The sequence below is a fragment of the Herpetosiphon giganteus genome, assembly GCF_016907925.1.
GTDB lineage: Bacteria > Chloroflexota > Chloroflexia > Chloroflexales > Herpetosiphonaceae > Herpetosiphon > Herpetosiphon giganteus.
The window spans coordinates 1-57,671 of sequence record NZ_JAFBCZ010000020.1; the positions used below are offsets into that span (position 1 = coordinate 1).

The following is a 57,671-nucleotide window of genomic DNA, read 5'->3' on the forward strand; positions in this document are numbered from 1 at the left end:
TCCTGGGTCTGATTGGTTGGATAGCACCCCAAGCATACCCGATCAGGGAACCAGTGATGATTTTAGCGTTCAAACGAGAAATGGTGACATACTGATCATGGTGCCATACAGCGATTGACTCTCTGGCTGGGTAAACCCAAAGCCATTGCCGGTTCCGGCATAGGTGTTGATATTCTCAACGGTATCGGCTAGCCCGCCAACCGCGCAAACTAACGGTAAACAGCCGTAGCGCTGAGCAATCAGTTGATTCGTGCCGCCTGGCTCTACCAACGATGGCATTAATAAGACATCACTTCCAGCATAACATTGATGCGCCAAAGCTTCATTGAAGGTCAGTGCCAGCGCAACCTGCTGTGGATAGCGTTGCTGCAAGCTGCTGAGCCATTCATGATAGCGCGCTTCGCCAGTCCCCATAACCACCCATTGGAATTGATGATGGCTTAATAATGCTTCGATCGTTTCGGCTAACAGGCCCAAGCCTTTTTGATCGTTTAAGCGCCCAATGAAACAAAACAAGGGCTTGTTAGGATCAAGCTCCAAGCCTAATTGCTGTTGCAGCGCTGTTTTACATGCTTGTTTGCCCGTCAGATCGTCGTGGCTAAATGCTTGGGCAAGATACGAATCAGTAGCAGGATTATAGCGCTGATTGTCAATGCCATTCAAGACCCCAAACAAGCGATCACGCCGATCGCGCAATAATGGGTCGAGGCCTTCGCCAAATGCCGGAGTTAATATCTCACGGGCATGGGTCGGGCTGACCGTATTGATCATATCCGCATAATAGATGCCACGACTCATTAAATCGACCACCCGATGCAAACTTGGCATATCCGAATGGGCAATATAGCCATATTCAGCAATGCCCGCCATTTCTAAAACTCGTTGGCCAAAAACACCGCGATAGGCAAGCGTATGAATGGTATAGAGCGAGGCGGTATTAGCAAAAAATTCATCATCGCGATACGAGGTGCGCAGCCAATTGGCAACAATCGCCGCATGCCAATCGTTGAGATGCACAACATCTGGTTGCCAGCCTTGGGCGCGGGCAATTTCGAGCGTGGCTTTGGCCCAAAACACAAACCGCTCAGCATCACCATCGCCAAGGTACACCTCAGGCTGGCCAAACAATCGCTGGTTCTCGACCATCCAAACCTGCACGTTGCTATCAGGCAATCTGGTGCTATACCAAGTTGCTGGTTCGGCAGCATCGGCTAAGGGCACGTTCAGGTTGATGTTGCTTGGTTCAAGCTGCCAGCGAGTGGGATCGATATGACCGTAGCGTGGCATTGCCACAATTACTTCGTGACCTAAGGCCTGCAAGGCGCGGGGCAACGAGGCAGCAACCTCGGCTAAACCACCAGTGCGGGCAAATGGCTCGACCTCAGAGGCCAAATATAGAATCCGTAAGGCTTGTTCATTCATGCAGACTGCTTTACGCTGAATTGCGATAAGAAAGCCGCCCGTGCCTTTGTGTGCATGGTCGGCCTCGACTGTGCTTGCTATGCTACCACATAGCTATTGCTGAATGCAAACCCATGGCTAAGAACAGAGAACAAAGAGCATAGAACATAGATGGATTGGTACATTGTGTTAACGACGACCTGATCCCCTCACCCCAACCCCTCTCCCACGCGGCGGGCGAGGGGCTTTAATTCCATTGTTCTTACGCAATGCGTTGGTAAAAACGCGTGCTCCCCCTCGCCCGCGTTTTCGTGGGAGAGGGGGTTGGGGGGTGAGGGAATGTTTGACCATCACGCTTTTTTAAAACCTACCCTTGAAAGTTAGCCCCTCTCCCGCCCGCGAGGCGAGGGGGAACCACGAGACAAGTGCTCTCCTCGCCCGCGTCCAGTGGGAGCGGGGCTGGGGTGAGGGCACAAAATCATCACAAAGCGCCCTCACCCTCTGTTTCATGCGTTGAAGCAGAGGGTGAGGGCACAAACGCGATTCAAATTAGCGCTTATTCACCAACCGCTCGCCGATTAATTGTTTTTTCGGCAATCTTGGTGAGATTATGATCAGTTTCGCCTTCTTGATCAAGAATTTTTTGCAAGCGCTCAGCGATACTATTCATGCCAAGCTGTTTGGCCCAGGTGCGCACACAGCCATAGCCAGCCATTTCATAGTGCTCAACCCGTTGGGCTGCTGCAATCAAGCCAGCATCCATCACTTCAGGGTCAGCTTTTTCCTTCATGAAATCTTGGCCTTCGCGCAAGATTCCTTCCATCGCTTTACAACGGTGGTCGGCTGGTTTCTTGCCGAGATCGGCAAAAATATCATCAAGCGTAGCGCGTTGAACTTTGGTTTCTTCCAGATGCTTTTCGAAGGCAGCCCGCAACACAGGCGCGGTCGCTTGCTTGGCCATCAGCGGTAAGGCATCGAGAATCTGGGTTTCTGCATCATAAAGATCGCTGAGATGTTCATGCAACAGATCATCAAGTGTTTTAAGGGTGGTCATCATCGTCCTCCATAGGAATCACAAGATCATCTTCTATGCAATGCTATAAAGCAACAATCGTACCACCCCGATTCTTCAGCCAAGTTTATTGGTTGGTTTGAGCCATCGTCAGCGGCGCATACAGCCGATACAGCGGGGCAATCGGCGTTGGCGAAATTGTCGCGCTTGGTGTGTTGGTTGGCACACTGGTCGCGGTTATGGTCGGCGAATTGGTTGGCGTAGGCGTATTGGTCACAGTCGCTGTTGTTGTGCTGGTCGCGGTCGTCGTCGGCGTGCTAGTCACAGTCGCGGTGTTGGTTGGCGTTGGCGTATTGGTTACGGTCGCGGTGTTGGTCGGCGTTGGCGTGTTGGTTGGAGTTGGGGTTAATTCTGGGCTGGCAAAATTGAAGACGGCAACGCCCAACGAATCAATTTCGCCGACTTTGCTAAAATCGCCAACTGCATACAAGCGATTATAATCGACCGCAAGTTTGCGAACCGCCCCATTCGGATAGCTTGCCAAGCCACTAAAGCTCGTACCATCAAACCGCGCAATTGGCCCAGTTGTTATGCCATTGACCTGCATAAAATCGCCACCGATGTACAAGCCGCCGCCTTCGAGGCCTTGCATGGTGGTAATTGGCCCATCAAAGCGCGCTATTTGGATCAGATTCAACGCTTGATCAAAGCGGTACAAGTACCCAGCAGCGTTGGCCATATACAGCTCATTATTCCACGTGACAAAATTATGGTCGAGTTTGGGCAAGCTAGGGCTTTTCACATCTTGCCAGTATGTCCCATTCCAGCGCGCAAGATCAAGAAAATAGACCCATTGTAATCCACGCAGTTCAAATTTATAGAATTGGCTTTGATGGACAAAAATTTGTTCTTGATGGGTTGAAAACCATTCATCAGCGATGCGTTGGCTAAACGTTTGACCATCAAACTCGACCAACCCCGTAATTGGCAGATTCGATTGCAGCGGTGCAAGATAGGTAAACAGTTGTTGGCCCGATCGATGCCAATTAATGTGGCCGGTTGTGCTCAGCACGCCACTTTGCCATCCATTATTCTCCCAATGCCAAATATTGCTCGCTGGCGCAGCGCTACTCAAAGCACGAGGATATTCCAATAAAACATAGGCTTGTTGGCCTAAGCTATGTAATTGGGCCTCAATAAGCGCCGTATCACCAGTTGCCAGCGTATTCCATTGGCTGCCACTCCAGCGTTGAATTGTGCCCAAATTCGTAGCAGTCAATTGCTTGGTGATAATCATTGGTTGACCAAGATCGCCAGCGATGGCCTGAACATGCTGCTTGCCAACAAAACTGCCTAGCCCTTGGGCGGTGCTGCCATCCCACGCGACCAACTGCTGAGGCTGACCATCAAGCGTCATATGGCCACCAAGATAGAGCGTTTCACCATCGGATGCCAAGGCACTAAGCTTGGTAATTTCAAAGGGCAATTGAGCTGGAACCCATTGATCTTGGTTCAAAACCCAAAGCTGATTGCCACTTTGCATATACAACGTATTATCAAAGCCAACCAGCGCATCAATCGGCCCAGGATGGGTTGGCCCAATCAGCTCCCGTTGACTATTGTGCCAACGATACACTTGGCTTGGAAAGGGAGCATACCACGATCGCGTGACAAGGTAGGTGCTGATACCAATTGTATAAGCTTGTAAATGCATTGTGGGCCAGCCAAAATTAATCGGAACCCATTGATTTTGTTCTAGTCGCGCAAGCTGTGCAGGTTGGAAGTTAAACTTCCAAAATTCACCAGCAGCAACTAAGCCCTCAGGCGTGCTGATAAAGCTACTGACCGTATCGTTGAACTCGATCAGTTGGGGGGTCACTGTCCCATTCCATTGAGCAACCCCAAATGACTGCCACCCATTAAAGCCACTAAAGTTGCCGCCAATATACAGCGTATCGCTATAGACATGCAGCGCATAGGCAATTGGCTCGGCGAATTCTTGCTCAAGCGTTCCCCATAGGCCTTCGCCAAAGGCCTGAAAATTCGTTCCATCCCAAGCAGCGATATGATTAATTTGGCGATTCTGCAGGTCCGTAAATTGGCCCGCAACATAGAGCGTATTGCTATAGGTTGCAACGGCGCGAATTTTATTAATATCATCTGCATGCAAGTTGTAGTTTGTCCAGGTTGCGCCGTCCCATTTGGTTAATCCATTAATTGCTTGACCATTGACCGAGTGAAAATCGCCAACCACATATAGATCGCCATTTTGATCGAGGGTTAATGAGGAGATCGTGGCTGGTTGTTGCAAGTTTTGGCCAAGGCTACTATCCCATGTGCCGCTGATGGGCAACCTGCTCGCTGGTTGGCGCGCATTCACGCCCAGTAGGCTACTCAGCGCAAGCAGCGCCACACTCACCAAGCCAATTGACAAACGCAGAGTAGAACGCATAGTTAATCGTATCCTCTCAATTAAGCACATAATCCTCGTTTGAGGATACTAAAGCAGCGCCAACATGTGCGCACATTTTCCTGCATTACTAATAGCTGGTCAATATGAAAAAAGTGAACTGCCTAGGTGCTGGTTGGAAGAAATGAGTCAATTGATGAATATTTGGAGTCTATGTTGATGAAGCCAATAACCCGCCGAATTATTGTGCTTGGCGCGATTATCCTCAGTGGCATTGGGTCGCGGCTGGTTTCGAGCGGATTCGTGCTATTCGATAATTATCTTGGCGATGCGTTGTATGCGGCAATGTTGTTTATGCTGCTGCTTGTGCTTGCGCCGAGGCTGACGCTCGCCAAGGCAGCGCTGATTAGTTTTGGGGTTGTGGTGCTAATCGAGCTGTTTCAACTGACAAACATTCCGCTTGCCATGCGCAGCCATGAGAACAGCCTGTTGAGGCTCATAGCGATCGTCCTTGGCACAACCTTTAATGGCTGGGATCTGGTGAGTTATGCAATTGGAATACTTATCTTTTTTGGCTATGAAGCCTATTGGGCACGGGTTGAAGTAGCACAATGAAGCATTATGGTGAAATGATGTGCGCATGCTCACGAAAAAGCCATGCCAGAAAGGCCGAACCGTAATAGTGACAGCCTTGCGCAGTTGTATCAATTGGATGGGTCGCAATCTGCTCAATTGTTATCCAAACCCCGACCAACAGCACCCCATCGTCAGCAAGTTGCTGCCAACAAGCTTGCATGCCTGCGCGCAGCTGAGGAAACCACGTAAGGGTTGGCTCAGTTGCTGCCTGTGAAGCCACTACCATCAGCCTATCGCTCGTTGGATCATCCACGACATGATAATCAAAAGCGCACCAAAATGGCCTGCCAGCATGATTGATTCGGGGAGCAAAGCGGCCACTTAATGGCGTGGTAATGCGCCAGTGCTGCATATATCACTCATGTGCTTTTGGATTTGCCCGCTAACGTTTGGAAAGAAGGGTTTTGGCACGGACGGCGGGACTCGAACCCACGACCGTCGGTTTAGAAGACCGATGCTCTATCCAACTGAGCTACGCCCGCCAATATTGAGGGATCATGGCTTGCCACGACCCCTAGAGTATAGCATATTCTGGGCATATGGTGAGCAAGTCTAAACCCTAATAATCCATGATGGTTCGTAATCAGTATAGCCCTTTAATTCATAGCATTGTAATGGCGGGCAGGCATTCAATTGCCGCCCAAAGCAGACTGCCAAAGCAGCAGGCATTGCTGCAAACAGATGCACCAGCGGCGAAGCTTGCGCCAATAATTCACTACGAAAGAAATGGGCTAGGGCGCTTGCTTGCAAACTTGATTCAATATCAAAACGTTGCTGATCGGCTTTGGCATACAGGTTGCGCTGTTTGAGCTGCTGCTGGAGTTGCCGTTCAATATAGCGTTCAATTGGTTGGATGACTTTGGCGACTGGTTGGGTAATTGCCCATTCCATGCTTACAGCTTGACCTTGATTAAGCATGCTGGTTTGGGTTTTTAGCCCATGAGCAGTGCCTTGGGCATTGCAATTCCACCACGTCAGTGCATTGTTAAAGCGATTCGACACCCACATTTGGGTTGGGCCATCCACCCTAGTGTTGAAGGTTGCGCCAATCAGCAGCGCAGCGGTTAAATGCACCTGCGGCAGAATCAATAAGCGCTCAATCGCTTGCCCAACAATCACATTTTTAACATCAATAAGCGCCTGCTGGATAACCGGCCAGGCTGCGTTATCAATGGCATAATCCTGCGTCCAATCGCTCCAATCCAGGGCGAGATGCGCGCCTTTGGCTGGGGCAGCGGTTTGAGTGGTTGCCAGCAAGCTCAGCCATGAAGGGGCATTTTGGCGCATAAAACGCTGAAAAACGAGTTTCAACAACGCTTGCGCTATCTGCACTGGGCTATGTTGGTCGAGTTGCCAGCTCTGTTGCAATTGATCAAACGCCAAATATTGAAAGCTCTCTGCTTCACGCACTTCGGCTATTTCGATGCCATCACACACCAGCCACCATGGGGTTTCGGGATGTTGCTGCAGATACAGAATCGCTACCCCAAGCGGCTGATCAACGCTTACTTTGAGCGAATTCAGATAGAGCACAACTCCTTCGCTAGCAGCGATATGTTCGCGAATGGCGCTTGCTGCCTGGCTTGGATCACGGTCGATAACCAAGCCACGTACTCGACATTCACGCGCCAAATCTTCCCGCGCAGGCTTGCTATTGGGGGCAAGCCACAGGCTAAGCGGGCGACTTTCAGCATGATAGATTGGCTCAAATTGGTTCACAAAACCTCCTACTTAATCTTTCGCACCAGCGGCGACCAAACTCGGTAGCCGTTGGCAATAATGCTGGCCTGCACGCTGCGACTATTAATTTGGGCTGTATTGACAATGACGCGGCGCTCATTGGTGCTGACGGTGGCGCGAAAGCTAATCACGGCGCTCTGCGAATTGGGAATTGTGCCGCTCCACTGGACGCTATTGTTGCTGATTGTTGGTGCTGGCAAATTGCTTGGGTTGATTGTGGCGCTGGCTGGAACAATCGTCAAGCCAGCTGGCAATTGATCATTCATCATTTGCGAGCTGCCATTACCAACCACGGTAATCGCATAGCGCAATTGTTGGCCTTGATCAACGCCACCAAATTCTGCAAGTTTGCTTGGTTGCGGTGCGGCACTGGCCACAACCGCTGCCGAATCGGCATTGAGTTGCAAACTTGAGCTATCAACGGCCTCGAAATGCTCGCCCCGAATTTGATCAAAGGCAGCGCCTAAATCCTCATCATTCCAATTTGGATGCGGCGCGCCAGAAATATACCAATCCGAGCCATTATCGGCCACAATGATGCCATAACGCTGCATAGCACGTAAAATAACTTGCACCTCGCTGGAAAAGCCCGCAATATCGAACGAGGATTTAAGCCGAAAACGCATGCCCATTGGTGGCACATTCAGGTCAGTAATCGACGAGGCAAAATGGCGCGCGGGCCAAACATAGGCTTTTTGCGAACGCTGAATCGTAAAGCGAATTGCATGGCGAATTTCGCCCGCTTGCACCTCTTCGTAGCGCACTAAACCAGGCAAAATTGGCAAGCCCGCAGCATCTGCCGAAGTCCAACCTGCAGGCCGCAGCGCATTCGAACGTAAATCGAAGATCGCGCCATTGCTTGCATTCCAGGTTGTATCGTTGATCTTGGTTGCATTGTACAGTTCGTAGAGTTTACACTCACCCTCGCGCACCACCAACACATGATGGTCGCTACCATGTTCACGTGGCGCGTTCGGTGGCACGGGATATTGGCCTGCGCCAGTGGTTGGGTCGCTCTCATCGGGATAATCGACGAAATTAACGTTTACGGTTGGTTGATTGGCGGGCACAACCACAAATGGAATGCCAATTGCGCCGCCATTCCATTGGCCTGCGCCAAAATCGGGGTGCAAACTTTCGCTCGCGCCAATGCTGGCAATATACTGGCTCGAACGCGGGTGCACAGGCAAATTGTCGATTGGCGTGTTCCAAATATTATCAAGCGGAAAAACTGGGCATTGACCAATACTTGGCGAGCTTTGGGGAGTTGGCGGAAAATTGGTCGGATTGGCGGGAGTACTCTGGGCACTTGGCGGCCCAGCCCAATTGGAACTGCAAGCAGCAATCAAGCCAACCACTAAACCAACAACAAGTATGCGACGCATCAAGGCCTCCTTTGGTTTTGCTGCGGATACAACGCCATGGCCAGTCTATCACAGGCTTTTTGGGCTGTCGCTAGCCAATTTAGCCAATAATTTAAGCTGATTTTTACCCATCGCCCAAGCAACAGCATGCCGCTGTCAGAGCCGCTTGATTCAATTTGACATGCCAAGCCAATCGTGCTATAATCCTAACGCCTTAGTAACTGAGGCAAAAAAATGTGGTGGCTGTAGCTCAATGGCAGAGCGCCTCACTGTGGCTGAGGATGTTGAGGGTTCGAGCCCCTTCAGCCACCCCATTCAAATGACACCCGATTAGCAAAAACTAATCGGGTGTCGTTTTTTAAGCAGCAAAAACATCAAGCAAAAAAGCCAGTTCCTTAGCAAAGAAGGAACTGGCTCGAATATTTAATGTTGGTACAAATTTAGCCTTGCCAGAAATGTTCGATCAAGGCCTGTTCGGCTTCGGGATTCCAAACATTGCCCTCACCAAGTTTGGCGGCTACTTCAGGGCAAATGCTATGCAATTGATCAATTCCGGTCAATGGCAAGCCGCTCAATTGGGGAAAAATCACGACTTTGCCAGCATAGGTGCCAGCCATCATGGCTTTCACACCATCGAGCGCCGCTTCGATGCCACCAACCGCCGCCACCGATCGATTCGGCGATAGCTCGCCAGCCAAGGTTTTTTGAATCACCGTGGCCTGGTCGCTAATCCGCGAGCCAGATGTGCCAGTAAATTGGGCATTGGCCAAATAGACATTGCTCAAATTCAATGGCGCAAAAGTGCCATTCGGCACACCCGCAAACAACACCAGCATACCATTTGGCGCAAGCAAGGTCGCTGCATCGCCCATCAACGGGCCGCTTGGCACACTCACAATTACATCATCAGCACCAAGATCATTGCTTTCGAGCATAACCGTGGCATGCAACGAGTTTTCAATGGTTGGGTTGATCAGCACCAAGCGTTTGCCTCGGGCCTCTGCCAAGCCGCCAAATAAGCGATCTAAGGCTTGCAAACGATCATCATTCACATCAGTCGCAATGATCGTGCGTGGCCCATTCGGCAATTCAATTGCGCGCTGAACGTGCATTTGGCCCATCGGCCCACCAGCGCCAACAAAGACCGCCACGCCATTTGGTTGCAAATCGCAGCGATTGCGTTGCTCGCCATAGGCAGCGCTAATCTCGGGGCCGCTTGTACCAACATAGGCAATATAATCGTAGTGAATGCGCCCAACATCAATCTCTGGCAAGCCATCGAGCGCAGTTTGGCCAACCAAATTAAACGTACCACGGCGGGCAACCAAGCGGGCGGCGGCGCTAATTTGGTTAGCAGAACGTGGATCAAGCACAATTACATCGTCAAAGCCTTGATTGCTGGTCAATTCGCTGCGCAGCGCGGCGTAATCATCAATCCTCAAGCCATCGCGCACAATAATTTCGGCTTTGCTGGTTTGTTGCACAAGTTCGTGCAATTGTGGTGGTACATCAGTCAAAATAATGCGCGCTGGCGCATCCAGGCCACTGCTGAAGCTATAGTTGGTTTGATCATCAGGATTGCCAATGATCCACAGCGTGCCACCAACTTTGGGTTCGAGGCGACGGCGCTGAGTATAGGCTCCTTCGACACAGGCCCATGGCTCGGTCAACGCGGTTTCGGCGTAGCCCATACCCGCACCAACTGGCAGGACATAAGCGCCATCGTCTGCGTTCAGCACTTCCTCGCCAACCAGGTGAAATTGGGTCAAGCCACCAGGAATCGTATAGCCATAGGCGGTGCTCATGCCATCTTGGTAAATATCGGGCTGAATCGCCAAACGCTGGCCTGGCTGATACTGAGCTTGCAGATCTTTGCCAACTTTGAGCACGGTTAAGGCTGCTTCGTGGCCCAAGCGGGTTGGCTCGCTGGCCAAATCGCGATTATACAGCTTGGGATGGCGACCACCCTGCTGAATCAATTTAACATCGGAGAAGCACATGCCAACCGCATCAACCCGCACCAATAGCTGGTTATCGGCAGGCTCTCTGACGGCAAAGGTTTCAGGTTGGGCAGCGCACCCAATATTTTCAACCCCAGCCCCATACATATTCCAGGCAACCGTGGTTGCGGCAATCGGGGCATCGGGCGATTGGTAGTGGTCAAAAGTGGTCATTGGTCGAACGCTCCTTGGCGTACTTCGGCGGCAGTGGCACAGGCCAATGCACGGCGGGCAGCTGTTTGGCACTGAGCAAAGTTCAATGCCCGAATTTGGGCTTTGACAGTAGGAATAGCGGGCACGCTGACGCTTAATTCATCAACGCCCAGCCCAACCAAAATTGGCACAGCTTGCGGATCAGCGCCCAACTCGCCGCAAACTCCAACCCATTTGCCAGCAGCATGCGCCGCCTCAACCGTGCGCGCAATCAAACGCAGCACCGCTGGGTGCAGGCCATCTGCTTGGGCAGCCAAGGTCGGGTGCGTACGATCCATCGCCAAGGTATATTGGGTCAGGTCGTTGGTGCCAATTGAAAAGAAATCAACTTCATTAGCCAAAAGATCGGCCATCAAGGCCGCTGAAGGCACTTCGATCATGATCCCGATTTCGATTGGTGGCAGCTGCAATTCAGCCCGAATCCGCTCGATTTCAGCCTTAGCAGCGCGTAATTCGCCAGCATCGGCAATCATCGGGAACATAATCCGCAAGCGGCCAAAGCTGGCAGCGCGCAAAATGGCCCGCACTTGAGTTTGCAGCAATTCGGGGTGAGCTAAACACAAACGAATGCCGCGCTCGCCCAAAAATGGGTTTTCCTCGGTGGGCAAGGTCAAATATGGCAAGGGTTTGTCGCCGCCAATATCAAGCGTGCGCACAATTACTGGTGCAGCGCCCATGGCTTGGGCAATATCGCGGTAGGTCGCAAATTGTTCGTCTTCGGTTGGGGCTTGGGTACGCTCCAAAAACAGAAATTCGGTGCGCAATAAGCCAACCCCATCAGCCCCAAGGGTGGTGGCTTGTTGGGCTTCGTTGAGGCCACCAATGTTGGCCACAACCTCGATATGCTGGCCATCAACGGTCGTGGCTGGCAATTTGGCGCTGCTCATGGCCAAGGCTTTGTGCTCACGCTCGCGTTGCTGGGCGGTTTTGGCAGCAGTAATTGCCTCAGCAGTTGGGCTAATTAATAATGTCCCAGCAGTGCCATCAAGAATCACTTCGGTACCAGTAGCCAATTCCAAAACGCTTGGCCCAGCGCTAATCACTGCCGGCAAGCCCAAGGCGCGAGCCAAAATCGCGGTATGGGCATTCGGGCCGCCCACAGCGGTGCAAAAGCCCAGCACTTTGGCAGGATCAAAGGCCGCAGTTTCCGAGGGCGTGAGATCATAAGCAACCACAATCATGGGCTGCTTGGTTTTGGCCCAATGTTCGTCAAGGCTAGCAGCTTCGGCTCCAGCCAACAAGCGCAGCACGCGGTCGCCAACATCGCGCAGATCGCTCGCGCGCTCGGCCAAAAGTGGATCGTCAAGTTGGGCAATTGCCTCAGCCTGTTGATTGATCACTGTTTGCCAAGCCACCGCTGCGGCCTGCCCAGCCTGAATCGCGCTATGCACTGCTTCGAGCAACGCTGGATCGGCCAGCAGATCGCGGTGAACATCGAAAATTGCTGCTTCGCTGGCATCGGCCCGCAACAACACTTGTTCGCGCAGGGCCACTAGTTGCTGTTGGGCGGTGCTTAAGGCTGCTTGCAAATGCCGTAGCTCGTTATCCACGCCGCTAAATGTGTGGTTAATTTCAATTCGTGCTCGTTCGTAGCGCAAAATTGGGCCAACCGCAATCCCAGGTGCGCCAGCAATCGCTTGGATGCTTGCGCCAGCCTTGATTGGTTCGGCACGAATTGGGGCGCTGACTGGCACAATGTCAGCTACAGCAATGCTTGATTCGGCATGACTATGGCCGTTGTGCGTGCCATTGCCGTTGCGAGCAGCAGCCAAGGCACTATTGACGCTATCATGAGTTTCGGGGCCTTCGCCTAAGCCTTCACGCACGGCGGTTGCCAATGCTTCAGCAGCGAGCGCTTCATCTTCTCCATTTATGTCAATTTGAACCACTTGGCCACAACCAACGCCTAAGGTCAAAATTGCGATCATGCTTTTGGCGCTAACTCGCTTGTTGCCAGCCCGAATATGCACGGTCGATTTGAATTGTTTTGCAAGGTCGACCAGAACTCGGGCAGGCCGCGCATGCAGACCTGCCGAGTTGTGAATCACCAAATCAAGCTCCTGCATGATGCCTTTCCTCGTCGTAGGCTTCTTCCTCACGCGCTCGCCCTAAGTGCTCAAGAATATGCAACGGATCGTTGGTTTGGGCTAAATGCTGGACAATTTGCTCATCCTCGATCACTTCGGCCAAATTGGCCAACACGCCAACATGCTCATCGGCGTTGGCGGCAATCCCAATCACCAAATAGGCCAACTCGCCTGGCTCCCACTCAACGCCAGCGGGAAACTGCACCACAGCGATGCCAGTGCGCAGCACATCAGCCATATTTTCGTGCTGGCCATGCGGAATCGCCACGCCATTGCCAAGATATGTCGAGATAACTTGTTCGCGCTGCAACATGCCAGCCACATAATTAGCCGAAACACAGCCGCTGGCAACTAACAAGGCTCCTGCTTGTTGAATGGCCTCGTGTTTGCTGGCAGCGCTGGCTCCTAGCCGAATGGTTTCGCTCGATAAGATTGCCATTTTAGGCCTCCACCAGATCAGTACCATCCTGCAAGCTTTGTACAACCTGATCGAACACGGGATCATTCAAAAATTGGGTGAAGGCAATCACCACGGCATTTGGCGCTTGCTTGCGGGCAAAATCGGCCAAACCTTTATGCACCAACACCAGCTTGGCATCGGTTGGTAATGAGCGCACCGATTTATGCACCACGCTAATGCTCAAATTGGCTTGTTTGAGTTTCTTTTTGAGCGCCGTTACACCCATAAAACTTGAGCCAATGCCTGCTTCACAGGCAAACACGATGGTTGAAACATCGGCGGCGGCGATTGATTGAGCCATAACAAACCTCCTTGTTTGACATTAATTAGTGAGCGGCAACAGTTGCGCCAGTCATTTCGGCTGATTCTTGTTCGGCTTCAACAGCTTCTTGGCCGGGGAAGAGTTTGAGCAACACCGAGCCAACCACAAACGAGCCGATAACCCCTACAACCACGCCACCTAAGACCGCAAAATGGCCGCCGCGTGGAATAACTGCAAAATAGGCAAAGATCGAGCCAGGTGATGGCGTAGCAACCAAGCCAGCATCCCAAATCACAAACCAGAGGTCGGCCACAATCCCACCAGCCCACATTGCCACAATCATCATCGGGCGAGCCAAAATATAGGGGAAATAGATTTCGTGAATCCCGCCGAGGAAGTGAATCACGGCAGCGCCTGGAGCCGATTGTTTGAGGTTGCCTTTGCCAGCAAACCAGAAGGCCAAGAGCAAACCCAAGCCTGGGCCTGGATTACTTTCGAGCAAGAAGTGAATTGCCTTGCCACTCTCTTTGACTTCTGCCACACCCAAGGGGCCAAGAATCCCGTGGTTAATCGCATTGTTGAGGAACAGCACTTTGGCTGGTTCGATCAGAATGTCGGCGACTGGTAACAAGCGCGAATCAATCAGGAATTGTACGCCAGCACCCAAGCCATCGCTCAGAAATTCCACGACTGGGCCGATTGCCACATTGGCCAAGAGCACCAAACCAGTTACCAAAAAGCCAGCTGAAAAGTTATTGATCAACATTTCAAAGCCAGTTGGCATCCGATCTTCGAGGAATTCGTCGATTTTCTTCATCAGGTAGCCGCCAAGTGGCCCCATAACCATAGCGCCGATAAACATCGGAATATCGGCCCCGACGATCACACCCATAGTTGCGGCAGCACCAACCACCCCACCACGGGTATCGTGAATCATCTTGCCACCAGTGTAGCCAATCAGGGTTGGCAACAAATAGGTGATCATTGGGCCAACCAGCTTGGCAAAGTCTTCGTTGGGAATCCAACCAGTGGGAATAAACAGAGCGGTGATTAAGCCCCAAGCAATGAACGCACCAATATTGGGAACAACCATTGCAGCCAAGAAGCTGCCAAAGCGCTGAATATGCTGTCGCATGATGGGCGTTTCTCCTTTGAAGTCATTGTTAATCGTCGTTGATTGGCCGTGGATTTCAGAATGGTGGTTCTGCCAGCTAACGCCCGGGTTGTTTGCTGAGCAACAGTTACCCACGGTTTTGCACACACCGCTAAGTAGAGGTTCGTCGCGGTGTTTTGGCAGTGCCCTACACCATGGCAACGATCCTATCGTAGATTGTCAATCGAGGGAGATAGCTCCGGATGGACAGAGGTTCGATGTGTTTGTTCTATTCTTACGGTACAAGCGTTTTAGGCCATTGTCAAGCCATAAAAACCATTTTATTAATTTGCTTTTTAGTCGCTCAATTGCGACAAAATGCGATTATTTCGCAGCCTAAACCATCCACTGCGTAAGCGCCGCAATATCTTCTGGGTGCAACATCGGATGGACTTGGATGACATCAATCGGCACGCTAGCCAACGCCAAGGGCGCAGTGGTAATCACCAAATCAGCCTTGGCCAAACGTTCTGCAGAAAGCTCGCGCATCGATAAAACTTCAAAAATGCCAAGCTTGGGAAACCGCGCCTTGAGCCGCGCCACCAAAAGTTGGGTCGTGGCCATTCCGCTCGGACACACCACCAAACTATTGCGGGTTTGGACTGGTCGCGCCCGCACTACCGCCGCCCGCAACAGCAAAATAAGTTCATCGCGGGCATCGAATGGCAAGGTCACACCAATCGTTGCCAACAAGCTCCGATCAATCAGATCGGCCATCCTCCGCTCTGCTGCATAACGCTCGCTCTGCGTTTCGCTGGCTTGATGCGTCGGAACCCATAAACCAAAACGCTGACGATTGCAAGCAGGCGGAATTAATGCTTCCAAGCCATCGCGCAAAAGCTGATCGTTGGCGAGGGCTGGCACATTGTAGGTTGTGGCAATCAAATCAATCAGGCGATTGATTAAATTATGGGTCACATGATCAGTTTCACGTTGCCTGAGCCATGGTCGTTCGCGGGCGGCACACACCAATTGCAAGCTCAAGCCAGCAATTTCGGCCTGCGTAGCGGTTTGCTCCACGCCATAGCCAATACTTAATTGGGCGGCAATTGGCCAAACTACCTGTTGCTCCAGCCAATGCAAGGTTTCAGGATGCCACGTGAGATACTGTTGGGCGCTAATCCGCTGCTGTTGCAAGGCCAAAGCTAGCCCAAGCAGGCTAATTGCCTGATCACTAAATCGTGCGTGCAATTGCGTTTCAGCCCAAATGATCTGCTGTTGCGCCTCAGCCAAATCAAGCTCCTGCAAAAAGCTATTGATCCGTTGAATAATTGGCAAGAGCGCTGCATCCTGCTGCAACACAAAATCAAAGCCAGCCCCAGCCTGAAGCGTGATAATTGGCAAACTGAAGGGCACATCGCCCCATAACAAGGCAGCAATCGCTTGACGTTTGGCCAATTCAGGGCCTTCGATCCAGCAGCCGCGATGTTGCCGCCGCACCACTTGCAAGCCAAAACTTGCCAACCAAATCTCCATCACATCGAGATCTTTGAGCACCGTCGTGCGCGCAACCGCCAAATCATGCTGAAGCTGGTTGAGGGTCAATGGCTCAGGCGTAATCAACAACACCAAGCCCAAAAGCTGGCCGCGTTGCTCCGGTGTAAGAATCAATTGAAATTTGGCTTGCGATTCAAGCTCGGCATGCAAGCGTTGGCGTTGCTGCGGCGCGCAGATCAGCTGAATGCCAACCCCAGGCACTTGGCGTAAACTGGCGTGGCGACGAGCCAACCAAAGCTTAATACTGCGTAAACTATAGGAAACTTGGCGTGGCGTGAGATGCAAAGACTGGCCGAGCGCCGCAGCCCCGATTGGGGTTTCGGTGGTGAGCAAAAGGTACAATAGATCACGTTGAGCAGTCGTCAGCGACAGCATACGTTTACCCCATAGTGTGGAGCGAAATAGGTTCCCTACAGTGAGAGATTGTGTTTATGCTAGCTGCGATTTAGCCCATTGTCAAGCCCTAAAACACGTTTTATTAATACATTTTTTAGTAGGGCAATTAAGACAAAAGTGGATGATTTAACTATCTGCTTTCACAACTTAATCAGCAAAATAGCAGCATTAAAAACCCCTCTCCCAACACGTTGGAAGAGGGGTTGAAGCAAGCACTGCTTACTTCGCTTCGTCAGCTGGTTTTGAATCCTCATTGACAATCGGGATCGTAGTTGCTTGGGTTTGTTCAGAGGCTTGTTCAGGGGCTGGTGGCCCATCCAATTGGCGCAAAAAGCGATCGGTATAGGTTTCTTCTGCTGGGTCGAAGTGCTTGGCTGCCCGCTCAAAGTAGGGCGTAGTCACACGCCGAGCAAACTCAAGCAAGCCCTCTTCTTGAATCGCGTTCAATGACTCGCGATAATATTCAAAAATATGGGTATTGCCCAAGCTCCAGCCAGCTTGCAACGCGCCTGCGGCAACCACAGCTGAAACATCAAGCAACGATTGGCCTTCGGTGCGCGCGGTTTCGCGCAGTTGGTCGAAGGTATCGGCCAAAGCGGTTGGGGCAGGCAAGCTGCTAGCATTGGCTTTGATCGTTTCCCACGAGCTGCGCAAAGCTGAAACATCAAGCGGCGGCAAATCGACGGTATCGGCGGCTACGCCAGATGTGCCTTCCAAGCGTTCGAGCAAGGCATCAACCGAATCGATATTGGCTTCTGCTGGCAACAATTGGCGTTGTTGCAACTCAGATACTAGCGCCGCCAAATAGGTGCGCGTGCCGCTTGTCACATCGGAGGCTGCGGCCAAAAACCACAGCGGCGACCAACCAAGGCTCAAAAAGCCGACCAATTCAACAGCATTGCCAGCGATTTTGCGCTTGGTCAGTTCTTCAATACCCATCGTTTCGTCAGCATAAACATTTTTTACATCGCCAACCAATTCGATTGTGATGCGCAGCAAGCGTTCAAATGTTACCTGATAGAGCCGCGTATTGCGCAAACTCTTGGGAACGATTACATTGCTAGCCTCGTTGACCAAGCCGCCAACTAAGGCTGCGCCTGCTCGTAGCGTGCGCTCTGGCAACGAAATCACATAATTTAGTGGTTTATCCATCGACATCTCCTTTGACAGCACCTGATCTAGGCTTGTACTAGGACGCTGCTCGCTGCCAATTTGTTTTAGCCATTTTGATCCACGAAGGACACGAAGGGCACGAAGGATAGCTTTTGGCTATTGATACATTGGATTAACCACGGACTGATCCCCTCACCCCAACCCCTCTCCCACGTGGCGGGCGAGGGGCTTTAATCCCATGGTTCTTGCGCACTGCGTTGGTCAAAACCGGTGCTCCCCTCGCCCGCGTTCAGTGGGCCGTTGGATATTTGGCAGTACATTGATTGTCGTCAACGGTAAAAACCGATGCTCCCCTCGCCCGCGTTCAGTGGGAGAGGGGCTGGGGGTGAGGGCATGATCTTGGTTGCCAATCCAATGAACCAATACAGCTTTTGGCTTTTGGATTCAGTTTTTTGCCTTCTGATTTCTGACTTCTGCCTTTTGATTTTACTTCATCCCTCATCCTTCATCCTTCATCCTTCTATAAGGTGTCGCCACAGAATTTGGTAGACATCGGTGGCATGCAAGGCGGCTTCGGGCAAAAGCTCTGGCTGATTGGTCAGTAACAACGGCGCGTGATCAGGATCGCTGCTAATCACGCCATGCGAGCCACGCACGATCGTTGGATCAAGCCCAATCACATCCATCACATAGCGAAAGCCAAGCTTTTTCTTGGCCAAAGTCATACCAATTTTGGCCATTGGCACGCGCAAACTTGGGTCAACAAACAGCTCAGCAGGGTCGTAGCCAGGCTTACGATGAATATCGACTGCCCGCGCAAAATCGGGCGCACGCTGATCATCAAGCCAATAGTAGTAGCTGAACCATGCATCGGCCTCGGCAATCGCCACCAACTCGCCAGCCCGCTCGTGATCAAGGCCATATTCGCGTTTGCCTTCAGCATCAAGCACTTTGGCGATCCCGGGCGTGGCTTCAAGCAAAGCTTTGACCCGCTCCAAATAGCTTAAATCATTCACATACACGTGGGCAACTTGATGATCAGCCACAGCAAAGGCTTTGCTCACGCCAGCATCAAGCAATTCGCGACCCAATTCTTCGCGCACAGCAATTAATCCTGCTGCCCGCAACAAGCGATTAATCGCCACTGGCCGATTAACGCTGGTAATGCCATATTCCGATAAAATAATGATTCGTGCGTTGCGCTGCGCGTAGAAATCGAGCAAATCACCAACAACTTGATCAATTTCGGCCAATTGTGTTGCGCAGCGCTCAATATCAGCACCATATTGTTGAAAACAATAATCCAAATGCGGCAAATAAATTAAGCTTAACGTTGGATTATAGCGTTGCTCAACGGTTTTGGCTGAGCTGGCAATCCAACGCGATGAAGCAATTGAAGAATTTGGCCCCCAAAAATTAAACAACGGAAACTGGCCTAATTCACGTTGTAAATCATCGCGCAATTCGGCTGGTTGGCTGTAAATATCAGGCAATTTGCGGCCATCAGCAGGGTACATCGGGCGTGGCGTAACCGCAACATCAGCGGCTGAATACATGTTGTACCACCAGAACAAATTGGCACAGGTAAAGTTTGGATCAAGCGCTTTGGCCGCTTCCCAAATTTTTGGAGCCTGAACTAATTTATTCGATTGTCGCCAAAATTTAACTTCACATTCATCGCGAAAATACCAGCCATTGCCCACAATTCCATGCTCGCTGGGCATTTTACCAGTCAGGAAGGTTGCTTGCATGCTACAGGTTACTGCCGGAACAATTGGTTTAATCGAGGCTTGGGCAGTTTTTTGCTGCCATGCCCGTAAACGTGGCGTATGTGGCTCAATCAATGCAGGGGTCAAGCCAACAACATTAATGACAACAGTTTTATGCATCTTAGGTTCCTTGAATAGAGCGTTGAGCCAGGCGAGTGAGGCCAAAGGCGGCAATTGCAAACGAGCAAGCCCACAAATTGCCAGCAACAATGCATACGAGGGCATCAAAGAGGCTAATGCCCGCAATCAAACGGCCAATCGCTGGGCCAATTAGGCGCTGGCGATAGACCAAACTGATGCTGTGCAAGACCCAACTCAATAAACCAACACTCACAATAATCGGGCTAAAATCGGGCGTAACCAAGGCATAGCCAGCGGGCAGCAGCATACACAGCGACGGCCACAGCGCCTTCAATTGCGGGCGTAGCTCCGATTTAGCGATAAAGGTAAAGCCCATGACATAACAAAACAACAAGCCAATCGCCAGCCATGCTTGCCACGAAAAACCAGCATCCAAGGCGGCAATTGTGCTGAGATAGACCAGAATCCGCGTGCCAGCCATCAGCACTGGGCTGATTGGATTGGTTTTGTGCCACAAATCGTAGAGCACAATTAACCCAACCAAGCCGCTAGCCCAAAGCAGACCTTGCAAACTCACCAGCGCCACACAGCCCAAGCCAACCCCAAACAAGCCTATTGTCAGCAACAAGGCGACTTTGCGACTGACACGACCGCTGGGCAAAGGCCGATCTGGCCGTTCACGCAGGTCGATTGCATAATCGCACCAATCGTTAAACACCATTCCAGCGCTATAGAAGAGGCTAAATGCCAGTGCCAACAGCCACACCCGCCAATCGCCGATGCTCACGTCAGCCAAGGCCACGCCAGCCAACGTATTGCTGATCACGGTCGGATTATTGGAGATGCGCATCAACTCCAAATAGCCAAACCAACCAGATTTAGCGTTTGAGTTCATGCAGCACCCACGCATATTCCCGCGCAATCGATTCCGTCAGATCGAGTTTTAATTGGCTTGGCAGCACATCCCATGTGTAGGTTTCGATTTCTAAATGTTGGCTGTAGGGTTGCTCATTCAACAGCTGCAAGCTTTCTAGCAAGGCTGGCTGGGTGGCATTGAGCACCCCAAAACTGCCAGTAAATATCGGCACATGAAAATGAATGCGCCATTCGCAGGCCTGCGGATCGTCGATTGCAGCTAAGGCTTGGGGCAAATCGCGATATTGCAGCAACGAGCCATCGCGATTGCGCTGAATGACTTGATGCAAGTAAATTGCTTCGCTGAACGGTGCTAAGGCAGCGGCTACAGCTTGGCGATCGTCACCAAACTCCACTTGCAAGGCCGAGCTAAGCTGCACTTTGGCGATGCTCAGACCTGCTGCTTGATACTTGGCAATCGCTGTACGCGGCGCTTCGTAGGCCACCGCACAATGGCAAGTATCCAAGCAAGCGCCAACATAGCGGCGAATCGCAGTTTGGGCTTCGAGCAACGAGCAATCAAGCATGCCCGCCAATTCGGCTGCGCCAACAGCAAGCAATTGTTCAAAATAGCTGATCAATTCGCCGCTAGTTTCGAGCAAGCCATCTGGCTCTGGCTCGAAGGCCAGTTGAATAATGATGCCGCGCTCGCGTTCAAGCTGCATCAAGGCCGCAACCACCTGCAACACATGGCGATTGAGCAAATCCCACGGCACATTTGTTAAATCAGCAAACCATGGTTTGTAGCTCAACGGGCTGGTCGAAATTGAGCCATGCATGCCGTTGGGCAGCAGCGCCGCCAAAATTTCGATCAAGCGCAGCGTGTAAGCAACTCGTTCAGGTTCACGCCAATCGGGCGCATGCACCTGATCTTTGACAGGTTGTTGATGAAACGGGTGATACGGAAAACCGTTCAGGGTAAAAACATATAAGTTATGTTCAGTTAACCAGGCTTGAAATGCGGCCAATGTAGCTGGCTGCAATAATTCGTGGCTTTCTTGGCCCGAAAGCCGCAGGCCAATCCCAAACGCTTGGTCGGGCGCAACTCGCTGTTTAAGCTCGAGCACATGCTGTTGTAAGCCAGCCAAAACAGCTGGCCAGCCATTGGCAGGGTGAATATTGGTGCAATAGGTCAGTTGTAATTCACGCTCTAGCACATCCATTGATATAATCCTAGTAGCAAAATACTCAGCGCTAGTTTAACATACTATTATTTTGCAGTTGCTTAATTGTAGATGGATCTGAGCATTATGACTGATGTAGTTGTACGCTGGACAGCAGAAGCGATTCAAGAAGCGATTCAAAAACCCACAAAGTTTTTAGCTAATCCTCATTGGTTGCAGTATAGTCAACAACTCGGTGGAATTACACAACTATATACCTATATGTCAACAATGCCCTTAAAAGAAAAAGAACAGCTTTTATTAGCAACCCTGCTGCACTATCCTGGTGCTTCTGTCGATACATATACGCAATTGTTACATATTCATCCTGCAACCTTTCATCGCCACCAAAAACAGCTTTTTGAACACTTAGCTGCTTGTCTTAATAGTCAACAGGTTGATCATCCACCTCATGATCGCTCAAAAGAGTTTGCGAAATTTCATGGACAGCCAATTATTGGGCGTGAGCAAGAGCAAGCCTTAATCCAACGATTATTGGAACAAAAAGATATTCGCTTAATTACATTAACTGGTTTGGGTGGAATTGGAAAGACAACGCTTGCGTTGAGCATAATTTCGCTGCTGCAACAGTCATTTAATCATGGAGCAGTATTTATTCAATTAAGTGAATTCAATAATAATCATGCAGCATTACGAGCGATAGCCAATAAGCTTGGAATTGTTGAATTAAATAAACATTCATTATTACAGCAAATTCAAGAATATTTATATACAAAACAATTACTACTCGTCATCGATAATTTGGAGCATCTAGTCGATTTCGATCAAGTAATTGATCATCTGATTAAAAATACAGTTTCTATAAAAATACTTATTACAAGCAGAACAGTATTAAATTTAAACTATGAACAGGTTATTCTTATCAATCCATTAGATTTTCCTGACGAAAATATCTATAATTGGCAAGATATTGCTGAATATCCAGCTATTCGATTATTTTATCAATGTGCTACTACAGCTGATCCTAGTTTCCAAATTACTAATCAAAATGCATCATTTATTAGCCAGATCTGTCGATTGGTTAGCGGTATTCCATTAGCAATTGAAATTATTGCTGCCTATATTCGCTATTCATCAATCGAAGATTTATATACAAATATACAGCAATCGCTATTAAGTATTAACACGACACTCAATAATCATGCAACCCGCCATCAAAACCTACACAATATTATCGATTGGAGTTTCCAGCAATTAGATTCGGAAACGCAAGCATGCTTTGTTTTGCTTGGTTGTGGTCAGAGTTATACATGGGATTATGCAGCGGCTCAATCATGGACGCAGCTTGATCAAACAAGCTTCAGTCGCTGTTTAAAGCAATTAATTGATCGCCATCTGATTCAGGTTGATCGCTCGAATAAAACAACTCGCTATTCAATGCATACGGTTGTAGCTGTATTTATTGAACATCTATTTCAAGTAGATGCGCAACGTGATAGTGTTATGCAACGTTATTATAATTATTATGCCCAACATATGCAACAAGCTGCCACGAAAATTCAAGCAACAAGTTTACAAGCTCCCATCTACGCAGCAATTAAGCAAGAATATCCCCACTATCGACGAAGCTTAATCTGGTTTTTAAGCCAACCAAGTGGAAGCGACGCGCTTGAATTGATTCGCTCATTATGGCGATTTTGGTTGACGCAAGGGTTTGCCGTCGAGGGCTATGCGTGGTGTCAGCAATTATTAGCCTCGCAAACGCTCTCAAACGAGGAACGAGCGCGACTCAATTTGATCACCGGCAATATTGCTCGTTTGCAAGGAGCATTGCACGCGGCCAAAGAGCTTTTTAAACGCACATTAGGCTTATGGCAAGCGCTTGAACATAGCGAAGGGATTACGTGGGGTTTAGCAAATTATGGACTAACCGCAGTGATGCTAGGCGATTATGCAGAAGCAAAACACTATCTTGCGCAGGCGCTTGAGCATACCCAAAAGCATAATCATGGCTCAATTCAAGCTATTTGTTATGGTAATTCGACCGAATTAGCGCTCGAACAAGCCGATTATGCCAATGCAGCCGCCGCCGCCCAACAGGCGCTGATCTATTGGCAAGCCCACAACGATTTATGGGGCCAAGCTACGGTTTTGCGCTACCAAGCGATTATCCATTTTGAGCAACGCCGCTTCAAAGAATGTAAAAACTGCCTTGAAGATGCGTATCAGTTTGGTTTATTAGCAGGTGACCACAGCCTTATCGGCATGCTTGCAACCCATCTTGGCGCACTGGCAATCCACAACGCTCATTTAGCCCAAGCTTACCAATGGTTGTATCAAGCACTAACGATCCATCAGCAGCTTGGCGATCTCTGTGAATTAGCGCGAACCCTGGAATATTTGGCCTGCTATTACACAACGATTCATAGCTATAAGCGAGCCTTGATGTGTTTGAGTCGTTCCGATAATCTTCATCGCCAAACCCAACGCCAGCGTTCGGTTTACGAACAGGCACAATTTACCGCGTTATTGGATCAAGTAAAACATGCTTTAGGCTCCGATTGGATTGGGATTTGGCATGTTGCGCACCAACAGGCAGTTGAAATGCAAATGTTGGCTCAGCCATAAACGTAGCTGAGCCAATATTGATTCTTACCCGACCAATGCTTGCTCAAGTGGCGCGAGCCTAAATTTGGGGTTTTGGCTCAAAAAGCGGCTGGGATTGGCATAAACCACTTCGTGAATCCATTGCTGCGAATGGCCACGGCGGCGCATTTCAAACATACAATTGGGAATCGCCAGCGGCTGGCTTGGGCCCCAATCGCAGGCCGAAGCCACACACAACCGCTCAGTGCCATACATTTCGAGCATATCAATCGCGCGGCTTGGCGAAACTTTGGTCATCGGATAGAGCGTCAAGCCTGCCCAAAAGCCATGCTCAAGCACCATGCGAATCGTGTGCTCCTCAACATGGTCAACCAGCACCCGACTGGGATCGATGCGGCTGTTGCTAGCCAAGGTTTCTACAATTGCCTTGGTGCCTTTGTATTTATCTTCAAGGTGCGGGGTGTGAATATGAATCAATTGATTGTGCTCAAGCGCCAATTCAACATGATCAATAAATGTGGCAAGTTCGTTGCGGGTCACGCGATTAAGGCCAATTTCGCCAATTCCCAACACGTTTGGGCGCTCCAAAAATTGGGGAATAATTGCCAAGACTTCGCGGGCCAATGCGCGATCTTCGCCTTCTTTGGGGTTCAAACAGAGCCAGGTATAATGCTGAATGCCATATTTGGCGGCGCGTTGGGGTTCAAACTCGGTTAAATGTTTAAAATAATCAGCAAAAGCGCTAGCCGAAACCCGATCGTAGCCAGCCCAAAATGCTGGTTCAGTCACCGCAACACAGCCAGTCAAAGCCATGGCATGATAATCATCGGTGGTGCGCGAAACCATATGCGCATGTAAATCGATATAGTTCATCATTGCTCACTCTCCTTGGCAGCGCCATAGGCACTTTGGCCATCGCGTTCGGCGCGTAGCTCGCTACTCAGATCGCTCAACAACATTTGAATCCGTTCGACGCGGCCAAATTCGCTGCTATTGAGCGCTGCAAGTGCTTCGCGAAAGGCTTTAATGCGGAAATCGTCGTTGGCATTGTGCTCAATCGAACGATCAAAGCGATCCAAAAAGGCAGCAATATCTAAGATTTTAGTCCGATGCTCAATAAATTCAAGCTCGATTAATTCACGCTGCGTGCGTGGGCAAGAGCCTTCAATCTGCATAAAATCCTCGTTTCAAGCGCGTTCAGCTAAACAACGAATCGCTTGTTGCATAACGGTTAAATCAATCGTGTGCACTTCGTAGGGTTGGCCAATATCGCGAATTAATGTGATGGTTAATTGGCCGCCAAGGTGTTCGCGAAACTCAGCTAAGCCACTCAACAGGCTTTGGGGATGCATTGGCTGTTCAAGATAGCTACTCAAGGCTGGGTGATAAAGATCGAAGCCAAGCGCAGTTATGCAATTGAGCACCCGTTGCCACGGAGCCTCAGCCAAATCACCCAGCAAATAGCTATAGGTGCAATCAAGCGCAATCCCAATCGCTACCGCCTCGCCATGGCGTAAACTATAATCGCTGAGATATTCAAGCTTATGCGCCGCCCAATGGCCAAAATCCAAGGGCCGCGCCGAGCCACGCTCAAACGGATCGCCAGCAGCAATGTGAGCAAGATGCAGCTCTGCACAGCGAAAAATCTGATCCTGCATCACGGCCAAATCGCGCTGCTGAAGCGCCGCTGTCGTTTGCTCAATCGTGGCAAAAAAGGCAGAATCTTTGAGCAAAGCCACCTTAATTGCCTCGGCAATGCCGCTACGCCAATCGCGCTCGCTGAGCGTGGTCAAAAAGTGGCTATCGTTGAGCACGGCATAGGGTGGCGCAAACGTGCCCAAGAAATTCTTTTTGCCAAAGGCATTGATGCTATTTTTCACCCCAACTGCTGCATCGTTTTGGGCCAAAACCGTGGTTGGTACGCGAATCAAGCGCACACCACGATGGGCAGTTGCCGCCGCATAGCCAACCATGTCGATTAATGCCCCGCCACCAATCGCCATCACATACGAATGCCGATCGATCGCATAGCGATTAATGCCAGCATAGACCGCTTGCAACGGCTCGCTGCTGTGTTTGATCGCTTCGCCGCCAGCCAGCATAAGGCTTGGTTCGACCAATTCAAAGGCTTGGCTGGCTTGGGCATAGGCCGCAATCTCGGCTAAGAGGGTCGGGTGATGCTCAGCCACAGCCTGATCAAGCACCACCCAAAGTTTGGGCAGGCTTGGCGCTGGAGCAAATATAGCAGCTAAACAAGGGTTAGCTCGGTCAAAAAGTTTATGAGTGCAATGTACTGGATACGAATAACGAACTTCAAACGCTTGCTGGATCGAACGCATAGCCATCTCTACCACTATGAGCAAATGCTCCAAATACTGAAATTACAATATTCCAATTTTAGCATAGCTTGTAGTAGGCCGTTATTTAGCGTGCGCCAAACAACGCAGTGCCTACCCGCACAAACGTCGAGCCTTCCTCGATGGCCACCTCAAAATCGCCGCTCATGCCCATCGAAAGCTCTGGCAAAGGGCGATCAAGCTCCTGCTCAAGCGCATCGCGCACGTCGCGCAAGGCCCGAAAGCATGGCCGCACCACGCCCTCAACATCATCAGAATAGGGCGCGATCGTCATAAAGCCCTGCAAATCGATCAACGGTAGCTGAGCGATCGCTCGAACTTCGGCCACAAACTCGCGCCACGAAGGGTTGCGCAGGCCACCAGCTAAGGCAAAGCCATCTTTGGAGCGCTCGCCAGAAACATTCACTTGCAGCAAAATTGGCAAGGGCTGCGGAATGAGCGCCGCTTCTTCATCAACAATTCGGTTGAGAATTTCGGCTAGTTTGAGGCTATCGATTGAATGGATTAATGAAAAAAGCTTGGCAGCGCGCCGCGCCTTGTTGCGTTGCAAATGGCCAATTAAATGCCAGCGGGTTTGCACTATGGCTTCTGGCGTTTGCAGGGCAATTTTCTCCTCGGCCTCTTGCACCCGATTTTCGCCCACATCGTGAATACCAGCCGCCAAAACCGCGTTGACCCGCAGCATTGGATGGGTTTTGGTGACCGCAATCAAGCGCACGCTGGCGGGATCGCGCTGGCTGCGCTGAGCAGATTGGTCGATCCGCTGCTGAATCTGGGCAATCTGTTCCAACAATTGAGCCTGATCAAACGGCATGACGTACCTCGCGTAGACCAATCACCGCAGCAAAGCGACCGGTAGCTCCGGCTTCGTGACGATGCGAAAAGAATCGATCATTATGACAAGCTGTACATAAATTCATGTTAATCAGGTTGGCAGGTTGAATGCCAGCTTGCAGCAACCAATGGGCATTTGCCGCCCATAAATCAAAATGCGGACGCTGTTTGCCAAGTTGGCGCAACAACACATGGGTCGAATGCTCGCCGAATGCTTGTTCAACCGCGCCGATCACTGGCTGATCAACCTCATAGCAGCATGGGCCAATCGCAGGGCCGATAGCCGCTAGAATATTGGCTGGCTCAGAGCCAAATTGGGCTTGCATGGTTGTGATGACCACTTTGGCAATATTATTAACTGTGCCTTGCCAACCGGCGTGAGCCACGCCAACCGCCTGAGCAATCGGATCAAAAAAGAGCAATGGTGTGCAATCGGCAAAATTGGCCCACAGCACCAACCCAGGCTGGTTGGTAACTAAACCATCGGCAGGCGGCAAGGTTGTTTCGCGCTCGCTCGCGCCGCGTCCGCGCTGCAATTCGCCCACCACCGCAACGGTTGTGCCATGAACTTGGCCAGCCAAAACTGCATCGTCTAGGCTAAAACCGACCTGTTCTGCAAAGCGGCGGCGATTTTCCAAGACGGCGGCGGGATCGTCGGGCCGCGAAAAACCAAGATTGAGGGTTGCATGGGGTGGTTTACTGACCCCACCTTGGCGGGTTGAAACGCCATGAATCAACTCAGGATACCGCAAGAAGCGTTGGATTTGCTCGATCATGCCAACCCCCATCAGATTGCTTGAATTTAATCAGCAATACAAAGCGTGCTAGCGCCCATCATAACACCAGATGCAGCTTGGTTGAAAAGCAAAAATCCCCCTTGAATGGTTTTTCGCCATCCAAGGGGGATTTGCACTTTGCGAAGCAGCAGGCCTAGGGGTTAGGCGTTGCGGCTTTTCTTCAATTCTTCGACGCGGGCCGAAAGTTGGGCAATTTTGTCGCTCAGCTCGTCGATATCGCGCTTTGATGGAATATTCATGCGGTTGAGCACTTGTTCGAGCCGTGATTCAACCCGTGATTCAGCTTCATCGGCAACATGCTCAACTTCGCGTTTGCGGCGCGAAAGCACATCATTCAACAAGGTTTTGGCTTCACGTTCGGCAACTTCACCACGATCAACCAAGCGACCAACGAATTGCTCCATTTCGTCGCGGGTCATGGCGACAGCGCCAACAGCAGCCAACATCAATTTGCGCACGCCATCGACAAATGGCACGCCACGATCGTCAGCATCTTTCTTGATTTCATTCAAGCTTACTTCGATTTCATCAGCCATTACAATAACTCCTTTGGATTGACCTATCGCTCACCAGTTGTTCCAGTATAGCACCGCGCCAAATTAGCCGTGAAGCGCTTCGATCCGGCGTTCAACTTCGCGTTGAACGGTAACGCGCTTGGCGTGGCTGGCTTCAAACAATTTGACGTGATGTAATTCGGCGATGCCCAAGCCATCGAGCTTGGCAATGGCTTCTTCAGCGCGCAAGGCTTCGTAGCCAGCAAAAGGCTCGCGAATTTCGCCATCGACGGTCAGGTGTTTGGCAACCGATTGTTCAATTTCGCGTTGAACGGTGACGCGTTTGGCGTGGTTGCTTTCGTAGGCTTCCAAAGCAAACAGTTCATCAAGGCTCAAGGTTGGCAACAAAACAATAATTTCTTCGGCGGTAAGATTTTCGTAGTTGGCAACTGGGGCGATGCTGCCATCGCTGCCAAGTTCGCGCAATTGAGCGTTAAGTTGGGCAATGCGGGTATCGAGCACGCGCAATGTTTTACGTGAAGGAATGTTCAAGTTTTCCAAGACATCGCTCACGCCACGCTCAACAGTTTGGCTGGCATCTTGCACATCGTTATTCAAATTGTTTTGCTCGCGGCGGAGGCGCACATTCAAATCTTTCAAATCGCCGCGAACCCCGGCGGCCACTTTTTCGCCGCGCTTGATCAATTTTTTGAAGGTTTTTTCACCGTTATCGATAGCCAACCCAGCAATCCCCAAGCCTGCCAACCATGAACGGCGAGCAACTTTTTGGGCGCTTTTGACTTGTTTTTCAGTCGTGTCAGCAATTTGGCGAATGATCGTCATAGATCGCTCCTTTTGGGTAAACCGCCAAGTGGCAGTTTTTTTATAGCATGTGTTGTTATTTCGATGTCATGACGCGTTGCGTTATCAAGAATATAACACAGCGCGTCATAAGTGTCAAGAGCGATTAATCACAGAATTTGGCGATCTCTCCGATTTACAGGCCGCTGATCCCTAACATCTATTGCCTCAGCTAGGCTCTTGGCGATTGGCTTTGGACTATAGAAACAGCAATCAAACAATCATTCGTGGAATTCGTGTAATTCGTGGCTAAAAGAGATTTGGCGATTGGATTTGGGCGATTGGCTTTTGGAACCTAATCTGTGGTCATCTGTGTCAATCTGTGGCGAAAACAAGGTATGAAGGATGAGGCTATTGGCTTTGGGCTATGGAAACAGCAATCAAACAATCATTCGTGGAATTCGTGGCTAAAAAACTCAAATTCGCGCGTTTTGCGATTACGTTCTTCGTGCTCTTCGTGGATCAAATGCTTCGCGCTCTTCGTGGCCTAGCGGACTGGGTAGCGGCTAGGGAGAATTATTAATGTTTAAGCCCAAAGCATTAAACGGATAGCACGCATGAATCAAGGCCGATGTTAGATGCTGTCACGCTGATGTAAGCCATGCTCAACCGCTAACAGTGCCGCTTGGGTGCGATCGCCAACCTCAAGTTTGGCTAAAATGGTACTCACATGATTACGGACTGTGCCTTCAGAAAGCCGCAGATCGTCAGCAATACTAGCGTTGGTATAGCCCTTGGCAATTAGATTGAGGACGGTGCGCTCTCGTTCGGTTAGGCGCTGGGACAGCTGGCTTGTTGCTGGGTTGCTGCGCGCTTGGGCAACCTGATTCAGCAAGCGGCCAGTCACATGCGGGTCAACGTAGGCATTGCCAGCGACTGTACCACGAATCGCATTCACCAAGTCACTGTGGGCCATATCCTTTAGCAAGTAGCCTGCGGCTCCAGCCCGAATCGCCTCAAATAACCATTCATCATCATCGTAGGTCGTCAAAACAAGCACCTTCACGCTTGGTTGGTTCGCCCGAATCTGGCGGGTGGCTTCGATGCCATTCATAACGGGCATTTTGAGATCCATCAGCACCAGATCTGGCTCCCATTCCGCACTCAGATGGACTGCATCACGGCCATTACTCGCGGTAGCAACCACCTTAAGGTCGGAGGCAAGATTGAGCATAATCGAGAGGCCATCACGCACGACCGCCTGATCGTCACAGATTACAAGCTTGATCATCTATTACTCCTTGCCATGAAAATGCACCGTGACGCAGGTTCCTGCATTGGAACTACTGGTTATGCTGATCGTGCCGCCAAGTTCGTGAACCCGCTCTTCCATGCCCGTGAGGCCAAAATGGCCGTTGAGTGGGGTAGCCGTAAGGTCAAAGCCACAACCATCATCGCGCACAATTAAACAGAGGTCGCTATGATCATGGCTCAATTGCACCAATAACTGTTGCGCTTGCGCATGGCGAATCGTATTCCGAATGGCTTCTTGGGCCACGCGATAGAGACAGGTTTCGATCTCCAACGCCATGGGTGGAAGCAGCGGCGGAATCACAAGCTCAAGCTTAATTGGACTGGTGGCAGCCAGTTGTTCCGCCAATTGGCGGATGGCTAAGGCAAGCCCCAAATCGTCAAGCGGGCGGGATCGTAAGGCTTTGAGGGCGAGGCGGGTTTCTTGCAGCCCATGGCGAGCCGCCTCCAAAGCTGAATCTTGCAAGCTATGACTGGTTTGTGGCTCAATCGTGCGATACAGCTTGGCCGCCTCCAACTGAACAATTAAGCCACTCAGCGCATGCGCCAAGGTGTCATGTAACTCGCGAGCTACTCGATTGCGCTCACGGCTGATGGCGAGTCGTTCTTGGGTTCCTGCATAGTGACGCAGCTGCGCATGGGCTTCCCGCAGCGCCGCATTTTGCGAACGAAGCCGCTGCATCAGCGCCGAGAGGGCGTAGCCAAAGACCAAAAAGGTGCTGGTTTGCACAATCGTGATTGCAACTGCGGAGCTAAACCGTGGCGCGCGTAGCAAAATCGGCCCCAAAATCAGCGCACCAGTGGCAAAACAAAACCACACAACCTGTCGCCAGCTATACGTCCATGCAACCATCACAACGGCAACACATAACATCGGGCATAAGCGCAGGACGACCAAGCCAGGTTCGGCAGTAATCGGGCCTTGGCCGCTTGTAATCAGCGGAGTAAGGGCGATTGGAACGACCGAAATCAGCGCCAGAATTAGCGGCATAAACCAGCGCCCTAAAGTTCGTTGGGCCGCATCCCACGTGGCTAAGCCAAACACCATCCCCGCTAAAGCCATATGAATTGCATAATAAAACCATGGCAAGGGATACGCCCCTGGCCGCGAGATTAACGAAACCCAATCAAGCCCCGTTAAAATTAAAAAATAGCTCATCCACAACAACGCCACACTCTGCAAAATCCGTTTAATCGTCAAGCCGCCACTGCCATGATCGGGGTCGTGGAAGGCATTCAACAAGGCGCTGGATTGGTTGGCTGGCGCTGCATGGATGAACGTCGGTGACTCGTGGACATGCATAGACATTCCTTGCGGTGGTCATGGGTCAGTTGCCCATCGGCATTATAGCATGGCGATTTTTGAGCGCGCAGTGCCAAATGTCATGATTCTGTAGCCCCAACCTATGACAAATGTCATCCCTTAGACACTGCCAAATAATGACATTTTGCACGCAGGGCCAAGCCCTCTGCTGTGCTATACTCCGCAAACTTTCGCACCGTGCTCCGCATACATTGGCTGTCAAGTCATCCCTACCTGCCTTGGAGGTTCCATGAAAATCCGATCGCATCGCTCTGGGTTGCGTGCTTTGTCGCTCATCGTCGCTGTTCTTGTGCTGATTTCGGTTGGCGTTGGCGTTGGCAATCAGGCTAAAACCCCACAGGCCATGATCGAACGGGCGTGGGAACAGGCTGGGGCAAGTGGCAGCTATCGCTATCAGGCAAGTATCGAGCAAACAACCTATCCGGTTGCCGCAATCACCAGCGCGGGCAGACAACCACAGGTTGATCATGTGGCGATCGAAGCCACGGTTGATGCAAGCAACCAGGAACTCGAAATGCAGCTGTGGAATGGCGCAGATCGCAATCCCACGAAAGCGCATTCGCTCCGCTTGCATAAAGGCCAGGTGGAACAACGCCAAGGGCTTGGCGCATGGCAGCCAGGTGACGTGCAGGATCTCAATGGAATTGCGCCCGCAGGAAATTTGCTGAGTTTTCTGATTGCTGCCGATGATGTGCAAGTACTCGGTCAGGAAACTCGGGCTTTTGATACGGCAAGCGGAGCCACATTGGATCTGAGTTTAACTTATGATCATGTTGGCTTTTCGCTTGATGGCAGTCGCTTGGCCGACCAACTCGCGCCCATGCTTGAGCAGCACATTCGCGCAAGTCGCAATGTGCCTGCCCATGTTGTGCTCGATGCAGGCCAAGCCTATCGCACCATGCAGGGTCGCGGCGAGCTGTGGATTGACGAAGCAGGCCTGCCGCGTCGCATCGCCTTGACCATTGAATTTCCTGCCCAACGTGGTCAAGGTCGTTCGGTTGCCACGATTGTTGGCGATTATAGCAACTTCGATCACAGCCGTTTAGCGCTTGCTTCAACTCCGTTTAGCGCCGACCCCATCACATGGATGCGGTTTCGTCTGATCGAAGGCTTGCCAGCTTTGCGCCTGTTGATACTGCAAATTGCCAGTATTGGGCTGCTGCTCGCGGTAATTGCGCTTTGGATGCGGCGTTTACACAATCGCACCGTCCATACCTACACCGTGGGTTTGGTCATTCTCTCTTTGCTGACCACGCCCTTGTTCCGCGCCGATGTGACGGCGGCCTTTGCTGCCGAGCAAAAGAGCGAACAAACTGAGCGCGAGCAGCAGATAACCCAACAGCAAGAGCTGCATGATGCCGTCGCCAGCCAAAAAACCAGCGCATGGAACCCCCAGCACAATCCCCAAACCACGCCAGTGCAGCCAGCGCTTGTCGATGCTGAATTAACTGCCTTATTAACCGAACAACCAGCCCTTGCTTTACCAGGCATGCTCGCCTCAAGCGATACGACCGATAGCGATAGCGATGGCCTGACCGATTACGACGAGGCGATTTGGGGTGCTTGCCCCAGCGCAAGTTCAACTAGCGATGCCTGTGCAGGAGTTGCCGATTCCACCGATAGCGATGGCGATGGCCTTGACGATGGCACGGAAGTCCATCAACTTGGAATCTTGCCCGACGAAGCCGATAGCGATGGCGATGTGATCGCCGACAACCTCGAAGTAACGGGATTTACGCTCGGCGGAATCCAGTGGTATCTCGACCCCTATGCCAGCGACAGCAACAGCGATGGCCTGAGCGATGGGATCGAATGTCAAGTTTGGGCTGCGATGTCGAGCGCCTATGATACAACGGCGGCGTGCCCCGATAGCGATGGCGATGGCATGCCCGATGTCTTTGATCTCGATAATGATGGCGATGGGGTCAATGATGCGGTTGATGCCTCGCCCAACGGCGTGATTTCTCAAACCTTCAACGGTGATACGCCGCTTGCATTAAGCATCAGCCAGCTTGAAACCAACAAGCCCGTGTATGTTGATTTTCAAATCACGCCCACGAATCCTGATCATCTTGATTATTTTGGCAGCGTGCTCGATTGGCCAACGGGCGATAGCGCTGGTCAAATTCAGCGCCACTTAGAAACCAACTTCGCCAATACCGACAACCTGACCTTGCGCAGCACTGATGCGAACGCTGCGAACGGCGATATTCGGCTGCTGCCCATGCTCCAAATTCGCATGCCCTACACCAGCGGCCACTACGCCAATTTGCCAGTCAATGCAACCTATAGCGGCACTAATCGTGATCGTGCGGTTGAGGTTGATAATTGGATCGATAGCAGTGCAATTGAGCGCTACGATCTCAGCGTCTACGATTCAAGCAGTGGCGACGGCGAATTATTGGCCTATCTGCCAGTCAGCTATATTGCCGATGAAACTGATGGCGGTGTGGTTGGCTTTACGGCGCGCATGCTCTATCAACCGAGCCAAGGCAGCAACGGGCGGGCAACATGGGGCGCAGCCCACGAAGTGCGCTTAGTGTGGCTCGTTGAAATGTTAACCGATACATGTAGCGACCCAAGCGACCTCAGCACCTGCGAAGACAGCTACGCGATCATCCAAACCTATTACGATACATGGAAATTGGCTGGCTTGACCGTGACTGAGGAACATGGCACCGATACGGCGATTGTCTATGAAAATCCGGTTGAGGATACAAACCTCGCGCTCGATAGCGATTTGTGGGTCGCCAGCTGGAACATGAGCAACAGCTTTTTGCGCGGACGCGATTGTAGCAGCATCAATGGCAGCGGCACATGCACCAGCAATGGGAGCCGCGATGTGACGATCAGCAATTTGGCGAGCAGCATCGATGGCTGGGCAGGCGGGGCCGCAAAGCATGATCTGGCGGTGCAACGCTTTACTTATACCCACCATGATGCCTATGTTGAAGATTTAACGATTACGCGCACGACCGCGTTGTTGAGCAGTGTGTTTACGCCCTATGCCAGCCAAACCAATCCCACCCTGCTTTTTGCCAGCGAACATCAAAGCCGCTCGGTTAATGTTGACGACAGCAGCGTTACAAGTAGCGCAATTACGCTTGATTTTGCTGCGGCAAATGTGCCGTTGGTAACCGAAGCGCGCATGAGTTGGGCACCCTACAGCTATAGCAATGGCGCGTGGGGCAACTACGACCCTGAGCAATATTTAACCCTCTTGAGCACTCTTCTCGTTGACGACGAATTTTTTCAAGCCGATGGCTCAAGCACCAGCCTCGATGACGTAAGCGGCAAGCAACTGTGGGCGCAAAGCTACTATGCAACCTTGCTGCAAGGGCTTTCAGAAACCGTCGAAAGCACAGGCACAGTATTGTGGACGCAGAGCACCGACGTGGATGAAGGCTTGTACTCGCCAGGCTGGCCATCGTCGACTCCGAAGGGCTTTACCTTTATTGGCAACGCCTACCTCAGCACTATCATCGAATCGGTCACCAAGTTTGCTAAATATAAGTCGATGGGCTATAGCGGCTATAGCTTTTGGAGCGTGATCAATCATGCCTATAAAAAGGGCTTTACCCAATATACCTTTGCCTTTGAACGCTTGCTACAAAATAAAAAGAGTATGGCGCTGCATGGATTAATTGGCGTAACCACGATTGGTTTGGCGGTTGGGGCAACCTTGTTTGCGGTTGGCTATCTCACTGGCGATGATGCAAGCTTTCAGGCTGGCGTTTATATTCTGAATGCGGCAACCGTGGTTGGGGTTGGCTTGTATATCGCCAATATGGTGCACAAATTCTATACCCTCTACCAAACAGGGATGGGCGTAAGCGCGGTCTTAAAATCGACGACCATGGCCAATTTTAAGGCGGTTGGCAAGTTTGGCTTGCTGCTGGGCGTGCTGATTCCATGGATCATCTTTCTCGCCACCTCTGGCGACGTGTTGTGGAGTATGATTACCACCGGCGAGGGGGGCAGCATTGCTTTTACGGTTTATGTGGCCTATACAATCGCCAGCACCATTATCACGGTGGTGATGTTTGCCTTGGAATATGTGCCTGGGATTGGCCAACTCTTCTCGTTCCTCTTTTTCATGGTCTATTTTGTCGATGGCATTCTGGCGATTTTTGGCCAGCAAACGGTCTTCGATCGCATGACCGAAGCACTTGCCAAGTTGCTCTACGATGTTGATCTCGTGGTCAAAAATATGGATTCGTCCGATCGCTTGACGCTTGATATTGTTAATCGCAGCCTTGGCAGCCCCGAAGATGGGTTTGTCGTGACCAATAGCATTTCATACACGATGCGAGTCACTAACACCCTGCTGTATGGCACGCAATATTCGGCATCCGATGCGAATAAGGCCTCGTTCCTCTACACACTCGACGATGAGCCAGTCGATTACCATACCCAGATTAGCAAGGGCGATATGCGTGGCGACTGGGTTGCCATCGGCGGGCGCAAAATTCAATTGACCAAAACGATTGAATCGGTCGACGCGTTAGATTTAACGCGAGTTGGCCTCGGCATCAATCGCTCGCTCGATGGCTTGCTCTATTTAAATGAAGCCTATCAAGTACCCTACACTGGCTGCTGGCTTGATCTCTTCAGTTGCAGCACCGAAACCGTTGGTGGCTCCAGTGAAATCAATATTGGGGCCAGCGAAACCCTCGATATTTTGCCGGCAACTGTCAGCGAATTTTATGCGCTCGATTGGAACGAGGATGGAGCGTTGCAGTTTCCCAGCCAACGCGATCACGATGGCGATGGCTTGCTCAGCACGGCGGCGGGCGGGGTTGACCCTGATGATCTGAGCCGCGATGCCGATGACGATTTATTGCTTGATAGCTATGAATTGGCTCAAGGCAGCGACCCAGAAGCAAGCGATAGCGATGGCGATGGGCTTGACGATGCCCGCGAATTGAGCCTTGGCACCAATCCCTTGCGCAACGATAGCGATGGCGATGGGCTTGACGATAAGACCGAAAGCACCACCGGCTGGTTGATTAGCTACACTGATGCCACGAGCAATCGTCGCTATACGCGGGTTTGGTCGGACCCCAATGTTGGCGATATTGATGATGATGGTTTGAACGATTTACAAGAGTTTGTCTATGGTTTCAACCCATGGGTCGCCACCGATGCCTCATTAATTGATACTCTTGTGCAATTTGCCGAGATGAACGTGCAGGAAGATACTGCGGCAGCCGTGTTGTTGCGCTTGGAAGAAAGTGCTGACGCACAAGTATTTGCCAATAGTGCCAGCGCCACCAGCTTTGCCTGTGCCAGCACTGCCAGCTGTCCGCTGGCAGCCCAAAGCGGGCGCTATGGCAATGCGGCCAGCTTCGATGGCAGCAACGATTATCTCGAGGCAAGCGTTCAGCTCAATCCAACGGCTTATACCCAATCAGCCTGGGTCTATCCCACCAGCAGCGATAGCAATTTCCATGGCATTGTCGGCTACGATGGCGGAGTGTTGGCCCAACGCGCACCAAGTATCTACCTTTTTCAGGCCGGGCGGGTGCAAGTTGGTTTTGGCGATGGCAGCACATGGAATAGTCTCTCAACCAGCAGTACCGTGCTCAGCAGCAATGCTTGGAGCCACATTGCCAGCACCTTTGATGGCACGACGATGCGCATCTATATCAACGGGGTTGAGCAAGCCAATTCCACCGCAGCCAGCGGCAAAGTGCCCTATCCAATCAGCACTTTGCGGGTTGGCCGCATCGACAACTATTTCAAAGGCGCAATCGACGAAGTGAGTTTGTTTGATCGGGCGCTTTCGGCCAGCGAAGTGGTTGCGCTTAAGGATGGCCGCTACAATCCCGATGATTTGATTGTGCAGCCAGGCGCAGCCTTGCAGTATTCAACCAACGTCACCAACACCCTAGCCGCCCAAGGCATTCATGGCCATTTGTTGGGCAGCAGCAGCGCCAGCGATCCCGTGGTTGCCCAGCCGAAGATCGCCTTGCGCTTCGAGGATGCGGATCGGAAGAGCGGCTTTAGCCCAGCTTCTGGCGAGAGCGAAGCAGCAACCTGTGTTGGCACGACCTGCCCAGCCAGCGATCTGGTCAGTGGTAGCGATCGCTCGCTGGCATTCGACGGCGTTGATGATCAGCTCTCGATTGGCACGCTGGCCTACGAAACCGCCTTTCAAGCCTCAACCTTCTCGTTCAAAGTAAAATTGAACGCCTTGCCAAGCGCCGGCAAAACTATGAGCCTGATTGCAACCGAAACAACCCAAGCCTATGGGCTGAATGTCTCGGTCAATAGCAGCGGCAAACTGGTCGTGGCGTTAAATGATGTCAGCCCAGCCTTGACTGGCGGCATCACCATGGCCACCAACACCTGGATTACCATCACGATTAATGTCAACGACAAACAACTGCGCGTCTATCAAAACGGAACCTTAGATAGCGGACTCAATAACAATGTACGCTTGCGGCTCGTGGTTGGGGCTGGCACGTTGGGCAATAATAGCGATGGAACTAGCCCATTGCATGGCAATCTCAACGACATCAGCATCATCAACAATAATGCCGAAACCGTCTTTGCGCTTGGCTTCGATGAACATAATAGCAGCCTACGCACCAGTTTTGCCAACACTGCCAGCGGTGGCAGCACCGTCACCTGTGCGACGACGGCAACCTGTCCAAGCTTAACCGCTGGTGTAACCAACGAGGGCCTGCTGTTCGATGGCAGCGACGATTATTTGCCCTTGCCTGCCGTGGCGAGTAGCGCAGCGGGAACAAGCGGCTCGCTGAGCTTTAAACTCAAATTGACGGCGCTCCCAGCCAGTGGTTCCTACTACTATTTACTCGATAATGGCTGTTCAAGCTCGGCGGGCGCAGGCTATTGTTTACGCGCCTTCGTTGATTCAGCTGGGCTAATCTCGATGGGCTTGGTCAACCGCAGTACAACCAACGTCGCCTTTGGGCCATTTTCAACGACCGCTGCTGGCGGCTTCAGTGGCAAACTTGGCAGTTGGGTCACGGTGGCAATTAGCTGGAACCTCGCCGCAGCGGCAGGCGCAACCAGCACCTTCACCATCGCCACAACCTACAATGGCACGACCACAACGGCTAGCAGTAGCGGCACCAGCACCTACTGGCCCTTGATCACGACCGATAGCAATGCGCGGTTTGGGCGACGCGGGAGTGGATCGATGCCGCTCAACGGGGCGATTGACGATTTCGTTGCCACCAGCTACGCGCTTAATTTTGACCAACCAAGTTTTAACGTTGAGCAAATCAATCGGGTCAATGCGGGACGGGTTGCGGCATGTCGGGCATTCTATAGCTGTCCCACTGCGACCAGCGCTGGCAAATTTGGCTCGGCGCTGCGCTTCGATGGCAGCGATGATTATATGGTGCTTGATCATACCTTGGCCAATGATTTCAGCATCGCATTTTGGATGCAATCGAGCCAAACCACGGGCAGCGCCAGCGCATGGTGGCAGGGCAATGGCTTAATCGATGGCGAGGTTGCGGGCAATGCCAACGACTTCGGCATTGCCTTGGGTGATGGCGGCAAAATCTTGTTTGGGGTTGGCAACCCGACAGCCAGCGATACAACCATCAAAGGTGGCAGCGTCGCCAATGGCAGTTGGCATCATGTGGTGGCAACGCGGGTCAAACAAAGCGGTGCGATGCGATTGTATGTTGATGGCGCGTTGGTCGCCAGCGGCACTGGCAACACCGCCAGCCTGAGTGCACCACCCTTCTTGCGCCTTGGCATGATCCAAACGGGCTATAATGCCTACGCAGGCTTGCTCGATGAAGTTGTGATGCTGCCCGCAGCGGTTGATCTGGCAGGTGCACAATTGCTGATGCAAACCACCTATCCCATGATCGCGCTTGCCAACGACTTCACAACCTTCCAACTCGATGCACTTTCGGCCAGCACGGTGAGCGCCGCTGCCACCGTGAGCAGCAATGCGGTAACCAGCCGCCATACATTCAGCCAAGAGGTCGAGGCCGCAATCGATCTTCAATCGACGATTGTGTATCCCGTGACCGATAGCAATGCAGCAAACATGCCGCTGCTCATGCCGTTTGAAGAAGTGCCAGGCGAAACCACATTCAACAACTATGGCACGCTGACGGGCTACAGCCAAAGCAACGACATGAAAACCCCAACCTGCTATACCACGATTGGCTGCCCAACCACAGGCATGCACGGCGTGGTTGGACGGGCAGCATCGTTCAATGGCAGCGGCGATTGGCTCAGCTGTACCTATTCTGGGGTTTTGGGCTTGCCCTGTGCGTGGGGTGAAATCAACATTCGCACCGTGGCGGCGTGGGTCAAGGCCGATCGCGGCACGATTGCCGATTTCCGTGGCTCGCTCGGCAGTAGCGGAATTGAGTTGGATTACAACAGCTTCAAAGTAACAATCAACGGGACAACCTATCGAATCGCGATTGATCTGCCGGAAAATGAATGGGTGCATGTCGCAGCAACCGTCGATATGACCAGCCGCATAGCCAACGTCTACGTGAATGGAGCGCTATCCGGCTCGACCAGCATTGGCAGCAGTGGAACCTACAACGGCAGTTTCCCCTCGATTGGGGCCAATCGGGCAGGAACATTTGGCAACCTTGGAGCCGATGGCGATTTCTTCCATGGCGCGATGGATGATTTGCGTGGCTATACTGTCACGCTCTCAGCCAGCCAAATCAAACAACTCTACACCGAATCAGCACCAGCCATGGCCTTCGATTTCAATGCGGATTCAAGCAGTGCCAGCAGCATTCGCGATAGTTCGGTCAACGGCTATACCGGCGTACTGCGCGGCTCGGTCTGCAATACTCTGACCCTCAATTCTGCCGATTTCGGCAACTTTGGTGCTGATGGGGTTAATATTCGCTTGGAGAGCAGCGATCAACTGATTCTGAGTATCCCGTTGATCACAACTGCCGTGCAACAACTGAATGTGAGCGTGCCAATCTGTGGCCTAGAAACGCTCACCATTGAGCAAATTGCGGCCAATGGCACGGTTTCCTCCTATGCCATGCTGATCTTGAATGCGGACACGACAAATCTCACAACCAGCGCGACCTTAGGCTCGTATCCATTCGACCATATGGTGTTGAACTATAGCTTTGCAACGCCCGCAACCAGCAGCGCACCCAGCCTCACCGATGGCAAAATCGGCCAGACCATGACCTTTGGCGGAGCTGGCGCGGTTGAAGTGCAAAGCCCAACCGCTGTTTCAGCCCTCACCAGCACCTTTAGCCTAAGCGGCTGGATCAATCCAGACGATGTTGCTGGCTTCCAACAGATTATCGCCAGCGGCATGGATGCCAGCAACAATAATGGGTTCAGTCTCGAATTGAACGATAATGCGCTTCAATTCCGTACCTTGGGTGTAAAAACCTATGCCAGCAGCGCCAGCGTGCGCGCCGAAGTCTGGCAGCATATCGCCGTGGTCTTTGATAGCAACTATGATGCGCTGTTTTATGTCAATGGAGCATTACAACAAACCATCGATGGCTCAGCCGTTGCCAAAGCCAACACCGATGATCCAACCTATCTTGGCGGCAGCGCAAGCAGCATTGGCGTATTGCAAAACTTCTTCCGTGGCCAACTCGATGAGCTGGTGATTTATGACCGCCAACTAACCACCGGCGAAATCTATGCTATGTATCTCCGCGATCTGCGTTGGTATAGCGCTCGCAGCGCGGTCGAGCTTCAGGTTGATACCGACGCGCCAAGCATCACCCTGCTCAGCGATGCGGCCTACGTGGCCAATCAACCAACAACGCTGGTCGTCTCGACGATCGATCCAACCTCAGGGGTACGCTTGCTTGACGTTGGGGTCAAACGCCCCAATACCAGTAGTTACAGCTGGTCGAGTGCGTCGCTCTGTGCCGAATCGCTCAGCGTTGCGACCAACGCCGCGTGGTGTTACAGTTTTGACCCGACCAGCCTCAGCGGCGCAGGCAGCTATAGCCTGCAATTCCGCGCCGTCGATGCGGTCGGCAATCAAACGATTTCGCCAGCCTATGCAATGAATATCGATCAGATAGCACCAACCGTCGCGAGCACCTACAACAACCACTGGCAACCGCTCGTCGCCAGTGCCAGCGATGATCTAGCTTGGACAGTGGCGCTCAGCGGCACACTCAGCGATAGTGGCAGTGGCATTGATCCAAGCGCGGCGCAACTGAGCTTAATTGATAGCACGGGCGCTGTAGCAGGGCTAGATCATGCCCAAACTGTCAGCGTCAGCGGCACTACTTGGAGCATCAGCTATGGCTTTGCCAACAAACGCCCATCGGGCCGCTATCAACTGCGTTTCAGTGCCGCCGATGCCGTTGGCAACCAGTGGTCGGGAGTTATTGGGAGCATTCTGCTTGATGGCCGTGCGCCTACCATGGAGCTTGCGCCCGACCTGCTGCCTTCGCGGATTATCAGCACCACACCAAGCCTGAATGGGCTTGTGGTCGAAAAACCACGCTGGGGTGGCGAGATCGCTGCCTTCCCATTTGCCGAAGCCAACGGCGCAACCAGTTTTGCCGATTATTCGGCGAGCCAGCTGACCGCAACCTGTACAGGCCAGACCTGTCCAAGTGGCGTGAGCGGGTTATTTGGCCGTGCGCTCAGCTTCGATGGTAGCAACGATAGCCTGACTATCGCACCAACCACGACCCTTGATCTCGGCACAGCTACCCTCAGCGTATGGATCAAACCAAGCTGGATTTCGGGAACGCTTGGCTATGCGCCGACGATTGCAGCCCAGAGCAACGGCAGCACACCAAATTGGCGCTGGCAGCTGGGTGCAAATTATCGCAGTATGCACCTAACGACGGGGAACACAACGACAAGCCTACCACTCACTATAATACCCAATCAATGGTCGCATCTCGCCTTGGTTCAAGCAGGCGATAGCTGGACTGGCTATCTGAATGGGATCGCGCTTGGCACGGTTGATCAAGCGTTTGGGACGACGACCAACTTGCCACTATACCTTGGCTCGAATGGCGGCAGCCAATTCTTCGCAGGCCAGCTTGATCAAGTGACGATCTACGATCGGGCTTTGTCGGCAGCAGAAATCTATGCCGTGGCTCAAAGCTCGGTTGCGGGAAGTAGCCAAGCTCAGGTTTGGCTGGCTCCCGACGCAACAATGTTGCCCGCCAACCCACGGATCAGCTATGATTTTGCCGACGTTCGCGGGGCAACCAGCTTTACCGACGCAAGCGGCAATGGCCATACTGCAACGTGCACCAACTGCCCAGCCGCAACCACGGGCTGGACTGATAGCGAAGCGCTCTGGTTTGATGGGGTTAACGATGGCCTGAGCGTGACGATTACCAACAATCTGAGTTTGACAAGCTTTACCCAAGCAGCCTGGATCTATCCAACTGGCAGCGATTCGGGCTATCACGCGGTGATGGGTTATCAACCAGGTTCGCTCAATCAGCGTCGCCCACCAAGCATTTATATCAATCAAAAGAATCGAGTTCACGCTGGATTTGGCGATGGCAGTGTCTTTACATCGCTGCAAACCGGCCCCGTTTTGAGCATCAATGCATGGAATCACCTTGCGACGACCTTTGATGGTCAAAACTATCGCGTGTATGTGAATGGCACGGCGGTGTATACCTCGACGGCCAGTGCAGGCCGCACGCCATATCCGGTTTCCAAGTTGGAGATTGGCAAGGCCGATACCTATTTCAACGGATCAATCGATCAGGTCCGAATCTATGATCGGGCATTGTCGGCCAAGGATATTGGGTTGTTGGCTTCAAGCTGGACAAATGCGCCGCTTACGGGGGCAGGCACAGCCAGCGCCGATTGGACATATGCAATTCCCAATGGGCTTCAAGGCCTGTACAGCCTGCGCATGCGAGGCACTGATAGTTTCAGCAACACCGATACAATCGCCACGGTGTGGCGGGGTATGATCGATAGCGTTGCGCCGACGATCAGCCTCAGTGCACTCCATCGCGGTGGTGGCTATGCCGCCTCAACCGTCTATACCGTAACGGCCAGCGATCTGTTCCTTGATCCCGCAACGCTCAGCATGCCATGTCAACCGCTAACCAGCAGCCTGACATCCAATCCCATGAGCGGCACAAGCACATTAACGGCGACATGCAGCCTTGCAGGCCATCAACAAGGCCTCGTAAACGCAAGCATCCGCGATGTGGCAGGCAACGATGCAACTGCCTCGTTGCAGTTGCCAACCCCAACGCCAAGCTCAGCAATCGTCATTTCAACGCCAGCGGGCGTGATCACAACAGCACCCATCAGCATCACGGGCGGAGCCTATGCACCCGCTGGCATTCAACACATAGCAATCACGATCAATGGTGATAGTGGAGACACGCTTCAATTTGGCACGGGCATTACGAATACCCTCTGGGCCACAACCTGGCAGCCACAAGCGAGCGGTCACTACACCATAACGGCTATCTTGACCGCTGTTGACGGCGGCATCTCGACCGCTACGAGCAGCATCACCGTGCGCGATGCCTATCAACTCATAGCCAATCGAGACGGGAGCGGCACTGGCCGAATCACCAGTATGCCCGCAGGCATCGATTGTGGCGGTAGCTGTGCAGCCTTCTTTGCTGCCAGCACGGTCATTACGCTCACCGCCCAACCAGATCCAACGTCACTATTCAATGGCTGGAGCGGTGCATGTAGTGGCCAGACAGTCTGTGCTGTGACCATGAATCAGGCTCAAGCTGTGACCGCAAGCTTTCGCCTGAACACGTATCCACTCAGCATCGATTTCGCAGGCGATGGCGCTGGCACGATCACAATTATGCCAGCAGGCCTCCAATGTAACGAGCAAACGCCCACATGTTTGGTGATGGTCAATGCAGGAACTGTCGTGACCATCACCGCCGCGCCAATGCCAACCAGCCGCTTTGTTGGCTGGAGCGGCGCTTGCAGCGGGGCAACGATAGCATGTATTAGCATGATCGATCAGGCGCGGCAGGTGACGGCTACCTTTGCGCTGCTTCCGCCAACGGTCACACCAACGATCATGCCAACGGCGACTCCAACCAGCACGCCAACGATCATGCCAACGGCAACCCTAACCAGCACGCCAACCGCGCTGCCGACATTAACCACAACGGCTATCCCAACCAGTTCAGCGACGGCAACGCTGACCTCAACCAGCACGCCAAGTCCGACCGCAACCGCGACGGTCACGCCAAGCGTTTCAGCCACGGCAACAACCAGCCCAACGAGTTCGGCCACTGCGACCATCGCAAGCACGCCGACCCATTCAGCAACGCCAACAGCTACGCCCAGCGTCGTTGCACCAAGCTATCAGATCTATCTTCCAATGACAATCCACGGAACGCCATAGAACGGAGTCGCAACCGCCTAATTAAACCCAACCATGCCCATGCACCTAAGCAAACGTAGGTGCATGGGCAATACACTCGAACAATACCCAACCAAGCATCCAGCATCGGCATCAAGTGCCTAAACCTAAATCGTGCCTCCCCAGTCACGTTGAATTTAAGCAGTTGCATCGATTCAAGTCTCCTCAATCTATTCCAAATAAAACAGATGTGCTATGATGGAGTTATATTTCACAGGAGCTTGATTAAGTATAGGAGATGCAGATGAATATTGCAGCGTTTCGCCATTTCTACGACTATCACTTTGCCGAAAACCGCCAGCTCTTGGAATATTATGTCGCGCAATTATCCGATCAGCAGTTTATCCAAGAAGTAGCATATTCGCTCGGCTCGGTGCGCAACCAACTTGTGCATTTGATGAGTGTTGATCAAACCTGGTTTAGTGGCTTGCGTGGCGTAGAATTTCCCGAACCACTTGATCCCAACGCGTTCCCTAATCTGGCCACCTTGCGCAGCTATTGGGCTGGGGTTGAAGCTATGATGCGCGAGTATTTAGCGAATTTGCAGGATGCAGATTTGCAAACCAAACCGCTTGATGGCGAAGATGAAAATTTGATTGTCTGGCAAGTATTATTGCAAGTTGTCAACCATGGCACCGATCATCGCGCCCAAGTGCTGCGCATGTGCCACGATTTTGGGGTCAAAACCAGTTCACAAGATTATATTTTTTATGTCTATGACAATCCTTCAGCCTAAAAAAATCGGCGAGCCACCTCAAAATAGGTAGCTCGCCAAACTACCTTTTAGGCGAGTTGCGCGGTTGGGCGGCGGGGGCGATTGTTGTAGTAGAGCACCAGCCAGCAAACGAGGGTAAACATCGCCAAAGCCACAAAACCATAGCTAAACGAGCCAGTTTGTTGGCGAATGTAGCCCAGTAGCAAGGGCGGGAAGAAGCCGCCCAAGCCACCAGCCGCACCCACCAACCCAGTCACAATCCCAACTGATTGCGGGAAATATTCGGGCACAAGTTTGAATACGGCCCCATTGCCTAAGCCAATTGCCGCTGCCATGCCTAGCGCACCAATCGTAAATGGCACAACATTGTTGAAGGCCATTAAGCCTGCCATACAGGTCGTAATCGGAAAGACCCATTTCAAAATTGTATTGCCGCCAACTTTATCGGCCAAAATCCCGCCAACTGGGCGCAAAGCCGTCGCCACTAGCACAAAGCCAGCGGTGCGCAAACCTGCATCGGTTTTGCTCAGACCAAATAAATCGGTCAACAAAGTTGGCAAATAGACTGCCATGGCCACAAAACCACCAAAGGTCAAAAAGTAGTAGAGGCTCAAAATCCAGCTTTTGGGGCTGCTCATCGGCTGTAAAATTTGGCTTAGACTTTTGACTTGGCCTTGGCGCGGCGCATTGCGGGCAAAGAGCATAAAGCAGATTAGCCAAACCACGGTCAAGGCCGAAAAAACCCAAAAGCCCCATTGATAGCCCAAATTGGCCGCCAGCACTGGTGCACCAAACGCCGCCAACGATTGACCTGCATTGCCAGCACCATACACACCCAAGGCAAAACCTTGGCGTTGCGGTGGATACCAACCACTGACAAAGCCAACCCCAACCGAAAAACTCGCCAGCGCCAAGCCACAACCAAAGGCCGCAATTAGCAGTTGATTGTAACTTTGCACCCAGCCCATGCCAAGCGATGGGATAATCGCGCCAGCCATCACGGCACTAAACACGATCCGCCCACCATAACGATCAGTCAACATCCCCAGCGGAATCCGCCCCAAACTACCAAGCAAAACCGGCAAGGCCAGCGCAATGCTGACCTGAACGGGCGTAAGATTCAAATCGGTTTTAATCGTTGGCATCATGGCCGAAACCGAGCCAAATATTGCAAAACAGACGGCAAACGCGCCGGTTGCGAGAATCAGTTGGCCAAGATTGCCACGGGGTTGGCCCTCGTTGGCGGTTGCTTGAGCATTCATTGCAAGGCTCCTATCAGTTGGGCTTTCGATCAAGCTTGTAGAGAAATCTCAGCAAGCCAAGGTTGAGCAGCAAACAGATGCAGCTAAAAATCAGGGCTGGCAGTGGCACACCGCTATCGCCACCAAGATACGAGTTCATGGTGGCGGTCAACAGCCAAAGCTGCACAATATCGATGATCAACACAATGCTTAAAATGCCATGGACGATGGTCATTTTTTGCTGGCGGGGAAAGCGTTGTTTCATATGCTGCGTAGCTCCACGGCGGTTGCAAAAATCTCATCGCCACGCACTTCGACATGAATGCGCGGCAATGGGCGTTGTGGCGGCCCAGCTAATGGGCGGCCTTCAGCCAAACTAAACGAGCCATTATGGCAGGGGCAGCCAATTTGGTTTTCGGCAACATTGGGAATCACGGCGCACGAAAGATGAGTACATTTTTGGCTATAGGCGAGCAAGGTATCAGCATCGGGGCGCACTAAAATGCATGGCTCATGTTCGTTGGGATAGTGGAACACCAATGTGCCGCCAACCGGAATTTCGCCAAGGCTGGCAATTTTTTGGGCTGGTGGTGGCGCTGCTTGGTTGCGCTGCCAATTTTTAAACAAAATCCAAAATTGGCCTGCACTAAATGCCGAGCTAATCAGCACCAAAAATTTGGCAAATTCTCGCCGCGAAACATAATTATCTTGGGCGACATCAATCGGGAAATCTTGCCGCCATTGCGGCTGTTCGCTCAATGGCAAGCCATCGGGCGCAAGCGAAAGTTCATCGTGGTCGCGAGTCATAATCAGCATGTCCTTTCAATCTTAGGTTGCAACAAACAGCGTTTGATGGCTTATTCGTCGTGCATCATCAAGAAAATATCGTGACCACTGGTGTGATCATGCATAGCCGAAAGCACGTCGATGTGTTCTGGTTGGGCTGTTCGCGGCACCATCATGTGGACTTTGGTGCTGATTGTTTGCTGACCAAATTGAAATTGATTGATTGGCATCGAGCGGGGACGTTGGGCTTCAATTTGCTCGCGTGTGCCATAGTATAAAGCACCACTTGGGCAGACCGAGGCGCACATCGGCGCTTTTCCTATCGAAGTTCGGTCATAACACATATCGCATTTCATCATCAGTTCAGCACCACTATTCATCTTGGGCACGCCAAACGGGCAGGCCAGCACACAGTTGTTGCAGGCAATACAGCGTGGTTTACGCGCAGTTTGCACCACGCCATCGGGCGTTTTCTTAATGGCATCAGCAGGGCAAACCTCGGCGCAGGTTGGCGAATCGCAGTGCATACATACCACTGGCGCGGTTTGGGTCGAATAGTGCCGATTCACAAATTCAAGGTGAATCATGGCCTGACCTTTGTGGGTGTCGCACTCGCTACAGGCTTGGACACACGATTGGCAGCCGATGCAACGGCTGGGATCGATAAAAAATTCATACTGGGCTTCAGGCATGGTAGGCTCCTATTGCTGAGGCTCAAGTTGGCTGGCATAGGCTGGTGCTTGGCTGGCTTTGATCAAGCGCACAGCACAAACCTTGTACTCAGGAATTTTCGAAATTGGGTCTTGAGCGGCGATCGTGAGACGATTGATGCTCTTTTGGCCAGCCCAGTGATAGGGCACAAAAATCGTATCTGGGCGAATCGTGCGCACAACTTGCGCCCGCAAGGTAATTTCGCCACGCCGAGTTTGGGCCGTCACCCAATCGCCTTCTTGGATGTTGAGCCGCATAGCAAGTTGCGGGTGTAGCTCAATTCGTGGCTCGGCATATTGATCAACCAATGGGCCAATGCGGCGGGTTTGGGTTCCCGACAGAAAGTGGCTAATCACGCGGCCAGTTGTCAGCATCAAGGGATATTCTGCATCAACATCTTCGGCGGGCGGCGTGTAGGGCGCAACATTGAAGCGCGCTTTGCCATCGGGGAAGTAGAACGGGCCAGCGCCTTTGGCCACCGGATTCCAAGAATTTGGCTCGAACAGACGCGGCGTGCCGGGGTGATCATCGCTGGGGCATGGCCAGAATACTCCATTTTGGGCTTCAATTTTTTCATAGCTAATTCCTGAGTAATCGGCAACGCCACCTTTCGAGGCGCGGCGTAATTCCTCAAAAATCGCCCGTGGCCCATCAAAGGTAAAGCCTTTGCTACGGCCCAATGCTTGGGCAATATCCTGAATGATGCGCCAATCTTGGCGGGCCTCACCTGGGCATTCAATCGCTTGATTGATTTTAATGACCCGACCCTCTGCTTGAGTAACAGTCCCTTCATCTTCCTCTTGCAGCGAGCCAGGCAACACAATATCAGCATGGCGCGCGCTATCGTTCAAGAAGAAATCAATCGAAGTATAAAATTCCAGTTTATCGAGCATTGCGCTGACGTAATCGCTATCGGGCAGCGAAACCTTGGGATTGAAGCACAAACTCAGCAAACCTTTGATCTCGCCAGTTTCGATTTTGCGGAAAATTTCGTAGGCATCAACGCCTGGCTGGGGCATTTCCTCGACAGGCATATCCCAAATGTTGGCAATATGTTGGCGATGTTCAGGATTGGCCAAATCGCGCCAGCCTGGCAATTGATCACATTTTTGGCCATGCTCGCGGCCACCTTGGCCATTAGCTTGGCCAGTAATCGTGGCATAACCACAATTTGGCCGCCCGATGCGGCCCGAAGCCAGCACAAGGCTAATCGCGCCCAACACGTTTTGCACGCCATGGGTATGGTGTTCGATGCCGCGGGCGTGAGTCATAAACGAGGTTTTGGCCGTGCCCCACCATTCTGCTGCTTGTTGAATACCCTTTTCAGCAATCCCCGTTACCTCGGCAGTGCGCTTGGGAGTCCAATCGGCAACATGTTCGGCTACAGCTTCAAAGCCAACCGTATGATTGTTAATAAATTCATGATCAAGCCAATCGTGTTTGATCATCAGGTGCAAAATGCCGTTGAAGAGCGCAATATCACGGCCTGGCTTAATTGGCAAATACAGGTCGCAAGTGCGGGCAATTGGCGTGATGCGTGGATCGACGACGATAATTTTGGCTCCATTTTCGCGTGCTCGCCAAACATAGCTGGTGGTGATTGGCGCACATTCGGCCACATTCGCCCCGCTAATCCAAATCACATCGGTATGGAGCATATCGTCCCAAGCGTTGGCGGCGCGGTCGATGCCGAATGATTTTTTGTTGGCAGCGCCAGCGCTCACCATACACAAGCGCCCGTTGTAATCGATATAGGGCGTTTTGAGGCACATGCGGGCAAATTTGCCCATCAAATAGGTTTTTTCGGTGGTCAAACTTGCGCCAGAGAGAATCCCGAAGGCGCTATTGCCATATTGGGCTTGAATGCGACCAATTTCGCCAGCCACGCGCTGAATCGCTGCATCGTAGCCTATTGGCCGAAAACCGCCGCTACTGGCTGGATCGCGCTCCAAGGCGGTCAATAAGCGATCTGGATGCGCCCCTTGCAAATAGCGCTTCACGCCTTTGGGGCAAAGCATACCTTGATTAAACGGGAAGTCATACCACGGCTCGAAGCCAATCACAGTATTATCTTTGACTTTGAGTTGAATGCCACATTGCTGGCCACAAAAGCAACAGTGGGTTTTGACCAAGCGATCTGGCTCAACGCCAGCCTCAAGCCGTTGGCCTTGGGCATGGGCGAGATGCGGGCCAAACACGGCAATCATCTCAAGTTCAGAACGGGGAAGCTGTGCCATATCGAAAACTCCTCACAAACCTAAAAATGCAGATTGGCCTGATCTTCATGGCCAAGCGGGCCTTCGCTGATAACGGGGTTGCCAAAGCGCGGGGCGGCTGGTTGCTCGTGCATACTCGAAAACATTTGGTCGCCAAAATTGCCTTGCCACTGTTTGGTTTGAGCCAAAACGAACATCGCGCGGCGGCATGGCGGGCAAATCCATTGATAATGTTCGACTTCGCCCGCAACTTCGTAGCGAAAACCAAGTTGCTTTTGGACGCTAATTAAATCTTCGACGTGCATGCGCGAGGAATAAGCCTCGCCACAACGGCGGCAATGGGCTTGCTCGCTGGTTGCGCCTGCATCTTTATAGAAGGTTGCGCCAAGTTGCGCGGGGCGCTGGAAGATGTGAAAAAACTTGCCAAACGGCATATACAGCAAGGTAAAAATCACGGTAATTGCGTGCAAAATCGCAATAAAATCGAAGGCATAGCCACGCATCCAAGTATAACTGGCGGTCAGCATCACGCCGGTCACGCTAATTGCAAACAGTAAAATCAGCGGCAAAATATCTTCAACAAATTGCTGCACCGAGGCCGCGCCATGGTCGCGCATGCGCCGCCACATCGCCAGCATCACGCCGAAAATCACCGCGAACGACGACCAAACCAAGCCATGAAACATCAAAAAGGCAAAAATCGAATCGACGGGGAAGTCGAAGAGCGCAAAGCCAAACAGATAGGCCCGATACGAATCCAACGAGCCAGGCACGCTGGCGAAGTGCAGCCAGCCAAAAACTAAGGGAAACGTGATTGCGACAGCGACAATACAGCCCCACATAATGAACCAGTGAGCCAGCCAGCGCAGCTTGCCACGCTTCCAAATAAAGCGATTAGCGGCAAAATCGCTGCTAGTGCGGGTAAATAAATTGCGCATGTTGGTCAATAAGCGCTGAGGTTTAAAAAACATTTGCCAGCCGCGTTTCCAATACATGGCGGTTGGCGGGCGTTGCAGCCACATCGTGTAGCGGTAGGTAATGCCAAAGGTGGCAAAAAGCGTGGCAAAGGTGTAAGCGACAAGGGCTGCATCAAAATGCGCAAGCTCGCGCGAGCCAACCGCAATCATAATTGCAAGGCTGATTGTTGTTATGCAGCCCCAAAGAATCGCTTTGCGAACGGGGTGGCGTTTGACCATCGGGTGCTCCTTGAACCAAAACGACACTGTTGTTTTAAGTTGGCACATTGGGGAATCACAAGCAGGATACTCGCGAATGCCCCGCAACAATGTAATCAGCTAAATACCTGAGGATAAAAACTCCTTACAATGCAGTGATTAATGTCAGATAGGCTTGCTGGATGTGGCCTACCGACTCAAACGAATAGCCTTCGTCGCTGAGCGTTTCATGCAAAATCACCGGAATTCGGTCGGTCACACCAATTAAATAGCTCGCTGGCGGCAACCGTTTGAGCGTGGTGATGGTGCGTACCATCGGTTCTGGCGGCTTGAGGCCACGATTATCCAAAACGACACAGGGCTTGGCTGGATTGAGTTGGTCGGATTGTTGGGCTTCGCTATTGGCAACGCGCCTAATAAATACCAACCAATCATCGTCTGTATGTTGATAGGCCCAGGCTTGATAGCCACGGCGATCTAGCCACTGATACAGCGGGACTGGCTCGAAACCACTGCGCAACAGCAAAAGCTGATCGGCGGCGAGGGCAAGTGTTGCCGGAGTAATGAGCGCCAGTGGATTTTGGGCGGTTGCTTGGGCTTCGCGCACATCAAGCAGCGCTGTAATGTGGCTCAATTGCAGCCATGCTGGAGGCGTGGTTGGATCAGGCTGCTGATCAAAATCTTCAGCAAGTGGCGTACCCACAGCTGGCTCAGGCTGGGCTTGATTGAGCGCTTGCAGCAAGCTCGCAGGCTCAATCTTGGCAATTTGGGCTGCCTGTTCAACCGTAACCATACGCGCAAACACCCGCCGCAACAGCGGATTGCGCAGCCGTTGAAAGGCTGTATGTTGGGACACAAACACCTCAAGCAAATTGGGATAGCGCTTGAGAATATCGGCGACCGTCATCGTAGCAGTAATCATGGATACCTCGCGGGCTGAATGCCTTGTTTGGCGAGTCTAGCTCCAGCAGGTTGGTTTCGGCAGCGACTTTTCTCACATGACGCTGGTGTGAGAAAAGTCACGCCCTCGATTCGCTCAATTTGCTACGCTCATGCAGAGGTTAATTGTTGAAACGAGGATGCTATGCATGTGCCCAGCCAAAACTATAATCATGCCCGCAACGTGTTGATTTTGCTGTTGATTGCCCAAGGCTTTCTGTTGGCTTGGGCTGGCCTACAAGCCAGTATTGCCCCGCAGCTGATTGGCTTTCCCTACAGCCCCAACATCTTAAGTTTGACCCACCTGATTACGCTTGGATGGGCGAGCTTAATCTGTCTGGCGGCCTTGTATCAGCTCTTGCCAGTGCTGTTGCAACAACCCTTGGCGTGGCGCAGCATGGTCGATTGGAGCTTTGGCGCATTTGTCATTGGCAGCGGCATCTTTAGTTGGGCCTTTAGTCAGGCGGCAACTCATTGGCTGATCAGTGGGGCTAGCTTGATGAGTGTTGGCTTGGTGGCTATTTTGGCAAGCTATGGCCGCACGTTATGGCAAGCACGCCAGTGGGATGTAACGACGATTGGCATTAGTTTAGCATTAACTACCTTAGCAATTCAACTCCTAATCGGCATTATGCTGGTGATCAATCGTTCGGTCTTGCTTTGGCCAAGTTTGGTTGCTTATGGCCCACTCGGCCATGCCACGCTAGGAGTGCTCGGTTGGTTTAGCACGCTAACCTTGGCCTTGAGCTATCGGTTATTGGCAATGTTCAGCTTGGCCCATGGCTATGTTTGCCGCTGGCGCTGGGTTGCAGTGTTGGGCATGAACGTGGCGGCGTATGCAACCGCTATTGCCCTATGGCTGCAAGCTTCAAATATCATTATGTTGAGCTGCGCTAGTTTAATATTGGTCAGTCTTGGGGCATGGTTGACTGATATTGGTTCGATTTTGCGCCATCGGATTCGCCGCCAAATCGAAGGCCCGATTAAGCTGTTTATTGCTGCTGGCGTATGGCTGCTCTTCTGTAGTGGCTGGGCGTTTGGCGCAGGCTTAGGTTGGTTGCCCGGAAGCGGGGTTAAGCAATTCCAAGTTTTGTTTATGGCTGGAATGCAAGGCTGGATTGGGCTAGCAATCATGACGATGTTGCATAAAATCATTCCATTTTTAATTTGGATTGATCGCGCCAATCGCCCAACCCAGCATGTGCCAACCACCGCCCGCGAATTGTTCTTGCCCCAACTCACCGCTGCCTCAATTGCAAGTTATGGCTTGGGCAGCGGCTTGGTGATTCTCGCTGTGATAATTAATAGCGTTTGGGGCTTGCGCTTGGGCAGTGGCTTGATTGCCGCTAGCGGCCTAGCGCTGGTGCTCAATTGCTGGCATGGGCTGCGTGCAGAACATAGAGCAAAGAGCATAGAACAAAGAAAAGTATGAAGGATGAGGGATGAAGTCAAAAACCTATAGCCCATAGCCCATAGCCTCAATGTTGAATAATCTGTGCAATCTGTGGCTAAAAACTTAACCTTCGTGCTCTTCGTGTCCTTCGTGGATCAAAAAATAAACCTTCGTGATCTTCGCGTTCTTCGCGGTTTCTAAGCTAGGGTCGGGGATCACAAATTAAACATCATCCTCAGCATAAACGATATTGCAGAGTGGCAGCACCTCGCTGCGTTTGACCCGCCGCCGATGACGGGGATTAGGCGCAAGCTCAGCGTTAGCGGTATATTCGTGGAGTTTGCCGCTACGAATCAGCCGAATAACCCGTTGAGTCGCCACATTGCTGCCAACCAACGCTGCATCAGGGTAGAGCAGCTGCGCCGCCTCGGTGATCGTAATTAAATCATCTGCATCAAGCCATGCCAGCACCGCCCCACAAACCGCGCCAATTCCTGGCTGAGTCCAAAATTCTGCCGGAATAACTGGTTCGGCGCTCAACGGCGCTTGCCACAAAAGACGACAAACATCATCGAGCACGCCCTTAATTTCAAAATAACGGGCCACACCGGCAGTTTCGCGCTCGATTTCGCCATTAGCAACCTGCACCAAAAGCGTCAGTTCTTGCTCCAACAAACTTGGAGCCATTGTTGAATTGGCGGAAGCGCCACCCCACCATAAATGCTCAGCCAGCCGCTGCTGCGCTTGCATCACCGTCGCCAAGGTTGTTTGAATAATCAGCGTAGCATCAGATTGCATACCCCATCCTTACGAAATTAATTTTTCAATATACGTATATTACATCAATATACGTATATTATCAAATAATAGCAGGATGTGGATTGCGGCTAGGGCTCTGCATAATAATCCTCGCTATACGGATCATCATACAAATAGCCCAATTCAACCACCTCGTGGCGTTTGCGGCGGCGCGGTGGGCGCGGCGTAGCCAGCGGATCAACGGCTGGTTGGGTCGATCTTTTGAGTTTCGTTTGCGCTTGCGCGCGCACTTCGGCGCTAATATCGTGATAAAAGCTAAGATCATCGATTTCCCACGGCTCATCAGGAAAAAGGATTTGCCAAACCCGCAGCAAAAAAGCATGAACATCATTCGGTCGGTCAAACTGGATGTGCATTGAATCCCATGCATAATAAAATTCATGCCTCATCTGTTCATCATAGATATTCAAGCAATAGCGCAGCGATTCTTTCATCCAATATTGGGAACGAACGTAATATGGATGTCGGGCTGGTTCGAAATATGGTTTTGCATAGGTTTCGATAAATCGCACCTGATTTTCCACGTCGTCCATGGGGAGCCATTTTGACAAATGCTCAATACCACTATTCCAAGTACTAAACCATAAGTTCTCATAGACGAGTCGGCGATCAACCTTAATTGGCTTAAAACCCATAGCCCAAACTCTCACTAGATAACCATCATTGCTCTATTCTACCCACGTTTTATTGCAATAGTTCACAATTTCAAAAATGCCAAAAATTTCTGTATATTTAACTCTTGACAATGCTGTGTATTACACAGTATTATAAAAACCATGATAGTACAAGCAACAGAACAAGAGGGATACGAAAAGTTATCCCAAGAATTACGGCGGGGAGTGGTGATTTTGGCGGCGCTAAGCCAGCTGCAAACGCCCCAATATGGCTACTCGCTGATTGATCGCTTGGCTGAACGAGGCTTTAACATCGACCAAGGCACGCTCTATCCGCTTTTGCGCCGCTTAGAAAGCCAAGGCTTTTTGGATAGCATGTGGAATGTCGAAGGCTCTCGTCCACGCCGTTACTATGTGATTAACGAGGCAGGTCGCACAATTCTGGCCCAGCTCAGCCACGATTGGCAAAGCTTGGCCGAAGTGATGCAACGCCTCTTAACTGATGAAGGAGTTTAAGGTGGATTTGATTGAACGATACCTTGGCGCGGTCAGCAATTATTTGCCAGCCAAACAGCGCAACGATATTTTGGCCGAATTACGCTCGTCGATTTACGATAGCCTTGAGCGCAACGACCAAGCGCTCGACGATCAGGCAGCTGTCGTTGCGACCTTGCAAGCACTCGGCGAGCCAGCCAAGGTTGCTGCTGCCTATGGCAATAATCGCCAATATTTAATTAGCCCAGCGCTGTTTCCCCAGTTTCGCTCGGTCGTCTTGCTGGTGTTTAGCATTATGATCGCGACCCAGCTTGGGTTGGCGCTGCTTGGCTCGCTTGGCAATCAGCGGCTCAATATCATTAACACAATCTGGGGTGTGATTGGCAATCTGCCTGCAACTTTTGGGCTGATTGTGGCGATTTTCTGGGGCTTGCAACAACTCGAAGTTGAGGCTGAATTTGAACCGAAAAAGCCCTTTGACCCGCGTAAATTGCCAGCAATTACGCCAGCCAGTGAAAAAGTTGGCCGTGGCTCGCAATTATTTGGCATTGCAGCGCAAGTTATCTTGCTGGGCTGGCTGATGCAATTCCAGGCTGAAGGTGGCTTTCGCTGGTTCAGCGGCCAAGGCTTGTTTGAAAATCCAGTCATTAGCCAATACTTTGCCTTGGTCGTTGTTGCCAGTATTGTCAATATTGTGGTCGATTTGGTGGTGCTATGGCGTGGGGTTTGGCAAACAAGCACCAGAATTGCCTCGCTCGCAGCCAGTGGCTTGAGCTTAATTGTGCTGTTTTTGCTGATTCAAGGCCATTCGGCATGGCTGGCAAATGCTGGTTATCCGCGCTCGCTGATTCAGCTAAGCAAGCTTGGCGATATGATTCGCGAGAGTAATATGGCAATTGGCATGAGCGCGTTCTACTATGGCCTGACCTTCACGGCGTTGTTTGTGATTGTCGATGCCGGCTATACCGCCTACAAGTTGTATCAAGAACGCAGCCACGCACAACAAAACGAGGTCGTAGTCACCGCATAACCAAGCAAATCCAACACGCAGCAGTTAATCA

General features: G+C 51.7%; 39 protein-coding genes, 2 tRNA genes and 2 pseudogenes. 8 read left to right on the top strand and 35 right to left on the bottom strand.

What is annotated here, in order from left to right:
* Positions 1–69 precede the first annotated feature (69 nt).
* The 3 genes from JOD20_RS17235 to JOD20_RS17245 form a co-directional block, all read right to left on the bottom strand.
* Complete coding sequence (locus JOD20_RS17235) at positions 70–1,422, bottom strand: glycogen synthase (protein ID WP_204756457.1); 1,353 nt, start codon at positions 1,420–1,422, stop codon at positions 70–72.
* 535 nt (positions 1,423–1,957) lie between these two features.
* The gene (locus tag JOD20_RS17240) at positions 1,958–2,458 is read right to left on the bottom strand and encodes a YciE/YciF ferroxidase family protein (RefSeq protein ID WP_204756458.1); all 501 of its coding nucleotides are present in this window, start codon (positions 2,456–2,458) and stop codon (positions 1,958–1,960) included.
* An 82-nt stretch (positions 2,459–2,540) separates the two neighbouring features.
* Positions 2,541–4,865, bottom strand: a complete 2,325-nt coding sequence (locus JOD20_RS17245) for a hypothetical protein (RefSeq protein WP_204756459.1) — start codon at positions 4,863–4,865, stop codon at positions 2,541–2,543.
* Positions 4,866–5,042: 177 nt separating this feature from the next.
* Between JOD20_RS17245 and JOD20_RS17250 the strand changes: the two genes are divergently transcribed.
* Entirely contained in the window at positions 5,043–5,438 is a 396-nt protein-coding gene (locus tag JOD20_RS17250; RefSeq protein WP_054532580.1) for a ribosomal maturation YjgA family protein, read from the top strand.
* Positions 5,439–5,442: 4 nt separating this feature from the next.
* On the opposite strand, the gene JOD20_RS17255 is transcribed toward JOD20_RS17250, so the two are convergent.
* The 5 genes and pseudogenes from JOD20_RS17255 to JOD20_RS17270 all read right to left on the bottom strand — a co-directional run.
* Positions 5,443–5,811 carry a hypothetical protein gene (locus JOD20_RS17255; RefSeq protein ID WP_204756460.1) on the bottom strand — a complete coding sequence of 123 codons (369 nt, stop codon included), beginning with the start codon at positions 5,809–5,811 and terminating at the stop codon, positions 5,443–5,445.
* Between the two features lie 53 nt (positions 5,812–5,864).
* Positions 5,865–5,941: transfer RNA gene (locus JOD20_RS17260), tRNA-Arg, on the bottom strand.
* Positions 5,942–6,011: 70 nt separating this feature from the next.
* The gene (locus JOD20_RS26890) at positions 6,012–7,178 is read right to left on the bottom strand and encodes an SAVED domain-containing protein (RefSeq protein ID WP_204756461.1); all 1,167 of its coding nucleotides are present in this window, start codon (positions 7,176–7,178) and stop codon (positions 6,012–6,014) included.
* An 8-nt stretch (positions 7,179–7,186) separates the two neighbouring features.
* On the bottom strand, positions 7,187–7,576 hold the full coding sequence (locus JOD20_RS27020; protein ID WP_420828954.1) for a hypothetical protein: 390 nt from the start codon (positions 7,574–7,576) through the stop codon (positions 7,187–7,189).
* 9 nt (positions 7,577–7,585) lie between these two features.
* Positions 7,586–8,584, bottom strand: a pseudogene (locus JOD20_RS17270) (hypothetical protein); the annotation flags it as partial.
* Positions 8,585–8,802: 218 nt separating this feature from the next.
* Between JOD20_RS17270 and JOD20_RS17275 the strand changes: the two are divergent.
* Positions 8,803–8,877, top strand: a tRNA-His gene (locus JOD20_RS17275).
* Positions 8,878–9,003: 126 nt separating this feature from the next.
* On the opposite strand, the gene JOD20_RS17280 is transcribed toward JOD20_RS17275, so the two are convergent.
* The 9 genes and pseudogenes from JOD20_RS17280 to eboE all read right to left on the bottom strand — a co-directional run bounded on the left by JOD20_RS17280 (position 9,004) and on the right by eboE (position 21,672).
* A complete protein-coding gene (locus tag JOD20_RS17280; RefSeq protein ID WP_204756463.1) occupies positions 9,004–10,737 on the bottom strand; it encodes an alcohol dehydrogenase catalytic domain-containing protein in 1,734 nt (577 codons plus the stop codon).
* The gene (ptsP, locus tag JOD20_RS17285) at positions 10,734–12,842 is read right to left on the bottom strand and encodes a phosphoenolpyruvate--protein phosphotransferase (RefSeq protein ID WP_204756464.1); all 2,109 of its coding nucleotides are present in this window, start codon (positions 12,840–12,842) and stop codon (positions 10,734–10,736) included. Before ptsP ends, JOD20_RS17280 begins: the two co-directional genes overlap by 4 nt.
* On the bottom strand, positions 12,829–13,302 hold the full coding sequence (locus JOD20_RS17290; protein WP_204756465.1) for a PTS mannitol transporter subunit IIA: 474 nt from the start codon (positions 13,300–13,302) through the stop codon (positions 12,829–12,831). The genes ptsP and JOD20_RS17290 overlap by 14 nt, the downstream gene beginning before the upstream one ends.
* A 1-nt stretch (position 13,303) precedes the next feature.
* A pseudogene (locus JOD20_RS17300) lies at positions 13,304–14,720 on the bottom strand (PTS mannitol transporter subunit IIBC).
* A gap of 354 nt (positions 14,721–15,074) precedes the next feature.
* A complete protein-coding gene (locus JOD20_RS17305; RefSeq protein WP_204756467.1) occupies positions 15,075–16,610 on the bottom strand; it encodes a BglG family transcription antiterminator in 1,536 nt (511 codons plus the stop codon).
* A gap of 240 nt (positions 16,611–16,850) precedes the next feature.
* Positions 16,851–17,783 carry a hypothetical protein gene (locus JOD20_RS17310; protein WP_204756468.1) on the bottom strand — a complete coding sequence of 311 codons (933 nt, stop codon included), beginning with the start codon at positions 17,781–17,783 and terminating at the stop codon, positions 16,851–16,853.
* A gap of 473 nt (positions 17,784–18,256) precedes the next feature.
* Entirely contained in the window at positions 18,257–19,633 is a 1,377-nt protein-coding gene (locus tag JOD20_RS17315) for an alkaline phosphatase family protein (protein ID WP_204756469.1), read from the bottom strand.
* Between the two features lies 1 nt (position 19,634).
* Entirely contained in the window at positions 19,635–20,489 is an 855-nt protein-coding gene (locus JOD20_RS17320) for a UbiA family prenyltransferase (protein ID WP_204756470.1), read from the bottom strand.
* On the bottom strand, positions 20,473–21,672 hold the full coding sequence (eboE, locus tag JOD20_RS17325; RefSeq protein WP_204756471.1) for a metabolite traffic protein EboE: 1,200 nt from the start codon (positions 21,670–21,672) through the stop codon (positions 20,473–20,475). Before eboE ends, JOD20_RS17320 begins: the two co-directional genes overlap by 17 nt.
* Positions 21,673–21,759: 87 nt before the next feature.
* Here eboE and JOD20_RS17330 point away from each other — a divergent pair, with 87 nt between their 5' ends.
* Positions 21,760–24,261 (top strand): ATP-binding protein, encoded by a 2,502-nt coding sequence (locus tag JOD20_RS17330; RefSeq protein ID WP_204756472.1) that lies wholly within the window; start codon positions 21,760–21,762, stop codon positions 24,259–24,261.
* A gap of 24 nt (positions 24,262–24,285) precedes the next feature.
* Here the strand turns inward: JOD20_RS17330 and JOD20_RS17335 are convergent, their stop codons facing one another.
* The 9 genes from JOD20_RS17335 to JOD20_RS17375 all read right to left on the bottom strand — a co-directional run bounded on the left by JOD20_RS17335 (position 24,286) and on the right by JOD20_RS17375 (position 32,137).
* On the bottom strand, positions 24,286–25,113 hold the full coding sequence (locus tag JOD20_RS17335) for a TatD family hydrolase (protein ID WP_420828955.1): 828 nt from the start codon (positions 25,111–25,113) through the stop codon (positions 24,286–24,288).
* Positions 25,113–25,415, bottom strand: a complete 303-nt coding sequence (locus tag JOD20_RS17340; protein ID WP_204756474.1) for a hypothetical protein — start codon at positions 25,413–25,415, stop codon at positions 25,113–25,115. Before JOD20_RS17340 ends, JOD20_RS17335 begins: the two co-directional genes overlap by 1 nt.
* 12 nt (positions 25,416–25,427) lie before the next feature.
* The gene (locus JOD20_RS17345) at positions 25,428–26,585 is read right to left on the bottom strand and encodes a 3-dehydroquinate synthase (RefSeq protein ID WP_204756475.1); all 1,158 of its coding nucleotides are present in this window, start codon (positions 26,583–26,585) and stop codon (positions 25,428–25,430) included.
* A 79-nt stretch (positions 26,586–26,664) separates the two neighbouring features.
* Complete coding sequence (locus tag JOD20_RS17350) at positions 26,665–27,411, bottom strand: YggS family pyridoxal phosphate-dependent enzyme (RefSeq protein ID WP_204756476.1); 747 nt, start codon at positions 27,409–27,411, stop codon at positions 26,665–26,667.
* Positions 27,401–28,207: a peptidoglycan editing factor PgeF gene (gene pgeF / locus JOD20_RS17355; protein ID WP_204756477.1), complete on the bottom strand. Its 807-nt coding sequence runs from the start codon at positions 28,205–28,207 to the stop codon at positions 27,401–27,403. The genes JOD20_RS17350 and pgeF overlap by 11 nt, the downstream gene beginning before the upstream one ends.
* Before the next feature lie 161 nt (positions 28,208–28,368).
* Positions 28,369–28,764, bottom strand: coding sequence for a phasin family protein (locus tag JOD20_RS17360; RefSeq protein ID WP_204756478.1), 396 nt, complete (start codon positions 28,762–28,764; stop codon positions 28,369–28,371).
* Between the two features lie 63 nt (positions 28,765–28,827).
* Positions 28,828–29,565 carry a phasin family protein gene (locus JOD20_RS17365; protein ID WP_204756479.1) on the bottom strand — a complete coding sequence of 246 codons (738 nt, stop codon included), beginning with the start codon at positions 29,563–29,565 and terminating at the stop codon, positions 28,828–28,830.
* Positions 29,566–30,157: 592 nt separating this feature from the next.
* Positions 30,158–30,814 (bottom strand): response regulator, encoded by a 657-nt coding sequence (locus JOD20_RS17370; protein WP_204756480.1) that lies wholly within the window; start codon positions 30,812–30,814, stop codon positions 30,158–30,160.
* Positions 30,815–30,817: 3 nt separating this feature from the next.
* Positions 30,818–32,137 (bottom strand): sensor histidine kinase, encoded by a 1,320-nt coding sequence (locus tag JOD20_RS17375; protein ID WP_204756481.1) that lies wholly within the window; start codon positions 32,135–32,137, stop codon positions 30,818–30,820.
* Between the two features lie 250 nt (positions 32,138–32,387).
* On the opposite strand from JOD20_RS17375, the gene JOD20_RS17380 reads away from it, so the two are divergent.
* Both JOD20_RS17380 and JOD20_RS17385 read left to right on the top strand, forming a co-directional pair.
* Positions 32,388–45,488: a LamG-like jellyroll fold domain-containing protein gene (locus JOD20_RS17380; RefSeq protein WP_204756482.1), complete on the top strand. Its 13,101-nt coding sequence runs from the start codon at positions 32,388–32,390 to the stop codon at positions 45,486–45,488.
* A gap of 262 nt (positions 45,489–45,750) precedes the next feature.
* Positions 45,751–46,242 carry a DinB family protein gene (locus tag JOD20_RS17385; RefSeq protein ID WP_204756483.1) on the top strand — a complete coding sequence of 164 codons (492 nt, stop codon included), beginning with the start codon at positions 45,751–45,753 and terminating at the stop codon, positions 46,240–46,242.
* Between the two features lie 47 nt (positions 46,243–46,289).
* Here JOD20_RS17385 and JOD20_RS17390 read toward each other — a convergent pair whose 3' ends face one another.
* The 7 genes from JOD20_RS17390 to JOD20_RS17420 all read right to left on the bottom strand — a co-directional run bounded on the left by JOD20_RS17390 (position 46,290) and on the right by JOD20_RS17420 (position 53,272).
* Positions 46,290–47,483, bottom strand: coding sequence for an MFS transporter (locus JOD20_RS17390; RefSeq protein WP_239583915.1), 1,194 nt, complete (start codon positions 47,481–47,483; stop codon positions 46,290–46,292).
* Positions 47,484–47,496: 13 nt separating this feature from the next.
* Positions 47,497–47,727 carry a DUF6755 family protein gene (locus JOD20_RS17395; protein WP_054532605.1) on the bottom strand — a complete coding sequence of 77 codons (231 nt, stop codon included), beginning with the start codon at positions 47,725–47,727 and terminating at the stop codon, positions 47,497–47,499.
* Entirely contained in the window at positions 47,724–48,278 is a 555-nt protein-coding gene (locus JOD20_RS17400; protein WP_239583916.1) for a QcrA and Rieske domain-containing protein, read from the bottom strand. The genes JOD20_RS17395 and JOD20_RS17400 overlap by 4 nt, the downstream gene beginning before the upstream one ends.
* Positions 48,279–48,319: 41 nt before the next feature.
* Positions 48,320–48,940: a 4Fe-4S dicluster domain-containing protein gene (locus tag JOD20_RS17405; RefSeq protein WP_204756537.1), complete on the bottom strand. Its 621-nt coding sequence runs from the start codon at positions 48,938–48,940 to the stop codon at positions 48,320–48,322.
* 9 nt (positions 48,941–48,949) lie between these two features.
* Complete coding sequence (locus tag JOD20_RS17410) at positions 48,950–51,196, bottom strand: molybdopterin oxidoreductase family protein (protein WP_204756484.1); 2,247 nt, start codon at positions 51,194–51,196, stop codon at positions 48,950–48,952.
* A gap of 20 nt (positions 51,197–51,216) precedes the next feature.
* Complete coding sequence (locus tag JOD20_RS17415) at positions 51,217–52,371, bottom strand: hypothetical protein (RefSeq protein ID WP_204756485.1); 1,155 nt, start codon at positions 52,369–52,371, stop codon at positions 51,217–51,219.
* A 124-nt stretch (positions 52,372–52,495) separates the two neighbouring features.
* Complete coding sequence (locus JOD20_RS17420; protein ID WP_204756486.1) at positions 52,496–53,272, bottom strand: DUF2249 domain-containing protein; 777 nt, start codon at positions 53,270–53,272, stop codon at positions 52,496–52,498.
* A gap of 162 nt (positions 53,273–53,434) precedes the next feature.
* Between JOD20_RS17420 and JOD20_RS17425 the strand changes: the two genes are divergently transcribed.
* Positions 53,435–54,721 (top strand): hypothetical protein, encoded by a 1,287-nt coding sequence (locus tag JOD20_RS17425; RefSeq protein WP_204756487.1) that lies wholly within the window; start codon positions 53,435–53,437, stop codon positions 54,719–54,721.
* A gap of 183 nt (positions 54,722–54,904) precedes the next feature.
* Here the strand turns inward: JOD20_RS17425 and JOD20_RS17430 are convergent, their stop codons facing one another.
* Positions 54,905–55,480, bottom strand: coding sequence for a helix-turn-helix domain-containing protein (locus tag JOD20_RS17430; protein WP_204756488.1), 576 nt, complete (start codon positions 55,478–55,480; stop codon positions 54,905–54,907).
* A gap of 89 nt (positions 55,481–55,569) precedes the next feature.
* Positions 55,570–55,857, bottom strand: a complete 288-nt coding sequence (locus JOD20_RS17435) for a hypothetical protein (RefSeq protein WP_204756489.1) — start codon at positions 55,855–55,857, stop codon at positions 55,570–55,572.
* 420 nt (positions 55,858–56,277) lie between these two features.
* Here JOD20_RS17435 and JOD20_RS17440 point away from each other — a divergent pair, with 420 nt between their 5' ends.
* Complete coding sequence (locus tag JOD20_RS17440) at positions 56,278–56,631, top strand: PadR family transcriptional regulator (protein ID WP_204756490.1); 354 nt, start codon at positions 56,278–56,280, stop codon at positions 56,629–56,631.
* A 1-nt stretch (position 56,632) separates the two neighbouring features.
* A complete protein-coding gene (locus JOD20_RS17445) occupies positions 56,633–57,640 on the top strand; it encodes an HAAS signaling domain-containing protein (RefSeq protein WP_204756491.1) in 1,008 nt (335 codons plus the stop codon).
* The last annotated feature ends 31 nt before the right edge of the window (positions 57,641–57,671 follow it).

What these genes read in the sequence shown, in the direction of transcription:
- JOD20_RS17365 (WP_204756479.1), bottom strand. Translation starts at nt 29,565, where the DNA reads ATGACGATCATTCGCCAAATTGCTGACACGACTGAAAAACAAGTCAAA.
- JOD20_RS17335 (WP_420828955.1), bottom strand. Translation starts at nt 25,113, where the DNA reads ATGAACTATATCGATTTACATGCGCATATGGTTTCGCGCACCACCGAT.
- JOD20_RS17315 (WP_204756469.1), bottom strand. Translation starts at nt 19,633, where the DNA reads ATGCATAAAACTGTTGTCATTAATGTTGTTGGCTTGACCCCTGCATTG.
- ptsP (WP_204756464.1), bottom strand. Translation starts at nt 12,842, where the DNA reads ATGCAGGAGCTTGATTTGGTGATTCACAACTCGGCAGGTCTGCATGCG.
- JOD20_RS17250 (WP_054532580.1), top strand. Translation starts at nt 5,043, where the DNA reads ATGAAGCCAATAACCCGCCGAATTATTGTGCTTGGCGCGATTATCCTC.
- JOD20_RS17400 (WP_239583916.1), bottom strand. Translation starts at nt 48,278, where the DNA reads ATGCTGATTATGACTCGCGACCACGATGAACTTTCGCTTGCGCCCGAT.
- JOD20_RS17395 (WP_054532605.1), bottom strand. Translation starts at nt 47,727, where the DNA reads ATGAAACAACGCTTTCCCCGCCAGCAAAAAATGACCATCGTCCATGGC.
- JOD20_RS17330 (WP_204756472.1), top strand. Translation starts at nt 21,760, where the DNA reads ATGACTGATGTAGTTGTACGCTGGACAGCAGAAGCGATTCAAGAAGCG.
- JOD20_RS17310 (WP_204756468.1), bottom strand. Translation starts at nt 17,783, where the DNA reads ATGGATAAACCACTAAATTATGTGATTTCGTTGCCAGAGCGCACGCTA.
- JOD20_RS17370 (WP_204756480.1), bottom strand. Translation starts at nt 30,814, where the DNA reads ATGATCAAGCTTGTAATCTGTGACGATCAGGCGGTCGTGCGTGATGGC.
- JOD20_RS17350 (WP_204756476.1), bottom strand. Translation starts at nt 27,411, where the DNA reads ATGCCGTTTGATCAGGCTCAATTGTTGGAACAGATTGCCCAGATTCAG.
- JOD20_RS17385 (WP_204756483.1), top strand. Translation starts at nt 45,751, where the DNA reads ATGAATATTGCAGCGTTTCGCCATTTCTACGACTATCACTTTGCCGAA.
- JOD20_RS17415 (WP_204756485.1), bottom strand. Translation starts at nt 52,371, where the DNA reads ATGGTCAAACGCCACCCCGTTCGCAAAGCGATTCTTTGGGGCTGCATA.
- JOD20_RS17375 (WP_204756481.1), bottom strand. Translation starts at nt 32,137, where the DNA reads ATGCATGTCCACGAGTCACCGACGTTCATCCATGCAGCGCCAGCCAAC.
- pgeF (WP_204756477.1), bottom strand. Translation starts at nt 28,207, where the DNA reads ATGATCGAGCAAATCCAACGCTTCTTGCGGTATCCTGAGTTGATTCAT.
- JOD20_RS17420 (WP_204756486.1), bottom strand. Translation starts at nt 53,272, where the DNA reads ATGATTACTGCTACGATGACGGTCGCCGATATTCTCAAGCGCTATCCC.
- JOD20_RS17425 (WP_204756487.1), top strand. Translation starts at nt 53,435, where the DNA reads ATGCATGTGCCCAGCCAAAACTATAATCATGCCCGCAACGTGTTGATT.
- JOD20_RS17360 (WP_204756478.1), bottom strand. Translation starts at nt 28,764, where the DNA reads ATGGCTGATGAAATCGAAGTAAGCTTGAATGAAATCAAGAAAGATGCT.
- JOD20_RS17245 (WP_204756459.1), bottom strand. Translation starts at nt 4,865, where the DNA reads ATGCGTTCTACTCTGCGTTTGTCAATTGGCTTGGTGAGTGTGGCGCTG.
- JOD20_RS17405 (WP_204756537.1), bottom strand. Translation starts at nt 48,940, where the DNA reads ATGCCTGAAGCCCAGTATGAATTTTTTATCGATCCCAGCCGTTGCATC.
- JOD20_RS17240 (WP_204756458.1), bottom strand. Translation starts at nt 2,458, where the DNA reads ATGATGACCACCCTTAAAACACTTGATGATCTGTTGCATGAACATCTC.
- JOD20_RS17440 (WP_204756490.1), top strand. Translation starts at nt 56,278, where the DNA reads ATGATAGTACAAGCAACAGAACAAGAGGGATACGAAAAGTTATCCCAA.
- JOD20_RS17255 (WP_204756460.1), bottom strand. Translation starts at nt 5,811, where the DNA reads ATGCAGCACTGGCGCATTACCACGCCATTAAGTGGCCGCTTTGCTCCC.
- JOD20_RS17290 (WP_204756465.1), bottom strand. Translation starts at nt 13,302, where the DNA reads ATGGCAATCTTATCGAGCGAAACCATTCGGCTAGGAGCCAGCGCTGCC.
- eboE (WP_204756471.1), bottom strand. Translation starts at nt 21,672, where the DNA reads ATGGATGTGCTAGAGCGTGAATTACAACTGACCTATTGCACCAATATT.
- JOD20_RS17235 (WP_204756457.1), bottom strand. Translation starts at nt 1,422, where the DNA reads ATGAATGAACAAGCCTTACGGATTCTATATTTGGCCTCTGAGGTCGAG.
- JOD20_RS17340 (WP_204756474.1), bottom strand. Translation starts at nt 25,415, where the DNA reads ATGCAGATTGAAGGCTCTTGCCCACGCACGCAGCGTGAATTAATCGAG.
- JOD20_RS17430 (WP_204756488.1), bottom strand. Translation starts at nt 55,480, where the DNA reads ATGCAATCTGATGCTACGCTGATTATTCAAACAACCTTGGCGACGGTG.
- JOD20_RS17390 (WP_239583915.1), bottom strand. Translation starts at nt 47,483, where the DNA reads ATGAATGCTCAAGCAACCGCCAACGAGGGCCAACCCCGTGGCAATCTT.
- JOD20_RS17280 (WP_204756463.1), bottom strand. Translation starts at nt 10,737, where the DNA reads ATGACCACTTTTGACCACTACCAATCGCCCGATGCCCCGATTGCCGCA.
- JOD20_RS17345 (WP_204756475.1), bottom strand. Translation starts at nt 26,585, where the DNA reads ATGGCTATGCGTTCGATCCAGCAAGCGTTTGAAGTTCGTTATTCGTAT.
- JOD20_RS17435 (WP_204756489.1), bottom strand. Translation starts at nt 55,857, where the DNA reads ATGCACATCCAGTTTGACCGACCGAATGATGTTCATGCTTTTTTGCTG.
- JOD20_RS17410 (WP_204756484.1), bottom strand. Translation starts at nt 51,196, where the DNA reads ATGGCACAGCTTCCCCGTTCTGAACTTGAGATGATTGCCGTGTTTGGC.
- JOD20_RS17320 (WP_204756470.1), bottom strand. Translation starts at nt 20,489, where the DNA reads ATGAACTCAAACGCTAAATCTGGTTGGTTTGGCTATTTGGAGTTGATG.
- JOD20_RS17380 (WP_204756482.1), top strand. Translation starts at nt 32,388, where the DNA reads ATGAAAATCCGATCGCATCGCTCTGGGTTGCGTGCTTTGTCGCTCATC.
- JOD20_RS17305 (WP_204756467.1), bottom strand. Translation starts at nt 16,610, where the DNA reads ATGCTGTCGCTGACGACTGCTCAACGTGATCTATTGTACCTTTTGCTC.